This is a genomic window from Shewanella sp. 125m-1 (assembly GCF_052977065.1).
In genome coordinates this window covers 57672-115342 of the sequence record NZ_JBRILT010000004.1, presented here as the reverse complement: position 1 = coordinate 115342, position 57671 = coordinate 57672, and the positions used below count along the sequence as shown (strand labels likewise).

Sequence of the window (57671 nt, the reverse complement as noted above, 5' to 3'; positions counted from 1 at the left end):
TACGCCATTCAGTGCTTACGAGGAGCAAACATTACCCCTAAGGCACTGAGGAACCCTAAAAACTGGCCAGAGCTCATCTATTGTGTGGTGCTCCCGGTACTGATCCAATTATTAAAGCTATCAAAGCAGATGGCACAAGCAGCCAAATTACGCCATTTCGGTAAAGTTAATCAGCCAACACATTGGCCTGCAACAAGAGAGGATAAATGAAATCTCCATTTGATCTACAAGATGCCCTATTTATTGGGTTTTGTGCCACCTTGCTGGTGGTATTAAAAAGCATGTTACGCCTCAAGCTAGGATTGAGCGGGCACTCTATGTTCTTAATGACCTTCTTTTACTTGGTTTGCTATGGCGCTGTGGGCCGAGTGGGTTGCATTACCGCTTGTGGTTTTCTCGCTGGCTTAGTGGCCATGATGTTAAGCGTGGGCAAAGGAGGGCCGTTGATATTGCTTAAATTTGGCCTGCCAGCATTGGCAATGGATCTGATGTTACTCATGATGGCGGGGCTGTTTAGCGTGCGTTGGCAGAGCATTATTTTAGCGCTAGTGGGTTGTTTAGCCTGGGCGGGTAAAAGTTGGGTTGGTAATTTGCTTGCAGGAATGAGCGGCCAAGTTGCGTTGGCTCAATTTGGACTCAGTTTTATACAAGGTGGTGCATTTGCTATCGCGGCAGCGCTATTAGTGCCCACAGTATTAAGGCGGCTGCATGCCCACGATCTGCTACATAGAGATCAGCTTGATGATAAGTAACGCCGTTTAAAAATGACAATTAATAACTGCACCAATAAATAAGGGTTTTAGATGAAAGAGTGGCTGATCTGCATTGATGATACTGATGATATCGGTACCAAGGGCACGGGCGAAATTGCCGAAGAGATTGCGGCAAAACTGGCTGTGGTAGCATCAACCGAAGACAATGCACTTGCTGTTAGTCGACTGGTGACACGTCATCAACTGTTTGTGCATCCTGATATTCCTTACACATCGCACAATAGTGCCATGTGCTTTCAGATTGCTACAACATTGAGCTTTAATGAGATTAAAGCCATCTGTATTGCGCATTTAAAGCAAGAATCGGCAGCGGCATCGGATCCCGGTTTAGCCATCTTAGATTTAGCCTCCCGCTATGACATCGAGCAACTGATCGCTTTTGGTCAGCAGGCAAAAGTAGAAGTAAAGACAAAACCGCAGGCTTACACCTTGGCTGAAGCGCTAGGCATTGATCTCTCTGAGCATGGCGGTACAGGCCAAGGCGTTATCGGTGCACTTGCGGGGTTGGGCTTACGTCTCAGCGGTCAAGATGGTCGCGTGAAAGGCCAGCTAAAGCTAGGACAAGCTGCGGATGAGTCAGATGAAGTACAGATGAGCGTAGCAGAGGTATTAGCACTGACAGGATTACAGGCGGTGATCTCCGTTGATGGAGAGAAGCTAGCAGATGATCAACAGCTGTTTCTTAAAGGTAAGATCAAGGCGGTATTCACTCAGTATCAATTTGCGCTACTCGTTAGCGCTGAGACTGGCCGGTGGTTAAATGCGACTAAGCAGCAGTTAAAGCCTTACTAATTTTCATACCGTTTAGGATAATAGGAGGGAGTATGGTGCTGTGGTTTACCCAAGTAGATGGCTTATGGCAGTTTAAGTTTGGCGTAGAAGATTATCTGCCAGCCCGCGCCGCCGCAGCCAGTTGTGAGATATTTCTCAGTGATGACGAAGATGAGCATACTGATAATGTTGCTCGCTCTTGTTACAACTGTATGTATCGCCGCTGGCAGCCGACGAGTTTTCAATGTCATAAGCGGCGCGCCGAATAGCCATTGATATTTGCATGAGTAATGAAATATCGTTTTTTCTTACAAGTTGGTGTGTATTTGTCGTGCATTAGTGAATATTAATTAACTTTGTCTATGGTGATTTAACAGTTCAGAGAATAGAATAGCCAACTTCTTACAGGAAATAACAAGATGGGCTCTGCGTAAGCCGGGTCACAACATCAGAGATCTGTGAGGGATACCGTGACTAATTAGTTGCTGTATTTATGGCTAAATCATCCGGGGACCTAAGAGATAATGGGTGATTCATTCGAATCAAATAACTTAATAAAGATACCTGTTTCTAAGTTGAAAGTAGGTATGTTTGTTGAAGCAATAGACAAAAGTAACAGCCAAGTTAATATTGCGAGCGCTGGGCAAATTCGCAGTGCTGAAGCCATTTTAAGGCTGCATAAGAGTCATGTAACCCATGTATGGGTTAATGCTGAGCGCTCAGCACCAGACTTGGGATTACTGCGGCCGACTGCTGCGCCTAAGCCAGTGGTAAAAAAAGTCAGTGTTGAACGTGCCACTACTCAAAAGCAGGCAAAAGAGCTGATTGTTGAGGCTAAAGATCTCATCCAAAAAGTGCTATCTGAAACATTTCAAGGCAAGGCAGTCGAGGTCGAGCCGTTCGAACAGTTAGCAGATAGCATGATTGAGTCGGTGATGCTCGATGCCGATGCCCTCAAATGTGTCTCAGCCTTGCGTTCCAAAGACGCCTATCTGCTCGAGCATTCTATTAATGTCGCCTTTTTGCTGGTGACTTTCGGCCGTTACCTAAACTTCGATACTGACATGCTGCGTCAAATGGCGGTTGGTGGAATTTTGCATGATATTGGCAAGATTAAGGTCGATAGTGAAGTGTTAAACAAGCCGGGTAAATTAACTGCCGAAGAGTATGAGCACGTTAAGCTGCATCAAACTTATGCTGTTGAAATTATGGAGCAGACCACAGGGTTATCTCAAGTCAGTAAAGATATTAGTTTGATGCACCATGAAAAACTCGATGGCAAAGGCTACCCGCTGGGATTGAAGGGGAATGAGATCCCTGTTCATGGGCGGATGAGCTGTATTGTCGACATCTTCGATGCGTTAACAGCGACCCGTTGTTATAAAGAAGCTATGAGCCCTGCAGCCGCATTTAAGATCTTATTGAGTTTGACGCCATTTCACTTAGATCAACAACTTGTTTATGAATTTATCCGCTGTGTCGGCGTTTATCCGGTAGGTTCGTTAGTACAGCTATCAGATGGTCGCATTGGGATTGTATGGGAATCTAAAGGACGAGACGCGTTACACCCCAAAGTGAAGTGCTTCTACTCTATGAAGCATAAATGCTACACCAAGGTGGAGATTGTCGATCTGCTTCGATCGTCATTTCATATCGAAAAAGGCATATCGCCAAGCAGTTTAGATATCGATCCGACACAATTCTACTAGTGAAAAGTCGGGTTTATCGAACATCAAGCGTCCTTAATTGGGCGCTTTTTTGTGCCGATTTCACATCTCTTAGATCTCAATAAGAAATTAAAGTTTGAGCCGCCTCTATTTTTGGTGAACGATTTGTTTTTCGGCTGAATAAGCATTGAATTAATTTCACTGGTTATAGACTAAGCCTACATAAAATATTGAGATTGATGGGGAACAAATAATGCAACGTAGACAGTTTATAAAAGGGGCTTCGCTGATGATGGCCGGCAGTGTTATTACGCCTACGCTACAGGCTAAAACAAGCTTGCAGCTATCTGCTACTAACACACCGTTCACCAAGGGCACATACCGCATACTGGCACTGGTGTTTGATGACTACGAAACCCTAGACTTGCACGGCCCAGTTGAGATGCTTGGGCATATGCCCAATACCGAGATAAAGCTGGTGGCCACCAAAGAGATCGTCAAAAGTTATCAGGGGCCGCGTGTGGTTGCCGATTGTTTAACAACAGAGATTTATGACTGCGATCTGCTATTAATTCCTGGTGGATTAGGTACTCGCACATTAGTTAGCGATACAGCACTGCGCCAATGGCTTATTAAGCAGATTGACCGTAGTCAAAACGTGTTTACTGTGTGCACGGGTACCGCATTGCTGGCAATGACTTCTGTGCTTAACGGGCGTAAAGCCACCACCAATAAAATGGCGTTTCAATGGGTGACATCACTAAACGATAATCCACAATGGCAGCCCAAAGCGCGTTGGGTGTTTGATGGTAAGTTTTTAACCTCATCGGGCGTATCGGCAGGCACAGACGCGGCGCTGTTTTGGGTCAAGCACCTGCATGGCGAGCAGGAGGCGAAGCGTATCCAAACACTAACCGAATATAACTGGATTGAAGACCCCAATAATGACCCTTATGCCGCGGACTTAGCTTAGGTCATTTATAAGTAAATCATCTAGCCTTAGTAGTTATTGCTATTTATTAGTAATAAAGGATATTGGCGAGATCAGTACTAAGCACCAATAATAGCCATTCATTTAGCCTGCCTAAGAGGGGAGATTACATTGAATAACTGGCTAATATTATTGTGTTGCGCAGTGTTAATTACTGCCTCTTTACTCACCAGCGGTTTAACGCGCGCCTTAATAGATTTAGGTGCGTTTAGTTGCTTGCTTGGCTTATTGGTTTGGCGTCATAGCGCTCGAGATCGTAATAGAGAAGGTAGTAAGACGTCGCAATAAAAAGCAGCGCCTGTAAGGGCACTGCTTTATGGTTATATCGCGCGATTGTACAGCGCACTAATCAGTAATGAGTTAGTTAAGCAGTAAAATGTACGCCAGTGAACTGCTACCTATCGCCAGCCATAACAACACGCCTAAAATGAGTGGCTTAGGACCAGTTGATTTCATTTTCTTAATCGTAATACCGGCACCAATCAAGAACAGACACACTACCAGTAATCGTTTTGATACCTCAAATATTGTCCCGTACACGACTTCGCCTTGCGGCAGCCAATGGGCAATCGCAATCGCTAAGCAGTAAAAGCCAATAAAGTAGGGGATAGCAATCTTATTTTTATCGCCTTTAAACAACATGGCACTGATGAGTGCGATTGGAATGATCCACAGTGCGCGTGCCAGCTTAATCGTCGTAGCGGTTGTAAGGGCTTCACTGCCATAAGCTGAAGCAGCTCCCACGACAGATGACGTATCGTGAATAGCAATCGCGCTCCAAACCCCAAAATCATGCTGGCTCATCGATAGAGCATGGCCGATGGCCGGAAACACAAACAGTGCAATCGAGTTAAGAATAAATACCGTGGCTAAGGCAATAGCCGTTTGTTCGCTGTTGGCTTTAATTGCGGGAGATACGGCCGCAATGGCGCTGCCACCACAAATAGCGGTGCCAGAGGCAATTAGGTGGCCGGTTTTATGATCTAGCTTGAGTAGGCGCGTTAAGGCAAAACCTAAAATCAGCGTGAATATAATCGAGCCCAAAATGAGGGGGAGATTGGCTAAGCTAATGCTAACAGCGGCGTCAAGCTGAATGCCAAATCCAAGACCGACAATCGAATAGGCCAGAAGCTTCTTGGTCAGCGCGCCAAGATGTATTTGATCCGGCGCCCAGCCTATGCTGGCAAGCGTAAAGCCCAAAATTAGCGCCACAGGAGACGAAACCATAGGTAATAGGCAGATGAGACCAACAATAATAAAAATGGCTAAATGGGTTTTGTTGCGGGTTTCGCTGGTCATTAAAAGGCAGTCGTATATAGCAGATCGGTTGATAATTATAACGCTCGAACAAGATTTAATAAATTAAATAGTGTTGACGGTTGTAGTCAGCAAAATTGAATGTCTGGAAGGTTTTAGGAAAAGCTAAGACGGACGGCCTGCAGCCTAGGGAACGTGACTGCGTCACTGACGGAACGCTGTGCTTACGGAAAAAAGCTAAGACGGAAAAGCATATTTTTTAGTAGGTTGGGCTTTAGCCCATCAAGCTTGGTTTATATAAATAATTTGTCGGCATAAATGCCGACCTACAGAAAGACGAGAAAGGTTCTAGGAAAAGAAAGATCCTAAGTGCGAGGTCCTAGGTCCTAGGTAAAGCTAAGACGGTAAAGCTAAGACGGTAAAGCTAAGACGGTAAAGCTAAGACGGTAAAGCTAAGACGGTAAAGCTAAGAGGTTCTGTTGGGCTGCTTTTATGCTTTTCCTAGCAGCCAACTTGTTGGCGTCCTCGTAGGTACGCAGTACCGTTCTAGAAGTGAGCTTGTGAGCGCTCTATCTTTACGCTGTGAGCCTGCGAACGCCCTAGGATCTAGAACCTAGGACCTATCAGGACGTAGTCCGTCCTTTCTTTTAATAACAAAAAAGCCGCAGTTAAGCGGCTTTTTGTCATCTAAATTCAGTGAATTTATTTAGCAGTGCTGTGCATGCCTTCCCAAACGATTTGACGGTAACGGTCTGGGTTAGTGTCGCCTTCAGTGCTGAACAGCATGATAACCGCATCTTGGTCTAGGCCAAGCTGTGTACGGTACTCGCTGTACTCTTCTCGGCTTGCTAGCATGTAAAGTAGACCTAGCGTTAGTGCGCCTGACTCACCGCTAACCACTTTAGTATCGCCAGCTAGTGGGTTACCAAGCACGCGCATACCTGTTGCAGTCACTTCGTCTTCAACTGATGCGAAGAAGCTGCTGCACTGCTTTAGGATTGGCCAAGTCACAGGGTTAGGCTCGCCACATGCAAGACCTGCCATGATAGAGTTTAGCTCGCCAGTTACTGCAACCATTTCGCCTTTAATGCCTGAGTTGTAGATACAATCTGCTTTTGCAGGCTCAGCAATAATCGTCTTGAAGTTAGTCGCGCCAACTTTGTCAGCAAAGTAACCTAATAGGCCGCCAGCCATAGCGCCAACACCAGCTTGTAGCATTAGGTGAGTCGGCTTAAGGCCCATAGCTTCAACTTGCTCTTGCGCTTCAACAGCCATAGTCATATAGCCTTGCGAGATCCATGTTGGGATCTTGTCGTAGCCTTCCCAAGCGGTATCTTGCACTAGCATCCAACCATTTTCAGTTGCAGTCTGGTTAGCAATACGTACCGTATCGTCGTAGTTACAGTCAGTAACGATACACTCAGCACCCAAATTCTTAATGCGAGTCACACTTGCTTGAGATGAACCTTTTGGCATGTAAACAACAGCCTTTTGACCCATTTCACGTGCAGCCCAGGCAACACCTGTTCCGTGATTACCAGCAGTTGCTGTAGCGAAAACCAATGGCTCGCTTAACTTAGCTGCTACGGTTTTCATATCAATTTCACTGATATCTACATTTAAGTGCTCAGCAAGTTGCTTACCTAAAGCGTAAGAACCACCCAGTACTTTAAAAGCATTTAGACCGAAACGGTAAGATTCGTCTTTAACCAGAATCGCTTTAACACCAAGACGCGCCGCTAGCTGCTCTAGAGAGATAAGCGGAGTCGGTTGGTAAGCTTCGATCTGCTGGTGGAATTGACGAGTTTGTTCAGCGATCTGAGCTGTAAAAAGATCAGAAGTCTCGCCGTTAAAGAAATCATTTTGAGTCAGCTTTAGCATGGTAACCACTATAAATTATGAACAAGGAGGCATTTGTCCACTCACTAAAGGTAAGTGGACAGCAGGGCTTACTTTAAAACTAAATTATTTGATGAAGGCGATTGCTTCAACTTCAACTAACGCGTCTTTTGGAAGACGAGCAGCTTGTACACAAGAACGGGCAGGAGCTGCTTCAGTACCGAATACTTCAGTGTAAACTTCGTTGAAAACAGCGAAGTCTTCCATGTTAGCTAGGAAACAAGTTGTTTTAAGTACGGTGTCAGTACCTGCGCCAGCTTGCTCTAGAACCGCTTTAAGGTTCTTTAGAGATTGGTAAGCTTGCTCTTTAACGCCGCCTTCAACGAAAGCCATAGTCACAGGATCTAGTGGTAGCTGACCTGAGGTGAATACTAACTTGTCGAAAGCAAGAGCTTGAGAGTATGGACCAATTGCAGCAGGAGCATTTTCAGTATGGATTACAGTTTTCATAGCGTTGTTATCTCGATAATTAGGATTTAAATTCACGGATGTACTTGTACACCGCATGTTTGGTAATACTTAAATGGTTAGCAACAATGTTAGTTGCTTCTTTTAATTCAAAGATGCCGTTATCAAACAACACCTTAGTAATAGCTTTATTGCGACCTTTCAGGTTAACGCTGGTATCAGCTTCAACTTCTGAAATCGCGTGGTTTAGCGCTTGCTCAACCACATCTCCAGCTGATGCGCTGAAGTTTTCGGTCATATCAAAACTGTGATGCTGGCTTGTATCTGGCATCAGGGTCTTAATAATCTCAGGGAACGGATACGACAAGTTCATATTGACGCAAAACATGCCAATCGGTCTGCCTTTCTCACCCTGTAATATGCAGGTGCTCGACTTCAACATCTCGCCACCTTTGTTATTACTAAAGTAACTCTTAGGGGTCAGCTCGCCGGTTTGTTCGTACTGGCGCAGCATCTTTAAGCCTAAATCTGTTATCGGCGAGCCCACTTTTCGACCGGTGTGATGACCATTAACGATTTTCACCACTGACTGTTCAAAGCTTTCTAAAGAATGGATCACGACTTCGCAGTGAGGCCCTATTAGATCGGCCATGCTTTCAGCTAGATGGAAATAGCTTTGCAGTAGCGCACGATCTCTAGCTGTAAATTCTGTTTTGAATGCCTGTTCTGCCGCTTTGATCATTTCAGATTACTTTTGTGAACTATAGATGCCGTTATTGTCAACTTTTTGAGTTAACAATTCAACCCTTGAATCAACTTTATGTAACTATGGGACGTTTTTTAGGACTTTTACGCAAGTAATATTTAACTGTGGTTCAAAATATTTGACTTTGGTCATGAAATTTCAGTTTGATGATGCATCTTGAGTTAACAGATTTTGACTATGAGATATGTGTCACATTTTTAAATTCTGCAAACAGTATGATGCGCACCAAGTTAACGATAGTTGACTAAAACAGGTTTCCGGTCACTTTAGTGACCTTTTGGCAAATAGGCCAGTTGTGTGGGATGTGGAGATAAAAATGAAAAGCATATTACAGCGTGGATTTACAACAGCAGAATTTGAGATGCGTGCAACTAAAGCTCAGCAGAAGATGCGTGAGCTAGAAGTTGATGCGATTCTGTTAACTACTGAGCCTAATGTGCGTTACTTTTCAGGCTTCCACACTCAGTTCTGGCACAGCCCGACTCGTCCATGGTTTCTAATCCTACCTGCTGAAGGCAAGCCAATTGCCGTTATTCCTGAAATCGGTGCAAGCGGCATGGCAGGTACATGGGTTGATGACATCCGCACTTGGGCTTCACCACGTCCAGATGACGACGGTATCAGCATTGTAGCTAGCGTGCTTAACAGCTTACCTTCACGTTTTGGTCGTGTGGGTGCCACGCTAGGTATTGAGTCTCACCTACGTATGCCTGTTGCTAACTACTTACAGTTAACCACTTTAGTAAGCAAAGAGTTCGTTGACGTTTCACTAGCGATTCATGGCATTCGCCAAGTTAAGTCAGTGACTGAAATTGAAAAGGTGCGTGAAATCTGCCGTATCACTAACGTCGGTTTCGACAAAATCCCAGGTTATGCCAAAGCCGGTATGACTGAGCGTGAAATTTGTAAGCAGTTCGGTATCGACATGCTGATGGAAGGCGCTGATGAATGTCCATACATCATCGCAGGTTCAGGCCAAGACGGTTACGACAGCATCATTATGGGTCCAACTGACCGCGTAATCGAAGATGGCGACGTGCTAATCATCGACACCGGTGCAGTACGTGACGGTTACTTCTCTGATTTTGACCGTAACTGGGCATTTGGCCACGCAAGTGAGCAAACTAAAGCCGCTTACCGCGCAACTTACGAAGCAACCACTATGGGCTTTGAAGCTGCACGCCCAGGTAACACCACTTCAGATATCTACAACGCAATGTGGAAAGTACTAGAAGCTAATGGCGCGCTAGGTAACGACGTAGGTCGTCTAGGTCACGGCCTAGGTATCGAGCTAACTGAGCGTCCATCAAACACGGCAACAGACAACACGATATTAGTACCAGGCATGGTGATGACACTAGAGCCAGGCATGGTTTACGCACCAGGCAAGTCTATGGTTCACGAAGAAAACATCGTGATCACCGAGAACGGTGCAGAGTGGTTAAGCAAGCGCGCTGAACCAGAACTATTGATTATTAAATAACTTAATATAGCCAATGATTTCTCCAAAGGGAGCTGGAGAAATCATACTGAAGAGAATCTCATTATGATGAGTTTTGAAGCCTTTACCTCGTTTGAACAGCCGCTTGAACACAAGCAGGCACCAAGAATTAACCGTGTACACATCGGCTTAGTGCAGTTAAGCACTGACCACAGTTTAGAAATGGACTGGGCTAAGTTACTCGGCACACAAGCAGGCGTATTTAGCTCTCGCGTCTACTACTCAAGCGAAATGACCCCTGAAGCACTTGATCAAATCGCTAGCGGAATCGTTGAAGCGTCTGACTTGATCGCAACAGGTCTACCTATGGATGTGATGGCATTTGGCTGCACATCAGCTTCAATCATTATCGGTGAAGAAAAAGTCGCAGATTTATTGACTCAAAACCGTGGTGACATCCCAGCGACTAACCCATGGACAGCAGCAAAAGCTTCATTCAAGCACTTGAATGCGAAAAAGATTGCTGTGTTCTCTCCATACCCAACTAGCGTTAACTACTCACTGTACCAGCAGTTAACTGATGCAGATTTTGACGTAGTAACACTAGGTTCACTTGGTATCGAACGCGATACCGACATCACTCTAGTCGCTAAAGAATCAATGTTCGCAGCGCTTGAGCAGATGCTAAAAGATTCTGACGCAGAATTAGTATTTATGTCATGCACTAACTTACGTGTACTTGATTATATTGAAGAGATCGAAGCGAAATTCGGCATCCCAGTAGTGTGCAGCAACTCTGCCATGTTCTGGCATGCAATGCACCTAACCGGCAACGTGGCTCAATGCCCAGGTTACGGCAAGCTACTTAATAATCAAACAGCTTAAGCTGTTGACTACCAATTACAAATTGTTGGAAAAATAATAATGACTAATACACAAAAAGGTTGGATGGCTGCTATTTTCGTAGGTCTACTTTGGGGTATTCCGTGGATTGTTGGTACGCCTATTCTTGAGGTGATGGATCCTCAAGTACTTGTTTGGTTACGTTACACTGTTGCATTTATTACACTAGGTTTGATTTTCAACATCGGTCTTGCAACTGGCAAGATGACTAAGAAAGCCGATTTCAAACTTAACTGGGAAAACCGTAAGGACATCTTCTGGGCTGCATGTTGCGGTATCATTGGTCAAGGTTCTTTCAGCTTCCTATCATTCCTATCTTTGGATTATATTACCGCCTCTGAAAACGGCGTGATCCAAGGTTTGATCCCAATCCTAATCTTAAGTGTTGGCTTCTTACGTCACGGTGAGCGTTTCACTGTTATGCAAATCATGTGTGCGCTAGGTGCTTTCCTAGGTGTGGCGATTCTAGTGATGGACCCACAGTCAGAGACTCAAGGCTTCAACATTGGTCACCTAATCTGTTTCGGCTCAGCAGCAAGCTTTGCAACAATGGCTTACGCTCGTGCCAAGCTAGCAGAGAAATACGGTTCAGTTGCGACTATGTTCCACCAGTTTGTATTCGCAGCACTCGGTTTTGGTTTGTACCTGCTAGTTGTAGGCGCTGACTTTAGCTCTGCATTGAATGTATTTAGCTCGCCACTACGCATTATGTGTATCGTTATCTTAGGTGTGTGTATCTCTGGTATGAGCTACCTAGTTTACATCTACGGTATGGAACGTGTAGGTGTTGACGGTACGGGTATGGCGCTAAACCTAATGCCACTGTCTTCATTCATTCTAGCGGTATTTGCACTAGGTGAGCAGGTAACACCGATGCGCTTAATCGCAATCGCAGTGGTTATCACTTCAATGATTGCCTTCATGAAGTTAGGTAACAAGAACAAGGTGAAAGCAGAAGAGGTTGAAGTTGAATTACCTTTAGCGCCAAAGCCTTGCCGCAGCCAATAACTGAGTTATTCAGTTAGCAAATAAAAACCATTTTTATCACCGGTGACCTAGTCACCGGTGCTTGTTAGAAGAGATAAAGAATATGAATATCGAACAGAAAGTTATCGAGTGGCGTCATCACATTCACCAGCACCCAGAGTTTGGTACCCAAGAGCACGAGACTGCAGCATTTGTAGCAAGCAAACTAGAAGAGTTTGGCATTGAAGTACACACAGGCATCGGCGGCACTGGCGTTGTAGGTATTTTAAAGTGTGGCGATAGCGACCGTTCAATCGGTCTACGTGCTGACATGGACGCATTGCATATTCATGAAGAAAATACCTTTGATTACGCATCAGTAAATGAAGGCGCAATGCACGCTTGTGGCCATGACGGTCACACGGCAATGCTACTTGCTGCAGCGCACGAGCTAGCACAAACTAAAAACTTCGACGGTACGGTTTACTTCATCTTCCAACCTGATGAAGAGCGCGGCACAGGCGCTAAAGCGATGATCGCTGACGGCCTATTCACCCGTTGGAAAATCGACGCTGTTTACGCTATGCACAACCTACCGGGTATTGAAGCAGGTCACTTTGTGACGTGCCCACACTCAGTAATGGCAAGTGAAAGTAGCTTTGAAATCGAAGTACTAGCCACTGGCGGCCACGCGGCTATGCCACACATGGGCACTGACCCTATCGTTGTTGGCGCGCAAATCGTCACTGCAATCCAAACGATCGTATCGCGTAACCTAAGCGCGATTGATGAAACTGCGGTTATCTCGGTCACTGAGTTTGCCACTAACGGTACGGTTAACGTTATCCCAACTAAAGTGACTATCACGGGTGATACTCGTAGCTTTACTGATATCGCGTTAAACAAGATTGAAAAAGCACTTGAACGCGTCGTTGCTGGTCAGTGTATGTCTGCAGGCGTTGATTACACTTACAAGTTTAACAACAGTTTCTTATCGACTATCAACACCCCAGCTGAAACGGCTTTCGCGATTCGCGCGGCTGAAACAGTGGTTGGCGAAGATAAAGTTAACGGCAGCTGTCAGCCATTCACTATCAGTGAAGATTTTTCGTTCATGCTACGTGAAGCAACTGGTTGTTACATCCTAGTGGGTAACGGCGCAGGTTGTGGTTGTGGTAGCGTAGCGCTACACAAGCCAACTTATGACTTCAACGACAATATCTTGGTATCTGGTCTGAGATACTGGCAGACGCTTGTAGAGCAGTGTTTAAATAAAGCTTGAACAGTGTTTGGCTAAGTAATTTGCACATGAGTTAACTGAGTTTGAGTTTCGTCTCAAACGAGGTCGATATAGAAAGGCTATGAGCTTAGGTTCATAGCCTTTTTTGTTACCGTTTGCTCGGTGGAAGCAATCAAACTTCGTTTGATAATTTTATCAGGCTGTGCCTGAATTTAATGCTTTACGGCGGTAAGCAATCAAGCTGCGCTTGATAAAGGTCGTGAGCTTCCAGCTCACACTCGGCCAAGAGGGGATCAACAGCAATCCCCTCTTGGATCACCCCTGCCGCCCCTAACGAAGTTGTTGATCCTCATACTTAAGGATAAATCACTAACGCTTCCGATGGGGCATCCTGCCCCGCGAAAGCTAACCCGACATCCCTGTCGGGCTCACGCGATTTATTCCAACGTACTTCGGCAACTCCGATGGGGATTGGTGTGACTATGTATGCTTAACATGATGATTATATTATTTTTATACGTAAGGAGAACTACATCTGGTAATCTCGCTTAGTTAGCAGCGTTAAGATAACACGATTAAGTTTGAACCGTTGATATGAACATTATTTTCTGGGATGAGTACTATTCATTAGTACTTCAAGGGGAATTAGAGGATGTGGATTTGAAAGTTTTATACAAGTATATGCCATTACGCGATGACTTTTTTGACGACCCATTATTTAGATTAACGCAACCGTCTAGTCTTAATGACCCTTTTGATTCCAAACCAACTAAAGAGGCTATTAGAAAAAAGATTGCCTTTATGAGTGACACTGAAGGTGAAGGGGGAGGTTTTGTTTCTGATCAGGATATAATTTTAAAACATAAGGATACAGATAGTTATCTAAGAACTGAGCTGAACAAATTTGGCATAGTCTCGTTAACTGAAAACCCTCACAACCTTCTGATGTGGTCTCATTATGCAAATGAACACAATGGAATTGTTGTTGCCATTTCTAATTCCGAAGATACATTTTCTTTTTCTAAGAATGGTATTGAAGCATCACGAATAGGTGAAAAAAAAGCAATTAGAGTCCGCTATGATAATAAAAGACCTAGTGAAGATATACCTGATGAGTGTATTTATTCTTTTGATGAAGATGAGTTTTTCAAGCATTTCGCATTAGTAAAGAGCGATAGCTGGATGTACGAAAAATAGCATCGATTTTTGATACCTATAATCGAAGCCGATGTGGCAATTTTAAAGGTTAATAGTGCTGTAGATGAACGAAGAATAAATGAATTTGAAATGTACTTAAATCAAAGGGGAATAGCGTTTAAAAGGAAAGAAGGAAAGTTCATTATCGAAAATGAAAATCTAGACTTCCCCATTAATAGTCTTAGAAAAATAATGAATGATGAGTTTGCTCTTTCTATAGGGGGACTTATGTTTTTTAAGCGACTAAGGCCTAGTTCGATTAAAGAAGTGTATTTTGGTTGTAGGGTTTCTGACGAAGAAATTAATCGAGTAATTAAAGCTGTACACAATAGCAGTAGATTTAGCTCAAACGTAAATTTTTATAAAACCTTAGAGAGCCTTGACCGCTTTGAAGTTGATTTCGAAGTATTAAATCGTTGTGTTTAATAATTTTACTCGTTGCCGTTGATTTTCTTAAGGTATTTTTCGCGACTACGGAAGCTTAGTTTGTGCGCAGATTCAATCCAGTGCAGATACGGCTGAAGCCTTCGGTTTCAGGGATGAAACCGTAGAGCTCACAGGGATGTGCTTGCAGCGTGCTTCAGAAGTGTCTGCACATGCGCTGGCCGCAGGCCATTGGAACCACAGATAGTCGATTTAAGTTCGGCTTAAAGACTACTCTAAGGTTCCAATATCTGAGTCAACAATGGAGTTTTACTCCATTAGCTTAAGCTGACTCTTACCGTACTCGGTGGCAAACGGCATGGCCTCTTGGGGGTTGAGGGTGAATTCGTTTTCGCAGCCGCTGCCGTTGGGTGTTTCCCATAGCTCGATGCCTTTTGGGCTGAGGGTTAGGTAGAAGTAACCTGAGCCGTCTGAGTTGTCGCAATCCTCAAAAACTTGCATATCGGCAAATAGCTTTTCGCGTAGGGCTGGTGGCAGTTGGTGACGCATTTCATCAAGGGCTGCATCGTCTCTAAACCATTGCCATGGGTTGAATGCTTGGCCGTCGTTTAGGTTGAAGCTTGTATAAGTACGGTTGATGCCACCAGCGCCATAACCTGCTGCCCAGCGGTAAAATCGTACGCTTAGCCAATCTTGGTTAATAAAATCGATTTCAGCTCCAGTTTCATCTGTGATTGGCAGGCCGGTTTGCGCCAACATTCTGCGGCGGGTTTCAAAGGTTTCTGCAAGTTGAGTCTTACTCGTTAGTTTCTGCTTTAGCCACTGGTTAATCGCCGGTATGCCTGCTTGCTCGCCTTTAAGCTCCAAGCTGATTTCTGTGCCATAGCTGAGTTGGCGATAGCTAATCTGCGGAGATCCTGATAACTGAGGATTAGCTTGGTCAGAAGTAGATGACTCAGAGTCTTCATTCTCAAATGGCTGCCATTTACCACGGCTAAGCTTTGGCGCTGTCTCTAGCGGTAGGTTGTAAGCGTCGCTGCTGCAGCCATTGATGCCATCAGGACTGATTTGGCGTTTAAGCGTAATGGCTAATGATTTTGTGGGCTTATTTTGAGAGGGCTCAGTATTGGACAACTCTTTATTGAACCTCTCGGTTTTAAAGCGTTCTTTATTGAACCAGAGCCCCGTAAGTTGCTGATCGCTGACATTATCAAACTGCCAGAAGCCAGTTTGCTTGTCTTCTTGCCAATGGTTATCGACCTGCTCGAGTCTAATTGGCGTTAAGTAACGCTGATAGTAATAACTGCCTGTGCCGTATTCATTAAAGCAGACACGAATTTTGCTCTTGCCTAAGGTGCCTTGCCAGATCCCGCTTAAGTCATCGGCGGCGAATACTGGAAAAGCAATACTTGAAACTAGTGAAGCGAAAATACAAGGCAACATCCGAGTGTACATAAAGTTTGTCTCTGAAAAAGTCTAAAAATATCTGAAAGGGGACGAATTAGATTAATCGTTAGTACGATATTTTAAGCGCTACAATAGTGGTTTTTCAATTTAAAATCAAAGTGTTCAATTAAAACGTATAGACTCCCATTATCAATGGTATTCACTTTATTGGTTTAACAGAGTCTCGAATTACCAGCTCAGGCATAACTTCGATCGCGACAACTTCTTGGCTATTTTGGGCTCTTGTTTTTATTCCAGTAATGATTTGTTGTGCGATTGTATCTAACGGGATTTTTATCGTTGTAAGTTTCGGCGTCAAAAAGCTTGCGAGTTTTATATCATCATAGCCAATAATTGAAATATCTTGTGGTACCCTTAAACCAAGTTTTGAAGCCATATTGATAGCACCTGCGGCAATTAGGTCGTTGTGACAAAAAATAGCAGAGTATTGTTCAGGCTTTGAAAATAAGCTTTGCATCAGAGTACACCCACTATCAAATGTAAAATCACCATAAAAAAACTGAACATTTTCTGTTGAACAGTTTCTGTCATCTAAGGCTTTGAGTAGACCCTTGTTTCGTTTTTGTACTACTCCGATATCTTTTGGACCAGTGAAACAAGCGATGGCGTTGTGACCATTTAATGCTAGAAAATTACCTGCGACGTACCCACCATGAAATGCATTTTGTTCAAATGTAGTAACACCGCTATTCGTCTCTGAATATGGATTATTCAAAGAAACAGAAATGACGGGAATGGCAAAAACATCTTTAATCGCCTCCATCACGTCGTGTCCATCGATTGAGATAACAACTAAAGCATCAACACGACCATTCATAAGTTGTAAAAAGCACTTAGGGTCATAACTCGACTCACTATGCTGGAATGACGACAGCACAGATATACCTACCTGATTGCAAGCTTTCTCAACCTCAAAGAATAACTCAGAAAAGAAGGGGTTTTGATCAACGATACTAACAATACCGACAGTTTCAATTCCAGATTTTTTCTTTTTCAAAGAGGCTGCAAGGGTATTATGCCTATATCCAGTCTGCTTTATAGCATTTTGGATTTGGAGCTTTGTTTCTGCTTTCATGCTTTTAGAGCTATTAATGAAATTAGAAACGGTAGTCACTGAGACTCCAGCGACCTTTGCGACATCTTTTAGGGTTGTCATCTTATTTACTCTACGAAGTTGAGCCTACGAGTATACTTTGAGTGAAAGCGGACACAAGTTTTGATTAAATATGTCCGTTTTCATTAGGTGGAGTTGTCTGTTGAAATAACTAAAGACGATGCTTCATTTGGATGTTCTTAGTACTTACGACTCTATGGCTATAATGGTATTCGCATAGGTTTGTAAAAATGACTCAGCATCAACGTTACAACATACTTTTTGCCCTTTGTTGTCAGCCCAATCATCAATGGGATATTTGCGAGTAGTCGTTTTTTGCATCGTATGGCCAATTGCCGGCCCATCAGTGATTACTCTTATTGGGCCTGAGACTGTTTCAAAAAACTCTGGATAGAGTAAATACATAAATGCAGATGAGTCATGTACGTAGAATCCATCCTCTAGCCCACCTTTTTTATGAAATTCTTGATAGAAGCGGCTAATGCCCCAGATGAATGCGCCAATATTTGGTGCTTGTGTTCGCAATGTCTCAAGGTATTGAGTCGTCATAATCACTTGCTGCGTAACATCAAGACCGACCATTGTTACAGGCCAGCTTGCTGAGACTACGATATCAGCAGCATGGGGATCACCAATAATATTTGCTTCAGCAAATGGGGTGACGTTGCCCGTATTTCCATTGTGCCCAAAAGCCCCCCCCATAATCACGACTTCTTTTACTTTGGATGCGATATCAGGTGCGATCTCCAAGGCCAGCGCCAGATTAGTCATTCGCCCTACAGCTACAATCGAGATTTCACCGGGATTTTCTCTTATGGTGTCGGCAATAAACTGCGCTGCACTGCGAGGGTCAGCCTTACCGTTAATCTCATCTGGGATATCAATATCACCCAATCCATTTTCACCGTGAACAAACGTCGCTGGTTGATCGGGCTCGATCATAAGTGGTCGAGGGTGCCCTTGGCAAACGGTGGCCTTGAGTCCAAATCGCTCTTTCACATATAAAGCATTTCGGGTTGCATTTTCTATTGTTGCATTACCAAAAGTAGTGGTTATACCTAGCAGTTCGATGTTGGGACTCGCATGAGCGAACATGAGTGCCATGGTGTCATCTATTCCTGGGTCGGTATCAAAAATAACTTTCTTCATTTGACTCATGCTGTATATGCCTCTTGATTTAAACGATTTTCTTTAATTTCAATGATTAGCGCACAAGCAAATAGCAAGAATACTGCTGCAAATCCAACAAGTGACATGCTGATTGCCGCGCTGACACCAAATGCACTGACAACCTGAGCGGATAAAACAGGTCCTAAAGTGCTACCCAATGTTCCACACATTAGCAGGAATGTAACTAATTTTGCGGGTGCATTTTTTACTTGCTCAGAGCCGACTGATATACCAATTTTGTACATGCAAGATGTTGAAAAACCTAATGCTAGAGTGATAGTTAGGAAGGTTGATGCTGAATCTACATTTCGGAGTAGCGTTAAGATCACTACAGCAATAAGTGTCACTGTAACTAATAGGGCGCGCGGTGGAATTTTAGTTACCAATACAGCAGCTAGAATGAGACCAAAGACAGAAGGCCCCCAGTAATTTCCTACAACTACACCAGCTTCATTGGCTGGAGTTCCAAATACGTCAATTAAGTAAGTTGGTCCCCAGGCTAAGAATGTGTTTTGAGTAATTAAGTAAACACAAAGTGCTGCACCAAATATGAATACTCTTGGTGTCCAGATAACAACGTTATCTTTTTGCTCAGCTTTTTGGTCGATATTAGGAAAGGTGAGAAAGAAAGTTGAAGCTAAAACGGCTATTCCTGCGATGGTCACGGCAGAAAAGCCAAATTGCCAAGACACCCCCGCGGCAATCACTGCTGTCGTTAGCGCAGGGAAAATAGCACCTGACGCACTAAATGCACAATCCGTCCCTAGAAAAGCAGAGGCTCGCTGACCAGCATCGAATGTTTTTGATATTACGATTGCACCTGCCGATAAACCCACACCACAACCTAAGCCTATGATTACGAGCATCGCGCTGGCGAGCATCGCATTGCTGGTGCTGACAAATACAAACATAGCAATGATCAAAGGGATATAAAAAATTCGTAGTACAGCTGAGATTGATAATCGACCAAAAATAATCATAGCGACAAAGGTGCCTATCAGCGTTCCTCCAGTTAAGAATGAGAACATAGAGGCAGCATCTGTTACGCTGATCCCGTAATGCTCTGCCATTGGGTTAATTACAATACCTATTTGAGTGAGCAATCCCGCCATAACCATATAGGTCAAAAAAGCGACGAAAACTGTTCCTATTTTATTTATATTCATAAGATATATCTCGATTGGTTTAACGTTACACCTGTAGCATCTCACGCAACGCACTATCATTTAAGTGATCCATGTCAAGTAATTGTGCGTGCAAAAGATTTTAATTACTAACTGGCGGTTATTGCGGAAGCTTCTTATTGGTTTTAAGGTTTGCTGGATTGAAATAACTAAGAACTGAGCTGTGTATTTACCAATAACATGGACCAGTCACACCTCTTGAGGTGTAACGTTAAACCTTGGTGAGAAATAATGAAAAGTATTATCGTTTGACAAAGTCTACAGATACTCAACATTAACGGCATGTTTTGTAGCCTCCTTTATTCAAAGTAGAAGTGCCCCCGTCGTGTGCACTTTCATTACCAATTTTGAGCTGAAAAGGTTTCATGATTTTGCTGGATTAGCGTATGCAATAATGCATCGTCAAAGTCGCAATGCTTATCCTCGATAAACGGCTGCAGCGTCTTGACGCAATCAACATCTCGCTGCTGAACAGCACATCAAGATAACAATATTAGGATCTGTATATGAATAACAATGAGATCGCCGAACTTTACCCGCCAATAGAACCTTATCATCAAGAAATGCTGAGAGTGTCTGATGTTCACGAAATCTATGTTGAGCAATCAGGTAACCCTAATGGCAAGCCGGTGGTATACCTGCACGGTGGGCCGGGGGCTGGTACCGATCCTCAGTGTCGACGTTTATTCGACCCTGCCTTGTATCGTATTGTTATTTTTGATCAAAGAGGTTGCGGTAAAAGTACCCCAAAAGGCTGCCTCGAAGATAATACAACCTGGGGTCTTATTAGCGATATGGAGCAGATTAGAGCGCATTTAGGCATTGATACATGGCAAGTCTTTGGTGGGTCGTGGGGCAGCACACTGGCGCTGGCTTATGCGATTAATCATCCACAAGTTGTTGATGAGTTGGTATTGCGTGGAATATTTTTGCTGCGCCGTAAAGAAATTTTATGGTTCTATCAGTGGGGGCACACGCTATTCCCTGATTTATTTGAGCAATATATTGGTTTTATCCCTGAAGATGAGCGTGATGATGTGATTCATGCCTATTACAAGCGCCTTACCAGTGATGATAAAGCGTTAAGAATCGCTGCTGCGCGAGTGTGGGGAAAATGGGAAGGCAGCATGTTATCTGTGTTACCCGATCCGGCTCGTGAAGAGCACTTTAGTTCAGATGAATTTGCCGAAGCATTTGCTCGTGTTGAGTGCCACTACTTTGAAAACCGTGCATTCTTTCCAAGCGATAATTATCTACTCGAGAATATCGATGTCATTCGTCACATTCCTACGGTTATCGTACAAGGGCGTTATGATGTGATCACACCTTTTGAAGCGGCTTGGGATCTACATAAAGCGTTCCCAGAGGCGAAGTTTTTAGTGATCCCAGATGCAGGGCACGCGGTTAGCGAGCCCGGGATCAGAACAGCATTGATAGAAGCGACGGATTTCTTTGCTAACAAGTAGCAATATCCATGGCTGAGTGTTTCGAACATATTAAACTATAGAGCTCTGAAACGAGCATCTTGAGGTCATTTGGGTATAGATGGATGCTCTGAGTAATCATATGCAAGATTAATTTCTAAAAGCTGAACCTAGCTTAAGGAATTTCTTATATTTTGCGCGTAGGATCCTGCGCCTGCTGCGCTCTTATATTGATCAAGATACATTGATTGAGAGAGAACAGTAAAAACACAACAGCCATGCCTTATGCGTGGCTGTTGTGTTTTTACTGTTGGGCAACGTCGCTAGCTAGCATTGAATATGATTTAAGAGGATTGCACGTGAGCATTTTGTTTTCACCCAGCCATATTGGCAACATGACACTGAAAAACCGCTTTGTAAGAAGTGCGACGTGGGAAAATATGGCAACTGAAACTGGCCATATGACCGACAAGCTGTACTCGGTGTATGAAGAGCTGGCTAAAGGTGAGGTGGGATTAATCGTCACGGGTTACGCCAACATTGTGGCTGAAGAAAAGCCTAACGCTGGCATGATGGGCATGTATGACGACTCGTTCATTGCCGAATACCAAAAGCTAACTGAGCTGGTACATGGTTACGACTCGAAGATTGTTATGCAGTTGGCTTATGGTGGCACTAAGACCACTTACAATGTGGGTGAGCGAGTGATCTTTGCCCCGAGTGCCATTGCTGAGCGCGGTACTCAAACCTTGGGTAAGGCGATGACTAAGCCTGAGATCGATTACATCGTTAACGCGTTTGCACAGGCGAGTCGCCGCGCGCAAGAGTCTGGTTTTGATGGGGTTGAAATTCATGCTGCGCATACCTATCTAATCAATCAGTTTTTAAGCCCTTATTACAACCAGCGAGAGGATGAATACGGCGGCAGTCTTGAGAACCGCATGCGCTTTTTGCTGGAGATCTACGCTGAGATCCGCAAGTTGGTTGGCGAGGACTACCCAATTCTCGTTAAGTTAACGGCCTCTGAGTTTTTCGACGGTGGCTTAACTTTTGCTGAAACCCGCACTATCTGTAAAAAGCTTGCTGCGATTGGTGTCGATGCAATTATTATATCCGGTAACATTCACGGTAATGCTAATACCGTAGTGGGTGAATCATTCGATGGTTATACCATACAAAGTGAAGGTTACTTCCGTGAATATGGCGCTGTGATTAGCCAGGAGGTAAACGTCCCCATTATTACCGTTGGCGGCCTAGCGGATATCTGCGCCATTGAAGAGATTGCAGCGAGTAGCAATATTCAGTTCTTTGCTCTTTCAAGACCTTTACTTGCCGAGCCACACCTGCTTAAGCGTTGGTCTGAGGGGAGTACTGCAGAAGTGGATTGTGAAAGATGTTCAAAGTGCCGTACTAAGCGCGGTAATTTCTGTGTGGTGTATAAGAGGCGATAATTGCTTGCTGACGCTGTTAGCGTTAAGCGATTCTTGTTTTGTATGGCACGATGATATCGTGCCTGCTACTTTGACACTGTTCTAGCCGCTCCTGCCACACTCCTCTACAGGTACTTTTACAACTTCCCTTTATATCAATCACTCTCTCCCACCAGTTTCAATCAGCAGAATCGCACAGAAAAATCCACGTTACAGCTTGTTTGTTAGAGAGAACTGTCGTGTTGATTTAATGTGCTGGAACAACCTAATAAAGTGAATTATGCATGTTTAGGCTCGATTTTGCCCGAAAGCCTCATTTATATACTTTTAACCTAAAGGCGTGAGGCGTTATAACCATTTTATGCGTGTCCATAAAGCCTGTCTATAAAGGGGTTGGTTGTGTTTTGGTTGTTTTCTGAACGCCTAATTTTTGGCGGGTAAAACTATGTGAGAACTTGGTCACAATTCTGATTGATTCGAGAGATAAGTTTGTCGACAGTTAGGCTAATTAACATTATTTTATCCTTAGTCCATATTAATCGTAATCTGGATAACTTTCGAGTGTTATAAGACTCACAAAAAAAACCGTTCACACACAATACTCATACTCTTTAACTTAGTATCAAACCCGTCTGGTTCTCTCAGTGCGGCGAGCAGCCTGTGGCGTGCACTTAATCAAATCTGTTTTTAGGTTGTTGCGGACAATAAAAATGAAAAAGCACTTTGAGCTTATCGACAAGCCGACATTTTTCGGCGCGTTAGTATTACTGTTTTCTGTGGTTCTCCCCTTACTGGTATTTCCTGAACAAGGGGCGCAATGGATTGCGGTAGCTAAAACGTTTATGACAGACAAATTAGGCTTTGCCTATTTAGGTCTGGGATTGGCTGCTTTTTTCTTCATGATCTATATCGTGTTTTCAGATATCGGCCAAATCAAACTGGGCGATCCTGATGAAAAGCCTGAATTCGCACTGGCGTCTTGGGCGGCTATGCTATTTTGTGGTGGTATCGGTGCCAGTATTCTTTACTGGGGTACCATTGAGTGGGCTTATTACTACCAAAACCCACCTTTCCAGCTAGAAGCGGGAAGTGAAGAAGCGGTGCGTTGGGCGGCAACCTACGGCTTGTTTCATTGGGGACCAATCGCTTGGTGTATCTATATGATCCCAGCTATTCCAATTGCTTATTTCTTCTATGTGCGTAAACAGCCTGTACTTAAGGTATCAGCTGCGCTTATGCCTGTAATTGGCGAAGCAAATAGTTTTGGTAAATTGGGTAAAGTCATCGATATTCTATTTATCTTCGGTCTTTTAGGCGGCGCGGCAACCACGTTAGGTTTAGCGGCCCCTTTGATCAACGAAGGTATTAGCTACTTGTTTGGCATTCCAGCCTCGACGGGTAGTCAAATTGGCGTGTTGATGGTGTGTACGGCCATCTTTGCTTATTCATCTTATATGGGGATGGATAAAGGCATCAAGATCTTGAGTAATATCAACTTCTGGGGTGCGTTAGCTTTACTGCTGTTTGTATTGGTTTGTGGCCCAACAATCTTCATGTTGGAAACCGGACTAGATTCTATCGGTCGTATGTTGTCTAACTTCTTTGTTATGGCGACTTGGGCTGAACCTTTTGGTGGTATGGGAACCTTTGAGGATACACACTTTCCACAAGATTGGACCATTTTTTACTGGGCGTGGTGGTTAGTATTTGCACCGAGTATGGGTCTATTCGTTGCGCGTATTTCTCGTGGTAGAACAATCAAGCAGATGGTATCGGGTGCGGTGTTCTTCGGTTCACTCGGTTGTTCATTGTACTTCATCATCCTAGGTAACTACGGTTTATCGTTGCAGCTATCTGGACAGCTTGATGTGGTTAGCATTCTTAATGCTGAGGGCGCGACTCGCGCGATCTTCGCGATTTTAGAAACACTGCCGTTTAGCACTGTCGTCATCGCACTATTTACGCTGTTATGTGTGATTTTTACCGCCACCACGTTTGACTCGATTTCTTATATTCTGGCGTCGGTTGTACAAACCAATGTGACCGAAGATCCGATGCGTTGGAACCGTTTGTTCTGGGCATTCACCTTGTCATTAATGCCGTCGGCCCTATTGTTTATGGGCGGCTTGGCAACCTTGCAAACTGCGGCGATTGTGGGTGGTTTACCGCTATTGATTATCGCAGTTATGTTGATGATCTCAGGCGTTAAAGCCGCGACTTTAGACTTAGCGCATCAAGATGATTATGTCGATCCGGTGATCAATATTTCTGATCTGCCAGATGTTGATCCTTGGAGTAAAGAAGGTCAGGCATTGGCACGTTTTGAAGGACTACGTGATAACGCGATTGAAGCGGCTGAACTTGAGCGTGAAGCTAACGATGCTATCTGGGAGCTGAAAAAGCAATTGCGTAGAGAAGCGCTGGCACGCGGAGAGTCGAGTGTTGAGCTAGGTGACGCACCCGACGAGATTATCGAGCAGCTACGCCAGTTAACAGATGATTCGATGAAAGCTAAACAGGCTAAGTTAGAAGCGTCACAACTAGCGCAGGAAGCGCGAGTTGGCTTTGATACGCTTATGCGTGAGAAGGAGCAAGAGGAAGCCTTGCAGGCTCAGGAAGATGTGAAGTTAGCGATTCAAGCGCGACTAAATACTCCTAGCTAAGTAAGCATATTGTTAGCGCTGCTTAGCATGTTAGCTCAATGCCAGTAAAAGGAACTACGGGTATAGAGCGTCAAACTCAAGAGACAAAAAAGCCGCTGATTAGCGGCTTTTTTTATTAATAAAGTATTGATAATGAACGAATTATCTCATTGTGACGAACTCTTCAGCACCCGTTGGGTGGATAGCCACAACAGCATCAAAGTCCGCTTTGGTTGCGCCCATCTTCATCGCAACGCCAAAACCTTGTAAAATTTCATCCATGCCGTAACCAATACCGTGAATACCCACAACTTTTTGGTCGTCGCCTGCACAAACTAGTTTCATCTTGCACGCTTGGCGATGAGCCGTTACCGCAGTGTACATTGAAGTAAAACCTGAGGTATAAACCGTCACATTGTCTTCGCCGAATTGGGCATTAGCTTCTGGCTCGGTTAAGCCCATAGTGCCAATGGCTGGGTGACTAAATACTACGGTTGGAATTAGGTTGTAGTCCATCTTGGCATCTGTCATGCCGTTGAATAAGCGCTCAGACAGCAGGCGACCCGCTTTAACGGCAACTGGGGTTAGCTCAACACCGCCAGCCATAATGTCGCCCACACAGTAGATGCCAGCGTCTGTGGTGTTTTGCTGCTCATCGGTGATCACATAACCTTTGGCATCTAACTTAACGTTAGTGTTTTCAAGGCCGATATTGCCTGTCGACGGCAGGCGGCCAATAGCCCAAATGAGGCAATCAACATCGTAGCTTTCGCCATTTTCAATCTTAAGCGTTAAACTGCCATCATCATTTTTGGTGACCGACTCTGGCGTGCTGTGAGTGTGTAGAGTTGGGCCGTCAATCGCCATCGACTCCATTAATGCTTCGCTTAGCATTGGGTCGAAATTACGTAGTGGTGCATGCTTACGTACAAATAGGTGGGTGTCGCTGCCAAGTGCTTGCAGTACGCCTGCCACTTCAACCGCAATGTAGCCTGCGCCGACAACGGCAACACGCTTAGGCTGCTCTGCTAATGCGAAGAAACCGTCAGAGTCGATACCGTGCTCGGCACCAGGAATATTTGGAATGGTTGCTGCGCCGCCAGTTGCGATCAAAATGTTATCGGCCGTGTAATGCTCACCGTTGACTTCGATGGTGCTTTTATCAACGAAACGACCGTAACCGCGTACTAGGGTAACGCCGTTGCTTTCAAGGCCTCTGTCGTAAGAGCCATGAATACGGTCGATATAGGCTTCGCGGCTGGCAACTAATGTGCTCCAGTCAAACTTGTTGACGGTAACGTCAAAGCCATAGTCTTTGGCGTACAGGTGCATGGCTTCAGCGACTTGCGCGCCGTACCACATCACTTTTTTAGGCACACAACCCACATTGACACATGTGCCGCCGAGCTCTTTGGCTTCGATAAGCAGAACCTTGGCGCCACGCATAGCCGCTCTGTTAGCCGATGCAATACCGCCACTACCAGCGCCAAGACAGATATAATCAAAATGTTGAGCCATGTGTATCTCCAATAAAGTTGCGAACTGTTGGACAAAAGCAGATGAGTGGGGCTTTTGTACCTGTAATTATGATTAATCCGTGGGTTGTTTAAATCCGATAAACAAGCAATCACGAATTAATTTATTGGCTTTGTGCCAGTTCAAGAACGAACCATTGTAGAGGGAAAAATTTGATCCAGCTAGCCCTATAAATTATGAGCTAGATGACTTAAGTTTAGCGTTTTGAAAGCCCGCATCATTGGCAATGCTATCGGGGGCGGTGGCTGCGTTTAAGTTGTTTGTGTTAGCGTTTATGCTGACAGTTTCCGTGGTCACTCTGATCCGGTCCCTCGGCGCCGCATTTCATGCATTCCCATTCGCCTTGTCTGACGCTTAACTCTTGTTGGTGGTGGCGATTGCGTGAGTTGACTCCAGAGCTTAAGTTGCGCTCTAGGCTGTTCATGCGGCCATTAAGCCAGCGACAACCAGGATCGTTGGCTACCTTGCTGCGACTGGCAAGTTGTTGTTTACGGCTTTGAGGTTTGGCTTTTTTTGTTTTGTTAGTCTTGCTGTTTTTAGCATTGGCTGGCGAAAAGGCTGCAATGGCGGGGGCTGAGTAATTAAAGTGACTCCGGGTTTCGCTGGGGACAGTTATCGGCTGTCCTTTATCATTAAGGACGCTGCCTAAGTCGAGTGAAGGCCTATCTTGTTCATTGTGAGAATTAGGCTTATTGCGAGAGGTTGGTTTACTGCTAGAGATAAGCTCACTGCAATAGCTTGTCTGGCTATATAAGATGATAAGTGTGGCTATCAATAGACGAGATAGAAGTAACATTCCCTGTTCCTCTGTAGCAAGATTAGCGTCCGTGTAATCTCATATGTGTTTGTATCAGTGTTCGTATCGGGATATTGAATTGCTCCAGCTTGAATAAGTGTTATCAAGCAAGAGCACAAGCGGTTAGCTGCTCAGTAATGAGTATAGCTGACAATATTTTTTCAGTGCGGCTTGCTTGGGTTTATTCATAGCGACCCGCTAGGTGTTATTAACGGTATCGCCTAGAAATTCCAGCTCAGGTGCAGGCCTGCAAAGGTTTCATCTAGGCTGCCCGTAATGCCATCATTACGCGCTTCTAACTTTATGTCTTCTTGAGCTATGGTGTGGCTGATATGACCTGATAAGACAAGGTTATTAGGCAGTTGGTATTCGGCTTCAACACCAAACTGAAAATGGTTCGGGCCATCATGTTCTTCGGTGACGTATTGAAAGTCAAAGCTTTGGGTGACATATGGACTAACCGTTAAGCCTTCGGCCAACTCCCAATTGCTATGCAGGCTGACTTCAACAAAATAGCCTGCAGCTTCGGTAGAATAGGTGTAACTCACAGAAGGAATTAACCACTCAACAGCTGTGTATTCCAATGAGCTAAACAGTTCATTGTCATGGGCGCGCTCGTCGCCATAAAACTCTAAACGCTGATAGCCGACGCTACCGCTTAAGTTTTCGCTGAGCTGAAAACCATATTCAATACCAAAGTTCCATTCGATATAGTTTTGGCTGTCCCCACGACCTACGCTGGCATACAGATTAAGGTTATCTTTTTGTACTGCGGCAGTCGCCCAGTAAATGCCACCTTTGTCTAGGTTATTACGGCCTTCTGAGATGTATTTTGAGTCCCAGCCTAGATCGATAAGCCCCTGAACTTGTCCGCTATCATCAAGTGCTCGCTTTTCGATGATTTTAGTATTGTGCGAATCATCGATATTGGGCGCTTCATCAGCAAAGGCAGCAGTACTGATTAATAACGACAATAAGACTGTGCATCGGCTCGTTTTTATCATGTGTGAACTCAAAATTTTGGCGAAAGAAATTGACCTCTCGCATACTAGATTTAAACGCAAGAATGTAAATGATAATGGCTCGTATTTGCGATCTGGTTTGCAGTATCGTTAGCGCATAAAATTTGTGCTGAAAAGTTTGACTTTCGTCATGGTAAATCGATTTTCCAGCTGTTAGAGCTGACAATCTTTACAAAGAATTATGGGCTAAATATTGAATAAGGCCTCATTAGCCCTTATCTCTTAAGTATCAACATAGAATGTTAAGGAATCATCAATGAGCAATCCTTTGCTAAACAGCAACAAGCTACCGCCTTTTTCAAGTATTAAGCCAGAACATATTCAGCCAGCTGTCGAGCAAGGTATTGACGATTGTCGTCAAAAGATCGAACAAGTATTGGCTAACCAAGATCCGTTTACCTGGGACAATTTAGTTGCACCGCTAGAAGAGGTTGATGATCAACTGGGTAAAATCTGGTCACCTATTTCGCACATGAATTCGGTTGTTAGCAGCGAAGAGTGGCGTAAAGCCCATGATGCTTGTCTACCATTACTGTCTGAGTACGGTACATTTGTGGGTCAGCATCAGGGGCTTTATGAAGCCTACAAGTCACTTGCTGAGTCGGCAGGGTTTGCTCACTACTCCCAGGCGCAGAAGAAGTTGATTGAAAATAGTCTACGCGACTTTGAATTATCAGGTATTGGCTTAAGCGATAGTGACAAGTTGCGTTACGGCGAGCTTGTGAAGCGAATGTCAGAGCTAACCAGTCAGTTTTCTAATCAGTTATTAGATGCCACGCAGGCTTGGACTAAGCTTATCACCGATGAAGCAGAGCTTAACGGTTTGCCTGAGTCAGCTGTTGCGGCAGCAAAGGCAATGGCTGAAGCAAAAGAGTTAGATGGTTGGTTATTTACACTAGATTTTCCATCATACCTACCTGTGATGACTTACAGTGAAAACCGCGAACTGCGCGAAGAGTGTTATCGCGCTTTCGTTACGCGTGCATCGGATCAAGGTCCTAATGCCGGTGAGTTTGATAATGGCCCATTAATGGATGAAATTTTGGCTTTGCGCCATGAGCTTGCAAATCTGCTTGGTTTCGACAGTTACGCGCATAAGTCATTAGCGACTAAGATGGCAGAGTCTCCTGTGCAAGTACTCGACTTTTTAACCGAACTTGGTGCTCGCTCTAAGACTCAAGGTGAGACTGAGCTTGCAGAGCTAACTGAATTTGCAGAGAAAGAGTGCGGTGTAACTGAACTTGAGGCTTGGGATCTAAGTTTCTACGCTGAAAAGCTTAAGCATCATAGATATGAGATCTCGCAAGAGTTACTGCGCCCTTATTTCCCTGAAGACAAAGTCTTATCAGGTTTGTTCTATACCGTATCGCGCCTATTTGGCCTAAAGGTTGAAGAGCAAAAAGAGTTTGATACTTATCATAAAGACGTACGCTTTTTTAATATCACTGACAGCAATAATGAGCATCGTGGTAGTTTTTATCTCGACCTTTATGCTCGTGAAGGTAAACGTGGCGGTGCTTGGATGGATGATTGCCGAGCGCGTCGCATGACAGAAAATGGCTTACAAGATCCTGTGGCTTATTTAACCTGTAACTTCAATGCGCCAGTGGCAGGTAAGCCTGCACTGTTTACCCATGACGAAGTCACGACTCTGTTCCATGAGTTTGGCCATGGTATTCACCATATGCTGACTAAGATTGATGTGGGTGGCGTGTCGGGTATTAGCGGTGTGCCTTGGGATGCGGTTGAGTTGCCTAGTCAGTTTATGGAGAACTGGTGTTATGAGGAGGAAGCCTTAGCTGAGATCTCTGGTCACTATGAAACAGGCGAGCCTTTACCAAAAGCCATGTTAGATAAGATGCTAGCGGCGAAGAACTTCCAGTCAGGCATGATGATGTTGCGCCAGCTTGAGTTCTCACTGTTCGATTTTAAGATGCACCTTGAGTTTGACCCAGCTAAAGGCGCTGAAATTCAACAAAAGTTAGATGAAGTACGTGAGCAAATTGCAGTGATCAAGGCCGCTGAGTTTAACCGTTTCCAGCATAGTTTTGCCCACATCTTTGCCGGTGGTTATGCGGCAGGTTATTACAGCTATAAGTGGGCCGAAGTCCTTTCTGCTGATGCATTCTCACTGTTCGAAGAGCAGGGGATCTTTAACCCTGAAACAGGTAAGCGCTTCCTAGAAAATATCTTAGAGATGGGCGGTAGCGAGGAGCCTATGGAGCTATTTAAGCGTTTCCGTGGTCGTGAACCGCAAACTGACGCTTTGCTTAGACATAGCGGTATTACCGGTTAGTCATTAACTGGCAAGATCATTAAAGGCGCTTTTAGCGCCTTTTTTATTTGAGCTGGTTCACACTTGTGATCTGGTATGACCTCTGTTAGCCTTTCGGCTCTTTCCAAGGATGTTAGGTGGTATTGTCAATGAATCTGTATTTTAGGCTATTTTGGTTATTTTTATGGCGTACGCGTCATTGTCAAAAAATCGGATTTTTAGACACCAGCACATTGTCATATCGCGCCCTGCCAAGTGACTGCGATGTTAACTTTCATCTTACCAATTCTCGTTACCCGGCTTTTATGGATCTTGCTCGCACCTACATGATGGCGGAGATGGGATTTTTGAAACGATTTTTAAAGTTAGGTTGGATGCCGATCGTCAATGCGGCGGAGTTCACCTACATTCGCGATATTAAGCCGTTCGCTAAGTTTGAAATTGAAACCAAGCTGGTGGGCTGGGATGAAAAGTATTTTTATATTGAGCAGCGTTTCGTTAGCGAGCGAGGCTTACATTGCATTGCCCATGTACGCGGGGTGTTTGTCTGTAAAGGTAAGCAAGTTGCCATAACCACCATGCTGGAAGAGGTTGGCTTTACGCAACCGGCGCCGCCAATGCCAGCAGAGGTGGTCAAATGGAAAGCATTTTTACAGCTTAAGAAAGAATGTAATTTACCAGTTAAGCCGAGTGAGACGATAGAATTTAAAGCGGCCAGCTAAGTGCCGTTAGTTGTTAGCTACTAAGTGCTGTTAGTCGCTAACTGCAGTCAGCGCCACTGAGCTAGGTATGACTAAAGCGCTCACTTTGGCCTAATGTGGCGTGAGTGAGCTCTATCTCTTCGATGGTTTGCACTACAGACCCCCTTAGTTTTGCCTGGATCCAGTAGCGACCAATATGCTGATAATCGAGCAGGTGTAGTTTCTTTTCTAAGGTTTTCAAGCAGGGGATCAGCGCGCAGTCTGCCAAGGTAAAACTGTCACCACATACCCAATGGTTGCTCGCGAGTCGCTTATCGAACTCTTCCAATATCGCAAGCACCGCTTTTTCTAAATGTTTGGTGTAAATCTGATCATGGCTGGTCTCGCGGGCCTGTAACCACTCTTCAATGCTTCTGTCTAATCGATTATCGCTGAGTCTGTCGTAGAACCTGACATATAAGGCTTGCATCTTGTCGATAGGAATAAGCTGGGTGCCAGAGCTGATATAGTTATCCAGATACTCGATAATGATGCTGGCATCGCTAAAAGACTCCCCAGACTTGAGTTGCAAAGTAGGGAGCTGCCCTGACGGGTAAAGACGAATAAAATTGCGTCGATGAAAAACATCAGTGAGATCTATGACGTGCGGATAAAAATTTGCCTGTTTTTCATAGAGGGCGATAAGTGTTTTTTGTGACTGGCGCGCCAGTGGGTGGTAATACAGATCCATATCCAATATCGGTTCGTAATTTTAAGGATTACTATTAACCTTAGTCGCTAACCCTTGGACTCTCAATGCTGCAGACTCTGGCTTGAGGCCGATAGCTGTGTGATTGGGATAAAGCATCGGGTCACATCGATCGTTTAGTGAATATAAGCAAAAGGTTAATCCGTTAGCGATAGAGTTTAAATAACGAGAGAGAATATGAGCCAAATCGAAAAGTTTGCTGCTATTTACGCTAGAGCATCACAGCGAAAGGGCGGGGATGAAGGACTAGAAGCGCTGCTACCAGGCAGTTTGTCACCTCAAGAGTTGACTCAATATAGTGATGCACAATTGCTATCTGAACTCAGCAAAAAGGTGTTTCAAAGTGGCTTCGTATGGCGGATTGTAGAAGCTAAGTGGCCTGAATATGAGCAGGCCTTTTTCGGTTTCGAGCCCTTTAAGGTATTGATGTTGTCTCCAGAGCAGCTACAAGAACGCGCCAGTGATCCCAAGTTAATACGTCACCTTAAAAAAACCATGGCGATCTATGACAATGCTCATATGGTCAACGATCTTGCGGCTATGCACGGCAGTTTTGCTCGATTTATTGCAGACTGGCCGAGCGATAATATCACCGGACTCTGGGCTGAACTTAAACGCAAAGGCACTCGTCTTGGGGGCAACACCGGTCCTTATTTTTTGCGCGCTATGGGCAAAGATACCTTTTTGTTAACCAATGACGTACAAGGCTATTTAAAGAGTCAAGGTCTAGTGGATTATGGCTTTAGCTCAAAAGCTGGATTAAAGCAGGTGCAAGATGTGTTTAATCATTGGCAACAAGAGTCAGGGCGCAGTCTAGCCGATATCAGTAGAGTCTTAGCTTGCAGTGTTGGCGATAATCGAATTTAAGCTTCAACCTGATTATTTTTGATTTAATCTTGTTGACATAAAATCCTTATAAATTAAATGTTAATGCTGTTCCGATGTTAATGTGGCCCGCGATGCACAGGCTTGCCTTAACCTGGGGTTAACATGTTTTGCTTGTTATTACTCTTGTTAACATCTGGTAAACACATGCAGCTGATTTCATGCGTAAATTTTCATTAACTTACAATTTAAACTGGGAGTTTTTCTTGTTGACTCGCGGACATTGTGAGATAAAGGTCCGTTATATATTTGACAAAAAATTATGCTTCCAAAGGTGGGTTTGACGGCACTTTCTGCTTTCAAAAATTTGATTACCGAGTAGATGGCTTTTATTAGGAGTTCTCATGCGGCAAATAGTGAAAATTGCCTCTGTTTTAAGTGTGGCGTTATGGATAAGTGGCTGTGAGCAAAAACCTGAACAAGGGCCTCAGCAGCGTGGACCAATGGAAGTCGGTACGATAACTATCGCCACTAAACCTCAATCAATTATGGTTGAATTACCGGGCCGTAGTAAGTCTTATTTGGAAGCGGAAGTACGTCCACAGGTAAGCGGTATTATTATGGAACGCGGCTTTGTTGAAGGTAGAGATGTCGAGAAAGGACAATCTCTATATCAAATAGAGCCATCGACCTATGAAGCTGCACTGGTGAGTGCCAAGGCTGATCTTACTAGTGCAGAAGCTGGCTTAGTATCGGCTAAAGCAAAGGCACAGCGTTTTGAGAAGCTAGTAGAGCTTAATTCAATCAGTGAACAAGATTATGATGAAGCAGATGCGGCTTACAAAGAAGCATTAGCGCGTGTAACGGTTGCTAAAGCGGCAATCAATACTGCACAAATTAATCTAGAGTACACCAAAGTAACAGCGCCAATCTCTGGTCGTATTGGTAAGTCTGACGTGACTGCTGGTGCACTTGTTACTGCAAATCAGAGCCAAACATTGGCGACGATTCAGCAACTTGACCCAATGAATATTGATATCGCTCAATCGAGCACGCAGATGTTGCGTCTTAAGTCTCAACTAAAGCGTGGTCAAATTGAAGCAGCAGCTAATGCCAATGTTGAGCTGATCCTTGAAGACGGTACGCCTTATGGTCAAACCGGTGTGTTGCAGTTCTCTGAAGTGACAGTAAACGAAAACACAGGTTCAGTAATTATCCGTGCAGAGTTTCCTAACCCTGACGGTGTGTTGATGCCAGGCATGTATGTGCGTGCGGTATTAAACACAGGTACCGATCCTGAAGCGATTTTAGTGCCGCAAAGAGCGATTACCCGTAATACCAAGGGTGAAGCCGTTGCTATGGTTATCGAAGATGGCAAGGTTGCTGCGCGTATCGTTACTACGGCAGAGGTTATTGATAACCAATGGCGTATTACCAGCGGTCTTAAAGCCGGTGATGAGCTAATCGTTGAAGGCCTGCAAAAAATTCGTCCGGGTGCCCCTGTTAAAGCGGGTCCTTTGGTTGCTGATAAGAAACCTGAAACACAACAGAAATAGGGCAGAGTTATGGCACGTTTCTTTATCGATCGCCCAATTTTTGCATGGGTGATCGCTATTATTGTGATGCTGGCAGGTGTGCTCTCTATTGTGGGCCTACCCGTATCTCAGTACCCGAGTATTGCACCGCCGTCGGTTGTGGTTAGTGCTGTTTATCCTGGTGCGTCGGCTAAGACAATGGAAGACTCGGTAACTCAGGTTATTGAGCAGCGAATGACTGGTCTTGACAACCTTCGCTACATTTCATCGACCAGCGATAGCTTTGGTAATGCGCAAATTACCTTAACCTTTAACGCCGAAGCCGATCCTGATATCGCGCAGGTACAGGTGCAAAACAAGTTACAGCTTGCTCTGCCTCTACTACCGCAGGAAGTTCAGGCGCAAGGTGTTAACGTAACTAAGTCGAGCGCGGGTTTCTTGATGGTAGCCGCCTTCGTATCTGAAGACGGTTCACTGGATAAAAACGATATTGCCGATTACGTGGGCTCTAATATTCAGGATCCGCTAAGCCGTGTTCCGGGTGTGGGTACCATTGAGCTATTTGGTGCCCAGTACGCGATGCGTATCTGGCTTGATCCATTAAAGCTGACGCAATATAACCTAACCAGCCAAGATATTATTAGCTCTATCAGAGAGCAAAATGCGCAGGTATCGGCAGGTCAGTTAGGTGGTGCGCCATCGTTACCAGGCCAAGAGCTAAACGCGACTGTATCGGCTCAGAGCCGACTACAAACCGCTGAGCAGTTCCAAAAGATCATCATTAAAGCCGATACATCGGGCGCGAAAGTGTTCCTAGAAGATGTGGCTCGTGTTGAACTGGGCGCTGAAAGCTATGCAGTTGAGTCATTTTATAATGGCAAACCTGCAGCGGGTATCGGTATTCAGCTAGCAACGGGTGCAAACGCACTGGCGACTGCTGAAGGTGTACGTGCCAAGATTGCAGAGATGATGCCTTTCTTCCCTGAAGGGATGGAAGTGGTTTATCCCTACGACACCACGCCATTTGTTGAGAAATCAATTGAAGGTGTTGTGCATACGCTGCTTGAAGCAGTGGTATTAGTGTTCTTGATCATGTACCTGTTCTTACAGAACTTCCGTGCAACACTGATTCCAACCATTGCGGTACCTGTTGTACTTTTAGGTACCTTTGCGGTGTTGGCTGCAGCCGGCTTCTCTATTAACACCTTAACCATGTTCGCTATGGTACTGGCTATTGGTCTTCTGGTAGATGACGCGATTGTGGTGGTGGAGAACGTTGAGCGTGTGATGCAAGAAGAGGGCCTCAGTCCAATTGAGGCCACTAAGAAGTCGATGGATCAGATCACCGGCGCGCTGGTGGGTATTGGTCTAACACTGTCTGCAGTATTCGTACCTATGGCATTTATGTCTGGCTCAACGGGTGTGATTTACCGTCAGTTCTCAATCACGATTGTGTCGGCGATGGCATTGTCTGTGATGGTTGCGATTATCCTGACTCCTGCACTTTGTGCCACCATGCTTAAGCCGATTGCTAAAGGTGATAGCCATGCAAAAACCGGTTTCTTCGGTTGGTTTAACCGTAAGTTTGATGCGCTAACCTCTCGTTATGAAGCGAGTGTGGCGGCGATGATCAAGCGTGTAGGTCGAACTATGATGGTGTACCTAGCGATCACGGTTGCTGTGGGTTGGATCTTTATGCGTATGCCTACAGCATTCCTACCGGATGAAGACCAAGGGATCTTGTTTACTCAGGCTATTTTGCCAGTTAACTCGACTCAGCAAGAAACGAAAGAAGTACTTGAAAGAGTGTCTGACTTTTATCTAGAAGATGAAAGTGCCAGCGTTAAATCAGTATTTGCGGTTTCGGGCTTTAGTTTCGCCGGTAATGGCCAAAACATGGGTATTGCGTTCGTTGGTCTTAAAGACTGGTCTGAGCGTACTGAGCCTGGTCAAGACGTACAGTCGGTTGCAAATCGTGCCATGGGCATGTTCTCGCAGATGAAGGAAGCTTTCGTGTTTGCCTTCGTACCGCCAGCGGTAATCGAATTGGGTACCGCTAACGGTTTCGACTTCTACCTGCAGGATAAGAATGGCCAAGGTCATGACAAGCTAGTCGCAGCGCGTAATATGTTGCTGGGTATGGCGGCGCAGAATCCAAACCTAGTGGGCGTTCGTCCAAATGGTCAAGAAGATGCACCACTTTACCAGGTACATATAGACCATGGTAAGTTGCGAGCTTTAGGTATCGATATTGAGTCGGTTAACAGCGTGCTCGGCACTGCCTGGGGTGGTAACTACGTAAACGACTTTATTGATCGTGGCCGTATTAAGAAAGTATACGTTCAAGGTGAAGCTGAATATCGTATGCAGCCAGAAGATCTTGATTCTTGGTATGTACGCAACTCTAAAGGCGAGATGGTTCCTTTCTCAGCCTTTGCTTCAGGCACCTGGGGCTATGGTTCTCCACGTCTAGAGCGTTTCAACGGCCTACCAGCGATGAATATTCAAGGTGGTACAGCGGAAGGTTACAGTACTGGTGCGGCGATGGATGATATCGAAGCCATGGTTAAGAAGCTGCCGCCAGGATTTGGTATCGAGTGGAACGGTCTTTCTTATGAAGAACGTCTATCTGGTAACCAAGCGCCAATGCTATATGCTTTGTCTATCGTGGTGGTATTCCTCGTACTAGCAGCGCTTTATGAAAGCTGGTCAGTTCCATTTGCGGTTATCCTGGTTGTGCCTCTGGGTATTATTGGTGCGCTACTTGCGATGAATGGTCGTGGTTTACCAAACGACGTATTCTTCCAGGTGGGTCTACTGACAACCGTAGGTCTAGCGACCAAGAACGCCATCTTGATTGTAGAATTTGCTAAAGAGTTCTACGAGAAAGGCGCTGGTCTTGTTGAAGCAACACTACACGCGGTTCGAGTGCGTCTACGTCCAATTTTGATGACGTCTCTAGCATTCGGTTTAGGTGTTGTGCCGCTAGCGATTAGTAATGGTGTAGGCTCTGGTAGCCAGAATGCTATTGGTACATCGGTACTAGGCGGTATGATGAGCTCGACCTTTATGGGGATCTTCTTTATCCCAATCTTCTTCGTGATTGTTGAGCGTATCTTCAGTAAGCGCGAACGAGATGCAGCTAAAGCGATTAAAGCAGAAGGCAGAGCAGCTAAAGCGGAAGCTAAGGCAGCGAAAGCTAACAAATAACCTTAGGGTTAAATCGTTAACGCGCTAAGACTAAAAAGCCCAGCATCTGCTGGGCTTTTTGTTGTCTTTAAGATAGAGCGCTCGCAGGCTCGCTGCGAGGACGGTGCTGCGCACCTACTAGGACCTAGGTTCTAGGACGCCAACAAGTTGGCTGCTAGGAAAAGCTAACAGCTTAAAAGCTAAAGCCTACTCGTAGTACTTGGAATCTTTTGGTTGTTGCTTTCCTAGGGCCTAGCACCTCGCACCTAGGACCTATCTTTTAATCTTTCCGTCTTGGCCTTTTCTAGAAGCGACAAGGTCGCGCTCTCGCAGGGCGAAGCCCGATCTCGTTTCTGCTTTTCCTACAATCTGTGTCGTACCGGGCAGCTTAGTAACAGCTCATCGTTATCGAGTGCGCGCACTTGGCACTCGGTGTCTGTGATTAAGCCGTATGAAGCTCGACCATCATTGCGTGGAATTGTGGTTGAACCTGGGTTGAACAGCAGTATATTGTCGCGATATTCAGCAACCGGTATGTGAGTATGGCCATAGACGAGTCCATCACCCGTTTGAAGTGCTGGCAGTTTGTCAGGGCTATAAATATGGCCGTGGGTCAGGAATAGACGCATTTGTGGTAGTAATACCTGAGCAAAGCTTGCGCTCATTGGAAATAGCAGCAGCATCTGGTCGACTTCACTGTCGCAATTGCCGCGAACTGCGATGATTTTATCTGCATAGAGATTCAGCGCTTCAGCTACTGCAACGGGATCATAGCCTTCTGGAATGGCGTTACGAGGGCCGTGATTAAGCAGATCTCCAAGCAAAACAAGATAACGTGCGTTGGATTGTTCAAACCGGGCCAACATGGCTTGCGTGGCTGAAAGGGAACCGTGTAAATCAGAGGCGATAAAGAGTTTCATAAACTATGCCTAGAGAGATAAAACAGCTGCTAAATATAACCCTGTTACTCGATAAATCTAGTAATTAATTAGATTTAATGACAAAAAAGCGATGGATCAATTTGGGTGAACTAAAATAACAACTAACTATTATGGTGAAGCCGTTTTCTTCCTCCTTAGCCGTAATGATTAGCGCTAGCCAAGGTTGTTACCGAATTAAATATTCCCGAATTAATAGAGGCAATATGATGCAGAGTTTCTTTGAACTAATCTTGCATGTTCTTAGTACCTTAAGTGGTATGGTGTGGCAAATTTATTGGCCGCTGGCCTTTGGTTTAATGCTGTCGTCTGTACTGCGTAATATTTTGCCCCTTGATGTCGTTGTAAAGCACTTAGGCAGAACCAATGGAACCAGCCTCCTGCTTACCACGCTTTTGGGGATGGTCTCGTCTTCTTGTTCATATGCTGCGGCCTCACTGTCTAAAACACTACTGATTAAACACGCTACATTGCCTAATGCCATGGCTTTTTTAGTGGCAAGTACCAATCTGATTTTGGAAATGTTTATCGTCTTAGTGTCGTTGCTTGGTTGGCAGTTTTTGTGGGGTGAGATAATCGGCGGCCTGTTACTTATTGTCATAGTGGGCTTTATTTTCCGTTTCTATCCTAAAGAGCAGTCTCGGGCATTACGTGACAAGTTGTTGGCTGAAGAGAAAGGTGTTTCGACTGAAATGAAATGTGGTGAGACCATGCCCGGTATGGCTGCTGCAAGTTCAACATCAACCTCAGCCGCTAACCCAAGTCCAATCGCTAGTCCAGCCCCTAGCTCAAGTTCAAGCTCAAACGTAAACAAGAGCGCTACAGAGATGAAGTGCGGTGCAGATATGCCTGAAATGGCTAAAGCAGACCCAAGCACTGGGCCTACTCCAAGCTCAACCCCTGGTTCAAACGCAAACAAGAGCGCTAAAGAGATGAAGTGCGGCGCAGGGAAATGTGGTGCGGATATGTCAGGCTCTAGTGCGGCACATAATGCGGCGGAGCCGAGTTATATGGACAAGGTTCGTCGCAGTGCGGGTTACTTCTGCATGGATATCGGCATGATAGGTAAAGATATCGTTATTGGGGTGGTCATTTCTTCGGTATTGATTGCATTAGTGCCTGCAGACTGGTGGCGAGAGTTGTTTATCAGTAGTCAGACTAGCCTGCCCGCATGGATACATTCCTTATTAGATGTACTCATAGGTATCTTTGTGGCTGTGATTGCCTATGTATGCTCTGTTGGTAACTTATTATTGGCGGCAGCCTTGTGGCACGGCGGTATTTCATTTGGTGGTGTAATGGGCTTTATTTTGGCTGATGTGCTAACTATTCCTATGCTGCGAGTGTATGCCAAATATTACGGCACCAAACCTGCACGTTGGATGGGAGCGCTGTTATTTTTGAGCATACTGGCGACAGGGATTATTATTGATTTAATTTATATGCATGTGGATTGGTCAGCGTCGAAGGAAGCCATTCGTACTTTGCATCAAAGCGGCTTTGGTTGGAATTTCACTACCATGATGAATGTTATTTTTGTCCCGCTATCGATTTGGTATTACCGTTTAGGTAAGAGCTAGGAAGGTACTAGGTTCTAGATACTAGGGCGTTCGCAAGCTCACTTCTAGGAGATAGATCCTAGGACGTTCGCAAGCTTACTTCTAGGAGATAGATCCTAGGACGTTCGCAAGCTCACTGCGAGGACGCCAACAAGTTGGCTGCTAGGAAAAGCGTAAAGATAACAGCGTTACATCTTTGCTTTACTGTCTCAGCTTTTCCTAGGGCCTAGAACCTCGCACCTAGGATCTATGTTTTAAGCTTTACTGTCTCAGCTTTTCCTAGGACCTAGTACCTCGAACCTAGGTCCTATCTTTTACCTTCTAAGGCGTATAATACGTGGCAGCTCCAGGACCTACTGGCAGGCCAAATACAAACACCCAAAGAAAGAAGAAACAGGTCCATCCGATAAAGAACACAATCGAGTATGGCAGCATGGTGGCTACCAAGGTTCCTATCCCGAGGTTTTTCTTATACTGAGATGCGACGGCCAAGATCAGGCCAAAGTAACTCATCATCGGGGTGATAAGGTTGGTCACCGAATCACCGATTCGATAAGCCGCTTGAATAGTTTCTGGTGCGTAACCTACCAACATCAACATAGGTACAAAGATAGGCGCGGTAACGGCCCACTGTGCAGAGGCGCTGCCGAGCATCAAGTTGATAAAGCCACACATCATAATAAACAGCACAAATACTAATGGTCCGGTTAAGCCGACTGCATTTAAGGCATCTGCGCCAGATACGGCAAGTACTGCGCCTAGATTAGTCCACTTAAAGAAGGCGACAAACTGCGAGGCGAAGAATACCAACACAATATACATCCCCATGCTGCTCATGCTGCTAGACATGGCGTTAATCACATCAATATCGCGCTTCATGGTGCCCACAACACGGCCATAAACGAGGCCTGGAATGGCAAAGCAGATAAAGATAAATGCCACGATCCCCTTTAAGAAAGGAGAGCCGGCCACTAAGCCTGTCTCCTGGTTTCTTAATGGTGCGCCTTCAGGAATGATGGTGAGCGCTAACACTGCTGACATCACCAAAACCGTTAGTCCCGCGACCTTTAATCCTCTCTTTTCTAGAGCGCTAACCGTATCCATTTTCTGCTGGCTAAGATCGATTGCTGCTTCACTCACATCATATTTACCTAACTTAGGCTCAACGATTTTTTCGGTAACGAGTGCGCCAAGGAAAGTGATTAAAAAAGTGGAGACAAACATGAAGTACCAGTTTACTTCGGGGCCTACAAGGTAGTCAGGGTCGATCATCTGCGCCGCAGCTTCAGTGATCCCCGATAGTAATGGGTCTACGGTGCCAAGTAATAAGTTCGCGCTATATCCGCCCGATACGCCAGCAAAAGCGGCTGCGAGTCCGGCAAGTGGGTGGCGACCTAAGGAGTGAAATATCATCGCCGCCATTGGGATTAACACCACGTAACCCAGCTCTGATGCGGTATTAGAGACGATACCGGCAAACACCAACGTGAGGGTGACTAAGCGTTTTGAGGCTCCCATCACGAGTAAGCGCATAGCGGCAGATAGCAGGCCTGAACGGTCAGCTATGCCAACACCAAGTAGGGCAACAAGTACTGTACCTAGTGGGGTGAAGCCTGTGAAATTGGTCACCAAATTCGACACTATCAGCCTTAAGCCTTCGCCGTTCATCAGGCTGACAACATGGATAAGTCCATCGCTATTGCGGCCCGATGCGCCTTCTGGTCTTGGGTCAACAACGGTTAATTCGAAATAGCCTGCTATGCCACTTATTACCACAACAGCAGCACAAAACATGGCAAATAGGGTGATAGGGTGAGGCAGTAAGTTACCGAGTCGCTCAACCACGTTTAGGAAGCGAACAAACCAGCCATTAGGTTTGTTATTGGGAGCTGAGGGGAGATCGTCGGACAAGGGCAAACTATCGCCGTTATTGGTGCTCATAATATCTTCCTTCAAAGTAAGTTCTTTATTTTGTTGTTTTTATTTTAATTTTCTTCGACTCGAGTGACTACAAATGAGCACTGTTTTGTTAAGCCGATGTGGCATGATGGATAAGAAAAATTAATTAAACCTTAAATTGGCTCATTTGTTGTTAGCGTAGTTTGCCGTAATCGTGAGTGCCAGTGCGGCTTTGCAGGATTTTAAACTTGAATTAAGGAGGAGGTATTTAGCGAATTTTAGGCAAAAAAAAGGACTCATTTGAATGAGTCCAAAAGGGATTGATTAACAATATCCGTTGGGATTGAGATTACTATAGCTAGGGTTAGCTGTATCAAAGCTGAATGGGTAAAACGACTTGGGTTAACAGTTGTTAATCTTAGATGTTGCTAAGTGTTTTTAAGTCTAATTCCCTGATATTAGAGGGTTGCGTGCAGTTGTTTAGATAAAAAAAATGGACTCATTTAAATGAGTCCAAAAGGGATAGATATTGGGGGTGTCCGTTAGAAGCGTGATTACTATACCTAATACTATAGCTAAAGTTAGCTGTATCTAGACTGAATAAGTACAGGGTAATGTTGTCGCTCACTTTTATCTGCTGCTTGGTGTGGGCAGTTAGTGGCTGCTTGGCTTAAATGCCCAAAAGAATACAAATAAATAAGTAAGCTCAAAGTTAAATAAAAATACTGATTAGTTTGCCTGTTAGGGCATATTAGTTTGCAAAATACTCGAGATAACTTTTGAGGTGTTCAAAAAACAATAGACTGCTATTTGTGTTTAATCACTGATTATAAACGGTATTAGTTTTTGTGGTGAACAGAGAGTGTACGGCCGCTAAGATTTTACTCTTGCTTGAACCATTAAATGGATAAAGGTGGCATTAGTAGATGTTGAGTTAGCGTTTTTTGACCGAATTTATAAGAGTTTGTTGTGGCTTAGGTTAAAAAGTGACGCTATTGAAGGCTAGCAAATGTCGGTAGAAGCTGGATTTCGTTCCTCAAATAAGTAACAGTAAGAGCCATAAGGAAATAGCGAAGCCATTTTAATAAAAAAAAATAGATAGGAAATACAAATGGAAGGGATATTGTTGGGGTTAGGTCTAGTCGTGATTATTGGCTACTTATGGTATGTGAGCTTAATTAAAAAGCGTAATACGGGACGAGAAGCTTTATCAGGCATAGATGTTCAGCTGAAGAAGCGTTCTAACCTAGTACCTAATATTCTCAAGATCGCACAAAAGTATATGGATCATGAGAAGTCGTTACTAACAGAGATCACCGAGTTACGCACCTTGGCAACTAAGCGCTATAACGATACCGATCCTACAGCCGTTAAATCCCATCTAGAAGTCGCTGAAAAGCTGAATCAAAAAATGTCGCAGTTAATGGTCAGTGTTGAAAATTATCCTGACCTTAAATCAGACAATACCATGCTGCAAGCAATGCAAACCTATAACGAAGTGGAAGCGCAGCTTTCTGCGGCGCGTCGCTTCTATAACTCGGCAGTGTCTGAGCTTAATACTGCAGTTGAAATTTTTCCCGGCTCTATTATTGCCTCAATGGCCAGCGTCAAGGTGATGCCTTTTTATGAAGCCGATGAGGCGTCAACAGCCCCTGTAGATGCCAGTGATTATTTAAAATAACTGATTACTTAAAATAACTGATTATTTTAAGTGACTGATTATTTGAAGTAATTGGGACTTTTCAGTAATAGCCGCAATTCATATCAGCATTGCGGTGATGGCTGTTACTGAGATCATCGGAGTACATGAGTACAATATGAACCTCATTAGTTTTCTTTTTGGCGCATCGATAAAGCCTATCCGTAACAGTAATAATTTAGTTGCCGCCCCTGCTGAGATTGCCGAGTTTAAGCAATACTATCAGCAACACCTTGAGCCCCTGACAAGCAAATTTGAAAATGCGCGTGTTGCCAGTCTGCAGTCTTGTCGTCAGCGTTTATATCTTTGCAGTGCTATTTATCTTAGCGTTGCCGCGCTGGCATTTCTGTTTATGCCTTACTTGAACACTACAGATCCTTTGATGATTTACCTTATCGGGTTAGTGGTGCTAGCGCTGCCGTTTGCCTGGTGGGTGTTTAATCCGATTAAGCATTATAAAAGCGATGTAAAGCAGAAGATCTACCCGCTAATTTTTAAGTATTTTGGCCATGATTTTATTTTTAGTCCTGATCATAAGATGAGCCTAGCAGCGCTTAAAGCCTCAAAGCTGCTGCCTTATTATGATGCTGCTAACTTTGAAGATTATGTGCAGGGGACTTATAAGAATACGGAGATCGCTCTTAATGAGCTGCACCTTACCAAGCAGATTAAGCGCGATAAAAATACTGATACGGTCACCGTGTTTAAAGGAGTGATGATTGAGCTAAGCAGTCACAAAGGCTTTCGTGGGCATACGGTTGTGGTTAAGACTCGCGGCGGTTTAGTGAACTTTCTATCTGATTCTTTTAAGGGACTAGAGCGGGTAAAATTAGAAGATCCCATCTTTGAAAAGCAGTTTGATGTATTTTCTACTGACCAAATTGAGGCGCGTTATCTCTTAACTGTCACTTTTATGGAGCGATTGCAGGCGTTATCGGCAAGTTTTGATAACAAGATCCAATGTGCTTTTTACCAAAATAAGCTGCTTATCATGCTCGGCAGTAAAGATAATCGCTTTGAAATGGCTTCGATATTTAAAGCGGCAACCTTTGAATATGAATTTAGTCAGATAAATAAAGAGATGAAGCAGCTTTTTGCTATAGTCGACGTACTGCAATTAGATCAATCGACCGGATTATGATTAAGCAAGGATCGCTCGTTAGTTTACTGTTTTTTTTAGCTGTTACTGTGCAGGCCGAGGTTCAGACTTTGGGGCAGAAGCCACATTTTGTGGCTAATCCATCAAATAAAAGTGTGTTGGGGAAAACCATTGAGGTTAACGAAACTACCACAGGGTTAACTCATACATTAACTAGCGCCAATGTCATCAGCAATAGCCGTGCTCAAGGTGAGAAGGTTTATCATTACCGCACGACTACTGGCGTGTTGGTATTTAGCGATCATGCTCCGCAGCAGGGGCATTATCAGGTTCTACTGTTTGATTGTTACGCCTGTAAACCAGAATCAAATATTAATTGGAAATCGATCCCGCTATTTACCTCTCAATACCGGCTACAAATAGCCAGTGCGGCCAAGGCTTATCACTTAGAGCCTGCATTGATCCGCGCCGTTATCCATGCTGAATCCGCCTTTAAATCAGCAGCTGTATCTAAAACTGGCGCTCAAGGCTTGATGCAGCTAATGCCGGCAACCGCAAAAGAGCTAGGGGTGAGCGATGCATTTCATCCAGAGCAAAATATTGATGCTGGCAGCCGTTACTTAGCGCAGTTACTTAAGCGTTTTAATGGTGATATTAGTTTGGCATGCGCCGCTTATAATGCAGGCGCCTCAAGGGTAGACCAATACAATGGTGTACCGCCTTACCCTGAAACTCAAGCCTATGTTGAGCGAGTGCAGATATTGTTAAAGCGCTACCGTAGCAGTTAGCGCTTTTTACTCGAGCTTAAACCGATTGATATTAGGCTGCCGCCAAAATAGGATTGTTTACCGTTAAGCCCACTGTTCGCGAGCGTGCTTTAACATCCAGCCAAACCATAGGCACCACGATAAAACACAGTACGATATTAGAGATTGGCATCGCCATCCACACGCCATCAACGCCCATTATTTTTGGCAAAACATATAAAAATGGCAGCTGGATAAGCATATTCCCGCATGCTATCGCGAGGGCTTTCACCCCTTGATTCGTCGCCATAAAGTACACCGAAGACAGAGCGATAAAACCGTCGAGTGGCATAGCAAACAGGTGCAGTCTGATCCCATCAACCGCCGTTGCAATCAGCTCTGAATCATTGCTATTAAATAGCCCAACCATGGCGTGCGGTATGACATTCAACAAGGTTATCCAGCTAACGCCTGCAATCAGGGTGACCTTGACCGATAGCTTTAGCATCTTGTTAATGTTTTCGTGCTGCTCTGCGCCATAGTAATAACTCACTGGTGGCTGTAGGCCTTCCGCCACCCCCTCAGCGACTAAGTAATACAGCACCATGAGGTAGCCAACAATCGCAAAAGCGCCGACTGTTAGCGGCGTGCCATATTCCATAAACAGTCGATTATGCAGCGCAAAAACGAAACTGGTATAAAGATACATAAATAGGCTAGATGAGCCTAACAGCATGATCTGCTTGGCAAAGGGTATCTTGAAATACGTAAACTTTGCAGGCCAACGTATATTGCTGATACGTGTACAAAAATAAATAAGTCCTAAGATACAGACGATAGATTGAGCACTAATGGTCGCGATTGCTGCGCCAAGCAAGCCAAAGTTAAAGACACCAATAAGCAGGTAATCTAAGCCAATATTGACAAGCGCACCTAGCACCATTAAGCCAGTGGCAATGTTAGGGCTTTCATCATTGCGGATCAGCAGTGGTAGTGCCGAGGCTATTATTGTCGCCGCTGCTCCCCATATGAACACCCCGATATAATCTTGCGCCATCCCCAGAGTGGCCCCCGCGCCACCTTGGGCCTCAATAAAGAAAGTACTGAACTGCGACAAAATGGTGGTCGATATAAGCGCAAGACCTAGCATCAACAGTAAGCTAGTGGTCAAAATAGTCGGCGCTGCACGAGTGTCACCTTTACCACGTTGAATTGAGAGCAAACTCCCGCTCCCCATACCGATCATGATGCCAAAACCCACCATAAAGTAGATCACTGGCCAAGCCATGTTAATTGCGGCTAAGCCTTCATAACCGATGTAATGACCGATAAAGATACCGTCGACAATTTGATATAGGCCGTTAACCAGCATGGCGGCGATTGCAGGTAGGGTGTAACGCCAAAAAGTACGGCTAATAGAGTGATTATGAGTTTCTTCGGGGATCGGAGCTAACATTTGCGTGTAAAGGTTGATGAATAGTGGGCGGCACATTACTCTGTATTTAAGATTGAATAAAGTTAGTTACTATCTGTTTTAGATATAGGTTGATTGGCAGGTGAAGTGATGAATTGGACGTTAGACGAGCTTAATGCATTTGTTAATTCGGTTAAGTTAGGCTCATTTTCGGCGGCAGCCAGAAAGATGGGCAAGGCGCAATCTAGAATTAGTACTGCCATCAGTAATTTAGAAGCTAGTTTAGGGTTTGAGTTATTTGACCGCAGCGCCAAACTACCCATGCTGACGCCTTTAGGTGAGGAGATGTTTATCGAGGCGCAGTCGGTGCTAGCCCAGTGCCAGCGACTCAATGCGCGGGCGATGACGGTGACATCTGGTGAAGAAGTGGTGCTAACATTTGCGATGGATGAAGCTGTACCAGTAAACGCATTTGAAGCCCTGTTTCAACGGATTTCGACTCAATTCCCGCTACTAAAGCTCACCATTATCAATGGCTCACAAGAAGATATCGCTCTATGGGTTGATGCGGGGCGTGCAGATATTGGCATTATGTTCCACACCTCGACTATGTTGCCAGACTCACTAGATTTTATGTCGATAGGCCAGTTTAAGCATAGCTTAGTGGTCGCGCCGACTCACCCGCTGGCCTCTATTCCTGCGCCGACCCTTGAGCAGTTAATGTTATACCGGCAGCTGGCGATTTGTGACATTACAGGCCAGTCTCAAACCAAGCCGTTATCAGGCAATTATTGGTATATAGACAGCTATTACTACATCATCGCTTTAGTGCTACAAGGTGTGGGCTGGGCGTTAGTGCCAGACCATGTAGCAAAATCAGATTGGTATATTGAAGATTTAACCGCGCTATCGAGTGAATATATTACAGATCCGTTATTGGTAGAGATGGGCGTGGTCAATCGCCGCGATAAGCAGATAGGCCCGGTGATGCATTGGTTATTTGAAGAGTTGCACTCGGTGCTGCAATAACAGGAAAGCAGGTACTAGGGCGTTCGCAGGCTCACTGCTAGGACGGTGCTACGCACCTACTAGGACGCCAACAAGTTGGCTGCTAGGAAAGCTAAAAGCAAAGGCTAAAGCCGATTCATGGAGCCTGAATCTGTTGCTTGTTTCTTTTAAATCTTGGATTTTTCTAGGGCCTAGAACCTCGCACCTATAACCTATTTTTTAAGCTTTTCCTAGGGCCTAGAACCCCGCACCTAGAACCTGTCTTTTAAGCTTTTCCGTCTTGGCATTTCCTTAGGCCTAGGATCTAGCAACTCAAAAGTGGTAGTGTTTAATAAAGGAACGATTATAAAGGAATAATATGAAACGGATTTCGGTAATCTTGCTGGTTATGTTGGCATTGAACAGTGTGGGATGTTCATCAAACTCAGTGGCAAATGCAGGCTGTGATTTTGTTAGCGGCGCTCACAGTAACGAACAGCAAAGAGAGCAGCGAGAATCAATTGGTGGGAGTTCGACAGCATCAACTCAAAATAATAAAGATGTCGAAGTCGGTATCTTAAATGCAATTTTTGGGGTATTTAGCCGTCAGCTGAATGATGACCAAGAGTGTTTATAAGCATCAGGTTAGGAGATTTGACCTAGGTTCTAGGACGTTCGCAGGCTCACTGCTAGGACGGTGCTGCGCACCTACTAGGGCGCCAACAAGTTGGCTGCTAGGAAAGCTAAAAGCAAAGGCTAAAGCTGACACATCGCGCCGGTAATCTTTTGATTGGTGCTTTACTGTCTTGGATTTTTCTAGGGCCTAGAACCTCGTACCTAGAACCTATCTTTTAAGCCTTTTCTAGAAGCGACAACGTCGCGCTCTCGAAGTGACGCAGTCACGTCCCAGCAGGGCGAAGCCCGTTCTCGTCTTAGCTTTTCCTAGGGCCTAGAACCTCGGACCTAGGACCTATCTTTTAAGCCTTTTCTAGAAGCGACAACGTCGCGCTCTCGAAGTGACGTAGTCACGTCCCAGCAGGGCGAAGCCCGTTCTCGTCTTAGCTTTTCCTAGGACCTAGAACCTAGGACCTAGGATCTATCTTTTAAGCTCTTTCTTTATTCCGGCACTTCTTGCTTAACAGTTGTTTTGCCGCCGTTATGACCAATGCGACGCTCTAAATAGTCGAGCATCTCTTTGGCGGTAGTATCGAGCTGCCAAGGTGGGTTAATAACCCATAGGCCTGCTGCCGTCATACCAAAATCATTGTTATCGGGTCTAATCGCTTGCTCGATACGAAGTTGATTTTTAATACCGCTCTGGGCTAATAGCTTAAGCATACCTTCAGTTTGGTCTCGGTCTACAACGGGGTACCAAAGCATGAATACACCAGTTGAAAAGCGTTTATGAGCTTTAATAATCGCTTTTGCTACGTCTTGGTAGTCGGTTTTAATCTCATAACTTGGATCGATCAAAATCACGCCGCGACGCTCAAGTGGCGGCACTGCAGCGATAAGACCTTTAAGGCCATCGCCTTTGATCACACGAACGTGGCGATCGCCTGCAAACTGTTCTTCCAAGGTGAGAAAGTCAGTGCCATGCAGTTCGTGTAATACCATGCGATCTTTTTCACGCATATTCATGTCTACAAAGGCAGGAGAGCCTGGGTAAAACTCCAGATCTTGTTTACCTTGGTTGAAGTGTTTTACATCTTCTATGTATTGCACTAATGACTCAGGTAAATCTGTTCTGTCCCACAGTCTGGCTACACCATCTAAGTATTCGCCAGTTTTCTTAGAAAACTCATCGGTTAACGCGTAGCCACCCGCACCCGCATGGGTGTCGATATAAGCCATAGGCTTGTCTTTTTTGTGCATGAGTTTTAGCACTTGCAGCAAAATAGCGTGCTTGAGAACATCGGCATAATTGCCTGCGTGATAGCCGTGACGATAACTTAACATTGCGTTTAAAACCAAAGATGGAGAGAACGCTGATTATACAACAACTCCTGCTCGGTATCATAATTTGAGAGTTTGTCGCTGCATCCACATAATATTTTCGTCGACTAATGGTAGTTGCCAAATGGCTGTGCCGTCGTCTTGGTAGATGCGATAAAAGCTTAAGCTCGCTTGAGTTAGATGTTGTTTTCTTAACGCTAGATAGATGATTTGTGCGGTATCTGATAGCGCGTTGGGTGAAGACAATGTGGTTTTACCGACTTCGATATCAAAGCGTTCCACCTGACGTTGTTGCCATTTTTCTGTGGTGCGCTTGAATTGGCCACGGATCTCGTAGCGAATAGGCGTGGTATAGCAGTCTTCATCGGTGATACAGGCGGCAAAGTAAAAAATGCCGCTATCAGGTGCTAAATCGACCAGAGATATACGGATATCGCTGCGAACGAGACGATTGTTATCAAACGAAAAATATAGATCGCCATGGTAAATCTGCTCTTTTAAGTTGCCCTGATGCTTTCTAAGCTCTGGCAGGTCTAGCTTATTATAGGTTTTTTGCTCCATTCTTATTTTAGTGGTCAAAAAATCAGACAGGGCGAGTTGGCTACCGTGGTCTTTTTCAGCGCTAATGTTGATCAGCTGTTTGCCACTGCATTGACCGTGTTGATAATCCGGACAGATGGCAAAGCTGTCCATCTTGGCGCTGAGTAGGGCGAAACTGGTAAATGCGTTAAATGGTGCCAGCCAATTAGGTTCGTTACCGATCTGGTTAGCAAAACGCTGATTGATGATATCAGGGCTCAATGCTCGATCTATTGCAGGGGTAAACACATGTACCTCACCCGCGACATTACTGAGCTGACTCGCAATCAGGTTTTCGTTATAAGGCGTTTGGCTATGAGTGAGATAAGCGTAGCCGAGTAATAGGCTAAAGATGATAACGGCAATGGAAAAAAGCAGGACGGCTGTTGGCTTTTTTATGGTAGAGAGTGCTTGGTTGTGACCTGATAGGTGTAATACATAGCCATGCCTAGGAATGGTCTTGAGCTCAACTTCTGGATAGTTGGCTAGTTTTTTTCTCAATACACTAACGCACTGTTGTAATGATGATGCTGAAACCACTCTGTCGTGCCAACCTGTTTCTAATAAGGCTTCACGGGTGATTAACGTGCCCTGATGTTTGAGCATTAACTGCAGAACGGCTGTTTCGGCATAGCTGAGTTCGATACGTGATAAATCCTCAGCATCGACTAGGTGCTGTTGAGTCACGTTTAAGCTTAGCGTTGGCGTTAATTGCACAGAAATTCTCTAATAAAACAGTTATCTAATTGAGTATATTCTGACGTTTATAGCTGGGGAAATTGAAGCCCGTAAACTTTGATCCAGTTCCTGCTTTATAGCTAGCTTGCAGGCTAGCGCAACAAGTTTGCTGGTATAAGAAAATCGACTTACGTATATCAATGGCAAATTCAGATCAAACTCGTAAAGGGAATCGCCGCGCGAACTTTGCTAACTCTTGATAAAAGTTGCAGCCCAACGCAAAGCGTTGGGCTGCTGATGTGCTTGCAGGGACATCAATTACTTTTTGGGTTTAACCTTAAAGGTTATGCACCTGTTTAAGGTTGTCTAGCGAATGGCAAACGGCGCAAGCTTCTACTTGTAATTCGTTGGCTGTAACGCCAAATCGGCCGCCGTTTTGCTCCATGTGTGCACGTACCGCTTTGTTGATCACCATCTTACCGTCAGCATCTTCTTGCTTAGCATGGCAGGCATAACACGTTGCAGAAACTGGTGAAGTATACGCATCAACAGTGATATCAATCGCTGGGTGTGCTCTTGAATCTGGGTTGTAATCTAGATCCAGTGCCAATGGGCGACCGACTGCCGTTAGGCGTTCAACACCGAAGGTATCGCCTTCGTGACAGCGGTAACAGTTAGCTTTATCAGCAGGGAACTCAATATTACGCACGCCGTTTGCACGATCTTGGGTCGCACGTTGATTGGTGTGCAGTGAGTGCATCCATACCTTGTGGTCTGGATGGCTTACCGTAAGCTGCTCAACATAGTCCCAATCACTTGCTTTAGTGTGCATTTCTCGAATTGCTTGAGTTGGCGGGGTGTTCGGGTTATGACAAGCTAAGCATGGATCAACAATGTCGGCTGTTGAGCTTAAGAAACCTGGCTTACCGCCTGGCATCATAGCGCGCTCTTCAAATGGACGTACATGCTCGCCCAGTTCGTCGTGATCGTGACCAGAGAAACAGGTGGTATCTGCTAGCTCTTTGTTGATCTCAGTCTTGCGACTATGACAGTTACGACAAGCAAGCTCTGAGTTGTCGTTAAACTCATCGTAGCCATGGCACGTTCCACAAGTCTTGTTGCTAACAATCAAAGGACGCTTAGCTTCAGGTGCGTCAGTTAGGCCGTCTTTGTTGAAGAACCAGCGCTTGTTAGCTTCGGCATTTTTAGTATGTCCTGCTTGATCGCAGCTCACGAGGTTTTGCGCGTCGTCGAAGCAGTAAATAAAGCGATTAGTAATAAAGCCTGCGTCATCAATCAAGTCGCCAGAAATAGCATCTTGGGTAACAACTGGGCCCATTAGGTAAGTAAATACGTTGTCTTGAGACTTGTTTAGTGGTGTACGCTTACGTTCGCCAGCGGGAGTGTTTCCGCTGCCATCTTGGGTGATGTCTTTCTTGTTACTCTTAACAAAAATGCTGTAACCGCGGCTGGTGGTAAAGTCCACCGAGGTGCCCCAGTTTACATAAAGCTGCAGGTTTTTAATCCAGTCGGCATCAGCAGGGTTATTGTTTGCAACAGCAATACGTTGCCCTTGTCTATCAAGCATGGCAAAGCTGATTTCAGCAAAGTGCTCACCGTTTTTTTCTACGAGCTTAGCGTCTTCAAGGCTGATGTTGACGATATTGCGCTGATCTTCCTCTACTGCTTTCTCTGAGTTACTCATATGAACATCGTAAGTATTCTCTGGTGAGTGACAGGTTAAGCAGTTACCGTTATCAGGCTGAGTGCTATGGTCATATACTGGATTGGTGGTCATTTCGTGACAGCTTGAACAAGCCTCACGCGTTGGCACTTGGTTCCAGTTAGTCGCTTGTAGCTCAGTCTCGCTGATTTCTTTTGCGTGACAAGTGGTACAGTTACCTAGTGCCTGCGGGGTTATACCAATATGCGCAGTGTGTGCTAATACCGGCCAAACCATGGCAGGATTATCCATGTTGTTATTGGTGTGGCAGCTGGCGCAGTTTTCAATGTTGGCACCGCCATGTTTAATCGAGGCGATATCATCGTGACAGCTTAGGCAAGAACTGCCGTCGATGATGCTGCGATTGTTGGTGATTTCGCTACCATCAAGATTGAAGTCAGAGATAACTTCAGTTGCTGGCAGGTTGTCCGTTTCTAAAACGCTAAATAATACGCGCTGGGTGTATTCGCCATTGTGGCTGATATCGCCAGCAACTAAAGCTGCACTCATGGTGTAGCTGTAGCTGCCGTTCATGTTGTCGACTAATGTGCCTGCACAGCCTTTAGCGGGTGAACAGGTTTCACCAGCAAGTTTTTGCCACTGTGAACGCTCGCCTTCAACTTGCGGCATTAACTGGGCTGCGTTTAACTTAATTGCGGCAATCTTTACCACTGGAATCGCTAATTCGCTCTCAGCGCTAAAATCAATCGTTAGCGTGTTATCGGTAATTGTCGTTTTATCGATTGTTACTGTAAGCACTTTAGCCTGCGTGGTTACGTTACCACCTGGCTTGCCATCTTCACCGTCTTTACCATCATCGCCGGAACAAGCCACCATGCTCATTGAGCAGGCTGCTACAAGCGTGGCATAGCACAGTCTTGTTTTGAATTTGTTTGCGTTCATCATCACTTATCTCTCTTTATATATTTTCTTTAAGTCGCTTGATTTATCAACGACGCAAAAAAGTGTGCCTCAAGCACCGATAGCGCAACGTGAACAGCTACCTATTTATAGTTATATTGAAGTTTTTTAGGCCGATTTCAGCCGTTTTGAGCTGTTTTGAGGCTTTTTGAGGGGGGGCATTGAGCAAAATAAGCCTGATTTCTGCAAAACAGGCATTGGCGGCTGATATGGTTTCATCGCGAGGAGTGGTATTATCTGCAGGTTAACACTCAAACGTAGAGCCTAATTGTGACCAGCATTTTCTTTAATCGACATTACCCAACAATCGAATCGGCCTGCGAGCGCTGGGGACTGGTTTATGATCCTAATGCAGAGTTTGAGTTGGTCTTTGAAGATAATATCCTGACGTTAATCAAGCGCGATGAGCCAAAGCTGAAAGGGATCTCTGTCGATTTCGTTTCAGGCGCGGTTGCCCATCGTCGTAAATTTGGTGGTGGTCGCGGCCAGTCAATCGCCAAAGCGGTAGGACTTAAACAGGGCGTAATGCCTACAGTGGTTGATGGTACCGCAGGGCTTGGGCGTGACGCCTTTGTACTGGCAAGTTTAGGTTGCAAGGTGTTAATGGTTGAGCGTCACCCGATTGTGGCTGCGTTATTAGAAGATGGCCTGCGCCGTGCCTATGAAGATGCCGAAATTGGTAACTGGATGCGAGAGCGTATGAGCTTGTTTCATGGTTCGAGCATTGATTCACTCGCCGATGCGGCAGGGGCGTCGAATATCGAAGTGGATGTGGTGTATTTAGATCCTATGTATCCGCACCGTGAAAAGTCAGCATTAGTGAAAAAAGAGATGCGCGTGTTCCAGTCGTTAGTTGGTGCCGATCTTGATGCCGACGGCTTACTTGCACCTGCAATGTCATTAGCCACTAAGCGCGTAGTGGTTAAGCGCCCTGATTATGCTGATGATTTAGATGGCGTCAAACCGAGCATGGTGATTGCCACTAAGAAAAATCGTTTCGATGTTTACGTAAAAGCGGCGATGACAGCTTAGTGGGATGATATAAAGCGTAACGTTTTGGATTGGATAAGACTCTAATCTGCGAATTTTCCGTAAAAATGGCCTCTTGTTAGATTAGCTAATAAGAGCTTTTTTTTGTCAGGTTGTTAATGCGCTAGATAAACAGTTGAGCATGATTTTAGGTGACACTAAGTGAGCATAAAAATAATGCTTATATTCAAGATGCAAAAAGTATTTGATTAGGCTGCAGAAACAATACAGCAAGCAGCCTGATTAATGTGAGGAAAGTAAGTGAATATAAAGGCTAGTATTCAAGACGCAGTGCTCACGCCATTTACTCGAAGTATTTATCAAAAGGCATCTCTAGTTATCGGCTTTGGGTTACTGATTTGGTCTTATTTTTATGATGCTTTGGCTTTCTCTGTTTGCTTTACTGTTTTATTAACCCTTTACGCGATTGTGAGTTTTGCTTTTAAAGCGAGGCAGCGACAGCTTATTTATCTTAAAAATAATGTGGTTGTTGTCGTAAAGTCAGTTCTAATGTCTGCTTTTGATAAATGGGTATTTGGCTTTTTTATTGTTATTAGCATCGTTAGTAATACCTATGCTCTGGCCAATATTAACTTTATAGCCATTGGCATCATAGCGTACCAGTTTTGCATATTAATTTTTATTTACCGACTGTTACAGCGTCAATGTGAATTTGCTTTACCTTTGGATAGTCAGTATCTGCTGTTAGAAAATGAGCAGTCTAACTGTTTGCTGATTAAACGTTTTGACATCTATTTCTTAGAACAACAAACCGAAGTGCTACCACAGCAAGCTGAAGGTATAGAGCAAGCAATCGAATATATAGGCTCTATCTCGCTAGAAGAGGATGATGCAGATGGGGTAATTGCCACTCTAAATCAGCATCTATCAATGACAAGAGGGCGCACAGTGACTAAAAAGTCATGGCGAGCCAGTGTTAAACCATTTCTATTTGCTATCGCGGGTATATACACCTATGTTTTTCTGCTACCAGGCTTTTTTAAAGCAATATTGCCAGTAGGTCCCTATCGAAATAAATTTCGTGATGTCATTTATAGGACTGAGTCTATGTCAGATATGGGGGTGGTCGTTATGATGGTCATTACTTTTATCATGCTTGCCTTGCCGAGCTTTGTATTCATATTTACCTTCTATAGCGATATTAAATCTCGCTCTTTTAAGGCTGTTTGCACCACTAGAGATGCCGTTTGGCTGCTAACTCCCGGTACTTCTAGTTCTTCTAGCATTAGTGGTCATGAATCGAGGACGATATTGCGATCTACAATGAGTCATATTGCTTGTGCCGATATTCAAGTAGCCGCAGAAGATAACACTCCGCTGCGTTTATCTATCGATGGTGATATAAAACTAATTGGGCGTGACGACAACTTAATCTCATTAAGCAGTTGGGCTTGGAGTGGACGATTCATTCTCAATCATTTAGTTAAGCTTGGGCTGCCTGTGAGATTAGTACAACAAGCTAACCAGCCAAAGGTTGAATAACCCAGCACATTTGTGGATGTATCCGCTCAAGAGCTAGTTTGGTGGGAAGTCTTGTAATCATTAATATTAAAAAGCCTAGCTATTTTAGCTAGGCTTTGCTGTTTTTGATTGTTCGTTATTAATATAAATACAGAACCGAAGCGAGGCCTAAGAAGCAGAAGAAGCCCACCACATCAGTGACGGTGGTTAAAATGACCGAGCCCGACAGCGCGGCATCTTGATTCATTTTCTGCAATATCATCGGCACCATTACCCCTGCAATGGCCGCTACCGCCATATTAATTAAAATCGCTGCGCCAATCACAGTGCCAATAATGGGATCGTGAAACCAGTAGCCGGCAATCAGACCAATCACTGTCGCCCACAGCACACCATTTAAGATACCGATACCGAGCTCGTTTTTTAGCAGTGACATGACGTTACCTGAGGATACCTGCCCCATGGCCATACCGCGGATCATCAAGGTGAGTGACTGACTACCTGCAATACCGCCCATCGATGCAACTATCGGCATCAGTACAGCTAAGGCAACCACTTTTTCCAGCACATTTTCAAATAAGCCGATGGTGGCTGAGGCTAGAAGTGCGGTCAATAAGTTAATGCCTAGCCAGACTGCGCGGCGACGAGCACCAACGGTAATTGGCGCGAACAGATCGTCGTCCTCGTCCATACCTGCGGTTGCCATTAACTGCGCCTCGTAATGCTCACGCACGAGTGCAGTGGCGCTGCGCAGTGTCATGCGACCAATCATAATGCCGTTGGTATCGACGACGGCAATTTCTAATTCGTTACTGTGTTCAATGGCTTCAGCGGCTTCAATTAAGCTGGCATCGGCGAGAATCGAGCGACTGTCTTCCCAGAGTAGGCTAGCGAGTGTGCTCTCTGGTGCGGCACGAAACACATCGTGGCGACGTACGCTGCCAATATATTTGTCATCATCATCGAGCAGGAAGACATGATCATTACAGTCGAGTTTAATACGGCGAAAGAAGCGCTGAGCTTGTGACACGGTTGAGATCAGGTTTAACGCTAAGAATTGATGCTCTGCGTAACGGCCAATTTCATTTTCAGAGTATTGGTCATAGCGATCGTAGTGCTGTCGTTGGCGCTCACCCATTTGTGACAGCGCCCGCTCGGTCATGGCGTCAGATAGCGTATCACTCCACTCAATCAAATCTTCAGGTGAGATCTGAGAGAACAGCAAGTCTAACTCAGCTTCA

At 44.8% G+C, this 57671-nt stretch carries 47 protein-coding genes (2 of these 47 cut by a window edge); 28 read left to right on the top strand and 19 right to left on the bottom strand.

Annotated elements, in window-relative coordinates; all coding sequences use genetic code 11:
* The 6 genes from ACVBIK_RS03465 to ACVBIK_RS03440 form a co-directional block, all read left to right on the top strand.
* Positions 1–210, top strand: partial view of an energy-coupling factor transporter transmembrane component T gene (locus tag ACVBIK_RS03465; protein WP_447169114.1) — the 3' end only. The gene continues 471 nt to the left of window position 1, outside the view; the window shows 210 of its 681 coding nt (coding positions 472–681); its start codon lies off the left edge, out of view; it ends in the stop codon at positions 208–210.
* Positions 207–752, top strand: a complete 546-nt coding sequence (locus tag ACVBIK_RS03460; protein ID WP_447159047.1) for a core component of ECF transporter — start codon at positions 207–209, stop codon at positions 750–752. The genes ACVBIK_RS03465 and ACVBIK_RS03460 overlap by 4 nt, the downstream gene beginning before the upstream one ends.
* A gap of 51 nt (positions 753–803) precedes the next feature.
* Entirely contained in the window at positions 804–1565 is a 762-nt protein-coding gene (locus ACVBIK_RS03455; RefSeq protein ID WP_447159046.1) for a DNA-binding protein, read from the top strand.
* 32 nt (positions 1566–1597) lie between these two features.
* Positions 1598–1813 carry a hypothetical protein gene (locus ACVBIK_RS03450; protein ID WP_447159045.1) on the top strand — a complete coding sequence of 72 codons (216 nt, stop codon included), beginning with the start codon at positions 1598–1600 and terminating at the stop codon, positions 1811–1813.
* A 255-nt stretch (positions 1814–2068) separates the two neighbouring features.
* Positions 2069–3253 carry an HD-GYP domain-containing protein gene (locus tag ACVBIK_RS03445; protein WP_447169113.1) on the top strand — a complete coding sequence of 395 codons (1185 nt, stop codon included), beginning with the start codon at positions 2069–2071 and terminating at the stop codon, positions 3251–3253.
* A 211-nt stretch (positions 3254–3464) separates the two neighbouring features.
* Positions 3465–4184 (top strand): DJ-1/PfpI family protein, encoded by a 720-nt coding sequence (locus ACVBIK_RS03440; RefSeq protein WP_447169112.1) that lies wholly within the window; start codon positions 3465–3467, stop codon positions 4182–4184.
* A gap of 378 nt (positions 4185–4562) precedes the next feature.
* On the opposite strand, the gene ACVBIK_RS03435 is transcribed toward ACVBIK_RS03440, so the two are convergent.
* From ACVBIK_RS03435 to ACVBIK_RS03420, 4 genes are all read right to left on the bottom strand, one after another.
* On the bottom strand, positions 4563–5501 hold the full coding sequence (locus ACVBIK_RS03435) for a YeiH family protein (protein ID WP_447169111.1): 939 nt from the start codon (positions 5499–5501) through the stop codon (positions 4563–4565).
* Positions 5502–6161: 660 nt separating this feature from the next.
* The gene (locus tag ACVBIK_RS03430; protein ID WP_447169110.1) at positions 6162–7340 is read right to left on the bottom strand and encodes a diaminopropionate ammonia-lyase; all 1179 of its coding nucleotides are present in this window, start codon (positions 7338–7340) and stop codon (positions 6162–6164) included.
* An 84-nt stretch (positions 7341–7424) separates the two neighbouring features.
* Positions 7425–7808, bottom strand: a complete 384-nt coding sequence (locus ACVBIK_RS03425) for a RidA family protein (protein ID WP_012157267.1) — start codon at positions 7806–7808, stop codon at positions 7425–7427.
* 19 nt (positions 7809–7827) lie between these two features.
* A complete protein-coding gene (locus ACVBIK_RS03420) occupies positions 7828–8508 on the bottom strand; it encodes a helix-turn-helix transcriptional regulator (protein ID WP_447159040.1) in 681 nt (226 codons plus the stop codon).
* A 340-nt stretch (positions 8509–8848) separates the two neighbouring features.
* On the opposite strand from ACVBIK_RS03420, the gene ACVBIK_RS03415 reads away from it, so the two are divergent.
* The 6 genes from ACVBIK_RS03415 to ACVBIK_RS03390 all read left to right on the top strand — a co-directional run bounded on the left by ACVBIK_RS03415 (position 8849) and on the right by ACVBIK_RS03390 (position 14705).
* Entirely contained in the window at positions 8849–10015 is a 1167-nt protein-coding gene (locus ACVBIK_RS03415) for a M24 family metallopeptidase (protein WP_447169109.1), read from the top strand.
* A 63-nt stretch (positions 10016–10078) separates the two neighbouring features.
* Positions 10079–10858 (top strand): maleate cis-trans isomerase family protein, encoded by a 780-nt coding sequence (locus tag ACVBIK_RS03410; protein ID WP_447169108.1) that lies wholly within the window; start codon positions 10079–10081, stop codon positions 10856–10858.
* A gap of 39 nt (positions 10859–10897) precedes the next feature.
* On the top strand, positions 10898–11884 hold the full coding sequence (locus ACVBIK_RS03405; protein WP_447159038.1) for a DMT family transporter: 987 nt from the start codon (positions 10898–10900) through the stop codon (positions 11882–11884).
* Positions 11885–11966: 82 nt separating this feature from the next.
* Entirely contained in the window at positions 11967–13124 is a 1158-nt protein-coding gene (locus ACVBIK_RS03400; RefSeq protein ID WP_447169107.1) for a M20 aminoacylase family protein, read from the top strand.
* 552 nt (positions 13125–13676) lie between these two features.
* Positions 13677–14279 carry a DUF2971 domain-containing protein gene (locus ACVBIK_RS03395; RefSeq protein ID WP_447169106.1) on the top strand — a complete coding sequence of 201 codons (603 nt, stop codon included), beginning with the start codon at positions 13677–13679 and terminating at the stop codon, positions 14277–14279.
* A 33-nt stretch (positions 14280–14312) separates the two neighbouring features.
* Positions 14313–14705 carry a hypothetical protein gene (locus ACVBIK_RS03390; protein WP_447169105.1) on the top strand — a complete coding sequence of 131 codons (393 nt, stop codon included), beginning with the start codon at positions 14313–14315 and terminating at the stop codon, positions 14703–14705.
* A gap of 267 nt (positions 14706–14972) precedes the next feature.
* On the opposite strand, the gene ACVBIK_RS03385 is transcribed toward ACVBIK_RS03390, so the two are convergent.
* From ACVBIK_RS03385 to tsgA, 4 genes are all read right to left on the bottom strand, one after another.
* The gene (locus tag ACVBIK_RS03385; RefSeq protein ID WP_447169104.1) at positions 14973–16118 is read right to left on the bottom strand and encodes a hypothetical protein; all 1146 of its coding nucleotides are present in this window, start codon (positions 16116–16118) and stop codon (positions 14973–14975) included.
* A 151-nt stretch (positions 16119–16269) separates the two neighbouring features.
* Positions 16270–17286 (bottom strand): LacI family DNA-binding transcriptional regulator, encoded by a 1017-nt coding sequence (locus ACVBIK_RS03380; protein ID WP_447169103.1) that lies wholly within the window; start codon positions 17284–17286, stop codon positions 16270–16272.
* A gap of 144 nt (positions 17287–17430) precedes the next feature.
* Entirely contained in the window at positions 17431–18402 is a 972-nt protein-coding gene (locus ACVBIK_RS03375; RefSeq protein WP_447169102.1) for a nucleoside hydrolase, read from the bottom strand.
* The gene (gene tsgA, locus ACVBIK_RS03370) at positions 18399–19580 is read right to left on the bottom strand and encodes an MFS transporter TsgA (protein WP_447169101.1); all 1182 of its coding nucleotides are present in this window, start codon (positions 19578–19580) and stop codon (positions 18399–18401) included. Before tsgA ends, ACVBIK_RS03375 begins: the two co-directional genes overlap by 4 nt.
* 524 nt (positions 19581–20104) lie before the next feature.
* Here tsgA and pip point away from each other — a divergent pair.
* The 3 genes from pip to ACVBIK_RS03355 all read left to right on the top strand — a co-directional run bounded on the left by pip (position 20105) and on the right by ACVBIK_RS03355 (position 25115).
* Entirely contained in the window at positions 20105–21064 is a 960-nt protein-coding gene (gene pip, locus ACVBIK_RS03365; RefSeq protein WP_447169100.1) for a prolyl aminopeptidase, read from the top strand.
* Positions 21065–21381: 317 nt separating this feature from the next.
* Positions 21382–22473, top strand: coding sequence for an NADH:flavin oxidoreductase (locus tag ACVBIK_RS03360; RefSeq protein ID WP_447169099.1), 1092 nt, complete (start codon positions 21382–21384; stop codon positions 22471–22473).
* Between the two features lie 689 nt (positions 22474–23162).
* Positions 23163–25115: a BCCT family transporter gene (locus ACVBIK_RS03355; protein ID WP_447169098.1), complete on the top strand. Its 1953-nt coding sequence runs from the start codon at positions 23163–23165 to the stop codon at positions 25113–25115.
* A 141-nt stretch (positions 25116–25256) separates the two neighbouring features.
* Here ACVBIK_RS03355 and gorA read toward each other — a convergent pair whose 3' ends face one another.
* The 3 genes from gorA to ACVBIK_RS03340 form a co-directional block, all read right to left on the bottom strand.
* Positions 25257–26612 carry a glutathione-disulfide reductase gene (gene gorA / locus ACVBIK_RS03350; protein WP_447163075.1) on the bottom strand — a complete coding sequence of 452 codons (1356 nt, stop codon included), beginning with the start codon at positions 26610–26612 and terminating at the stop codon, positions 25257–25259.
* A 283-nt stretch (positions 26613–26895) separates the two neighbouring features.
* A complete protein-coding gene (locus tag ACVBIK_RS03345) occupies positions 26896–27426 on the bottom strand; it encodes a hypothetical protein (protein WP_447169097.1) in 531 nt (176 codons plus the stop codon).
* A 221-nt stretch (positions 27427–27647) separates the two neighbouring features.
* Positions 27648–28430, bottom strand: a complete 783-nt coding sequence (locus ACVBIK_RS03340; RefSeq protein WP_447159028.1) for a hypothetical protein — start codon at positions 28428–28430, stop codon at positions 27648–27650.
* A gap of 274 nt (positions 28431–28704) precedes the next feature.
* Here ACVBIK_RS03340 and prlC point away from each other — a divergent pair, with 274 nt between their 5' ends.
* Together prlC and ACVBIK_RS03330 are read left to right on the top strand one after the other, a co-directional pair.
* Positions 28705–30744, top strand: coding sequence for an oligopeptidase A (gene prlC, locus ACVBIK_RS03335; protein WP_447169096.1), 2040 nt, complete (start codon positions 28705–28707; stop codon positions 30742–30744).
* A 128-nt stretch (positions 30745–30872) separates the two neighbouring features.
* The gene (locus ACVBIK_RS03330; protein ID WP_447159026.1) at positions 30873–31445 is read left to right on the top strand and encodes a thioesterase family protein; all 573 of its coding nucleotides are present in this window, start codon (positions 30873–30875) and stop codon (positions 31443–31445) included.
* A 61-nt stretch (positions 31446–31506) separates the two neighbouring features.
* On the opposite strand, the gene ACVBIK_RS03325 is transcribed toward ACVBIK_RS03330, so the two are convergent.
* Positions 31507–32154, bottom strand: coding sequence for a glutathione S-transferase family protein (locus ACVBIK_RS03325; RefSeq protein ID WP_447169137.1), 648 nt, complete (start codon positions 32152–32154; stop codon positions 31507–31509).
* Between the two features lie 195 nt (positions 32155–32349).
* Here ACVBIK_RS03325 and ACVBIK_RS03320 point away from each other — a divergent pair, with 195 nt between their 5' ends.
* The 3 genes from ACVBIK_RS03320 to ACVBIK_RS03310 all read left to right on the top strand — a co-directional run bounded on the left by ACVBIK_RS03320 (position 32350) and on the right by ACVBIK_RS03310 (position 37742).
* Positions 32350–33039 carry a DNA-3-methyladenine glycosylase I gene (locus ACVBIK_RS03320; protein ID WP_447163072.1) on the top strand — a complete coding sequence of 230 codons (690 nt, stop codon included), beginning with the start codon at positions 32350–32352 and terminating at the stop codon, positions 33037–33039.
* 362 nt (positions 33040–33401) lie between these two features.
* On the top strand, positions 33402–34553 hold the full coding sequence (locus ACVBIK_RS03315; RefSeq protein ID WP_447163071.1) for an efflux RND transporter periplasmic adaptor subunit: 1152 nt from the start codon (positions 33402–33404) through the stop codon (positions 34551–34553).
* Positions 34554–34562: 9 nt separating this feature from the next.
* Entirely contained in the window at positions 34563–37742 is a 3180-nt protein-coding gene (locus ACVBIK_RS03310) for an efflux RND transporter permease subunit (RefSeq protein WP_447159023.1), read from the top strand.
* 341 nt (positions 37743–38083) lie between these two features.
* Here the strand turns inward: ACVBIK_RS03310 and yfcE are convergent, their stop codons facing one another.
* Entirely contained in the window at positions 38084–38641 is a 558-nt protein-coding gene (yfcE, locus tag ACVBIK_RS03305; protein WP_447159022.1) for a phosphodiesterase, read from the bottom strand.
* 224 nt (positions 38642–38865) lie between these two features.
* Here yfcE and ACVBIK_RS03300 point away from each other — a divergent pair, with 224 nt between their 5' ends.
* The gene (locus ACVBIK_RS03300) at positions 38866–40239 is read left to right on the top strand and encodes a permease (protein WP_447169095.1); all 1374 of its coding nucleotides are present in this window, start codon (positions 38866–38868) and stop codon (positions 40237–40239) included.
* Positions 40240–40539: 300 nt separating this feature from the next.
* On the opposite strand, the gene ACVBIK_RS03295 is transcribed toward ACVBIK_RS03300, so the two are convergent.
* Positions 40540–42159 carry an AbgT family transporter gene (locus tag ACVBIK_RS03295; protein ID WP_447159020.1) on the bottom strand — a complete coding sequence of 540 codons (1620 nt, stop codon included), beginning with the start codon at positions 42157–42159 and terminating at the stop codon, positions 40540–40542.
* A 1069-nt stretch (positions 42160–43228) separates the two neighbouring features.
* On the opposite strand from ACVBIK_RS03295, the gene ACVBIK_RS03290 reads away from it, so the two are divergent.
* The 3 genes from ACVBIK_RS03290 to ACVBIK_RS03280 all read left to right on the top strand — a co-directional run bounded on the left by ACVBIK_RS03290 (position 43229) and on the right by ACVBIK_RS03280 (position 45703).
* Positions 43229–43798 carry a LemA family protein gene (locus ACVBIK_RS03290; RefSeq protein WP_447159019.1) on the top strand — a complete coding sequence of 190 codons (570 nt, stop codon included), beginning with the start codon at positions 43229–43231 and terminating at the stop codon, positions 43796–43798.
* Positions 43799–43934: 136 nt separating this feature from the next.
* Positions 43935–44957, top strand: a complete 1023-nt coding sequence (locus ACVBIK_RS03285) for a DUF3137 domain-containing protein (RefSeq protein ID WP_447159018.1) — start codon at positions 43935–43937, stop codon at positions 44955–44957.
* A complete protein-coding gene (locus ACVBIK_RS03280) occupies positions 44954–45703 on the top strand; it encodes a lytic transglycosylase domain-containing protein (protein WP_447169094.1) in 750 nt (249 codons plus the stop codon). The genes ACVBIK_RS03285 and ACVBIK_RS03280 overlap by 4 nt, the downstream gene beginning before the upstream one ends.
* 31 nt (positions 45704–45734) lie before the next feature.
* Here ACVBIK_RS03280 and ACVBIK_RS03275 read toward each other — a convergent pair whose 3' ends face one another.
* Positions 45735–47117, bottom strand: coding sequence for an MATE family efflux transporter (locus tag ACVBIK_RS03275; protein WP_447169136.1), 1383 nt, complete (start codon positions 47115–47117; stop codon positions 45735–45737).
* A gap of 108 nt (positions 47118–47225) precedes the next feature.
* Here ACVBIK_RS03275 and ACVBIK_RS03270 point away from each other — a divergent pair, with 108 nt between their 5' ends.
* Both ACVBIK_RS03270 and ACVBIK_RS03265 read left to right on the top strand, forming a co-directional pair.
* A complete protein-coding gene (locus tag ACVBIK_RS03270) occupies positions 47226–48104 on the top strand; it encodes a LysR family transcriptional regulator (RefSeq protein ID WP_447159016.1) in 879 nt (292 codons plus the stop codon).
* A 337-nt stretch (positions 48105–48441) separates the two neighbouring features.
* A complete protein-coding gene (locus tag ACVBIK_RS03265) occupies positions 48442–48699 on the top strand; it encodes a hypothetical protein (RefSeq protein WP_447169093.1) in 258 nt (85 codons plus the stop codon).
* A 479-nt stretch (positions 48700–49178) separates the two neighbouring features.
* On the opposite strand, the gene ACVBIK_RS03260 is transcribed toward ACVBIK_RS03265, so the two are convergent.
* From ACVBIK_RS03260 to ACVBIK_RS03250, 3 genes are all read right to left on the bottom strand, one after another.
* Positions 49179–50021 carry a 23S rRNA (adenine(2030)-N(6))-methyltransferase RlmJ gene (locus ACVBIK_RS03260; RefSeq protein WP_447159014.1) on the bottom strand — a complete coding sequence of 281 codons (843 nt, stop codon included), beginning with the start codon at positions 50019–50021 and terminating at the stop codon, positions 49179–49181.
* Positions 50022–50078: 57 nt separating this feature from the next.
* Positions 50079–51314 carry a winged helix-turn-helix domain-containing protein gene (locus ACVBIK_RS03255; RefSeq protein ID WP_447169092.1) on the bottom strand — a complete coding sequence of 412 codons (1236 nt, stop codon included), beginning with the start codon at positions 51312–51314 and terminating at the stop codon, positions 50079–50081.
* Between the two features lie 298 nt (positions 51315–51612).
* Positions 51613–53904 (bottom strand): multiheme c-type cytochrome, encoded by a 2292-nt coding sequence (locus ACVBIK_RS03250; protein WP_447169091.1) that lies wholly within the window; start codon positions 53902–53904, stop codon positions 51613–51615.
* Between the two features lie 285 nt (positions 53905–54189).
* Here ACVBIK_RS03250 and ACVBIK_RS03245 point away from each other — a divergent pair, with 285 nt between their 5' ends.
* Positions 54190–54951, top strand: a complete 762-nt coding sequence (locus ACVBIK_RS03245) for a class I SAM-dependent methyltransferase (RefSeq protein ID WP_447163063.1) — start codon at positions 54190–54192, stop codon at positions 54949–54951.
* A 258-nt stretch (positions 54952–55209) separates the two neighbouring features.
* On the top strand, positions 55210–56451 hold the full coding sequence (locus ACVBIK_RS03240; protein ID WP_447163062.1) for a hypothetical protein: 1242 nt from the start codon (positions 55210–55212) through the stop codon (positions 56449–56451).
* Between the two features lie 118 nt (positions 56452–56569).
* Here ACVBIK_RS03240 and ACVBIK_RS03235 read toward each other — a convergent pair whose 3' ends face one another.
* Positions 56570–57671: the 3' portion of a magnesium transporter gene (locus tag ACVBIK_RS03235; protein ID WP_447169090.1), read on the bottom strand. The gene runs 317 nt beyond the window's last position; only the last 1102 of its 1419 coding nucleotides appear in the window; its start codon lies beyond the right edge, outside the window; it ends in the stop codon at positions 56570–56572.

Excerpts from the sequence above, each read along its gene's own strand:
- ACVBIK_RS03445 (WP_447169113.1), top strand. The coding sequence starts at position 2,069 with ATGGGTGATTCATTCGAATCAAATAACTTAATAAAGATACCTGTTTCT.
- ACVBIK_RS03410 (WP_447169108.1), top strand. The coding sequence starts at position 10,079 with ATGATGAGTTTTGAAGCCTTTACCTCGTTTGAACAGCCGCTTGAACAC.
- ACVBIK_RS03405 (WP_447159038.1), top strand. The coding sequence starts at position 10,898 with ATGACTAATACACAAAAAGGTTGGATGGCTGCTATTTTCGTAGGTCTA.
- ACVBIK_RS03430 (WP_447169110.1), bottom strand. The coding sequence starts at position 7,340 with ATGCTAAAGCTGACTCAAAATGATTTCTTTAACGGCGAGACTTCTGAT.
- ACVBIK_RS03310 (WP_447159023.1), top strand. The coding sequence starts at position 34,563 with ATGGCACGTTTCTTTATCGATCGCCCAATTTTTGCATGGGTGATCGCT.
- ACVBIK_RS03420 (WP_447159040.1), bottom strand. The coding sequence starts at position 8,508 with ATGATCAAAGCGGCAGAACAGGCATTCAAAACAGAATTTACAGCTAGA.
- ACVBIK_RS03325 (WP_447169137.1), bottom strand. The coding sequence starts at position 32,154 with ATGGATCTGTATTACCACCCACTGGCGCGCCAGTCACAAAAAACACTT.
- ACVBIK_RS03375 (WP_447169102.1), bottom strand. The coding sequence starts at position 18,402 with ATGAGTCAAATGAAGAAAGTTATTTTTGATACCGACCCAGGAATAGAT.
- ACVBIK_RS03460 (WP_447159047.1), top strand. The coding sequence starts at position 207 with ATGAAATCTCCATTTGATCTACAAGATGCCCTATTTATTGGGTTTTGT.
- ACVBIK_RS03455 (WP_447159046.1), top strand. The coding sequence starts at position 804 with ATGAAAGAGTGGCTGATCTGCATTGATGATACTGATGATATCGGTACC.
- ACVBIK_RS03450 (WP_447159045.1), top strand. The coding sequence starts at position 1,598 with ATGGTGCTGTGGTTTACCCAAGTAGATGGCTTATGGCAGTTTAAGTTT.
- ACVBIK_RS03265 (WP_447169093.1), top strand. The coding sequence starts at position 48,442 with ATGAAACGGATTTCGGTAATCTTGCTGGTTATGTTGGCATTGAACAGT.
- ACVBIK_RS03400 (WP_447169107.1), top strand. The coding sequence starts at position 11,967 with ATGAATATCGAACAGAAAGTTATCGAGTGGCGTCATCACATTCACCAG.
- ACVBIK_RS03290 (WP_447159019.1), top strand. The coding sequence starts at position 43,229 with ATGGAAGGGATATTGTTGGGGTTAGGTCTAGTCGTGATTATTGGCTAC.
- pip (WP_447169100.1), top strand. The coding sequence starts at position 20,105 with ATGAATAACAATGAGATCGCCGAACTTTACCCGCCAATAGAACCTTAT.
- gorA (WP_447163075.1), bottom strand. The coding sequence starts at position 26,612 with ATGGCTCAACATTTTGATTATATCTGTCTTGGCGCTGGTAGTGGCGGT.
- ACVBIK_RS03320 (WP_447163072.1), top strand. The coding sequence starts at position 32,350 with ATGAGCCAAATCGAAAAGTTTGCTGCTATTTACGCTAGAGCATCACAG.
- ACVBIK_RS03385 (WP_447169104.1), bottom strand. The coding sequence starts at position 16,118 with ATGTACACTCGGATGTTGCCTTGTATTTTCGCTTCACTAGTTTCAAGT.
- ACVBIK_RS03250 (WP_447169091.1), bottom strand. The coding sequence starts at position 53,904 with ATGATGAACGCAAACAAATTCAAAACAAGACTGTGCTATGCCACGCTT.
- ACVBIK_RS03270 (WP_447159016.1), top strand. The coding sequence starts at position 47,226 with ATGAATTGGACGTTAGACGAGCTTAATGCATTTGTTAATTCGGTTAAG.
- ACVBIK_RS03285 (WP_447159018.1), top strand. The coding sequence starts at position 43,935 with ATGAACCTCATTAGTTTTCTTTTTGGCGCATCGATAAAGCCTATCCGT.
- ACVBIK_RS03295 (WP_447159020.1), bottom strand. The coding sequence starts at position 42,159 with ATGAGCACCAATAACGGCGATAGTTTGCCCTTGTCCGACGATCTCCCC.
- yfcE (WP_447159022.1), bottom strand. The coding sequence starts at position 38,641 with ATGAAACTCTTTATCGCCTCTGATTTACACGGTTCCCTTTCAGCCACG.
- ACVBIK_RS03345 (WP_447169097.1), bottom strand. The coding sequence starts at position 27,426 with ATGTTACTTCTATCTCGTCTATTGATAGCCACACTTATCATCTTATAT.
- ACVBIK_RS03300 (WP_447169095.1), top strand. The coding sequence starts at position 38,866 with ATGATGCAGAGTTTCTTTGAACTAATCTTGCATGTTCTTAGTACCTTA.
- ACVBIK_RS03275 (WP_447169136.1), bottom strand. The coding sequence starts at position 47,117 with ATGTTAGCTCCGATCCCCGAAGAAACTCATAATCACTCTATTAGCCGT.
- ACVBIK_RS03355 (WP_447169098.1), top strand. The coding sequence starts at position 23,163 with ATGAAAAAGCACTTTGAGCTTATCGACAAGCCGACATTTTTCGGCGCG.
- ACVBIK_RS03425 (WP_012157267.1), bottom strand. The coding sequence starts at position 7,808 with ATGAAAACTGTAATCCATACTGAAAATGCTCCTGCTGCAATTGGTCCA.
- ACVBIK_RS03340 (WP_447159028.1), bottom strand. The coding sequence starts at position 28,430 with ATGATAAAAACGAGCCGATGCACAGTCTTATTGTCGTTATTAATCAGT.
- tsgA (WP_447169101.1), bottom strand. The coding sequence starts at position 19,580 with ATGAATATAAATAAAATAGGAACAGTTTTCGTCGCTTTTTTGACCTAT.
- ACVBIK_RS03330 (WP_447159026.1), top strand. The coding sequence starts at position 30,873 with ATGAATCTGTATTTTAGGCTATTTTGGTTATTTTTATGGCGTACGCGT.
- prlC (WP_447169096.1), top strand. The coding sequence starts at position 28,705 with ATGAGCAATCCTTTGCTAAACAGCAACAAGCTACCGCCTTTTTCAAGT.
- ACVBIK_RS03260 (WP_447159014.1), bottom strand. The coding sequence starts at position 50,021 with ATGTTAAGTTATCGTCACGGCTATCACGCAGGCAATTATGCCGATGTT.
- ACVBIK_RS03380 (WP_447169103.1), bottom strand. The coding sequence starts at position 17,286 with ATGACAACCCTAAAAGATGTCGCAAAGGTCGCTGGAGTCTCAGTGACT.
- ACVBIK_RS03395 (WP_447169106.1), top strand. The coding sequence starts at position 13,677 with ATGAACATTATTTTCTGGGATGAGTACTATTCATTAGTACTTCAAGGG.
- ACVBIK_RS03435 (WP_447169111.1), bottom strand. The coding sequence starts at position 5,501 with ATGACCAGCGAAACCCGCAACAAAACCCATTTAGCCATTTTTATTATT.
- ACVBIK_RS03280 (WP_447169094.1), top strand. The coding sequence starts at position 44,954 with ATGATTAAGCAAGGATCGCTCGTTAGTTTACTGTTTTTTTTAGCTGTT.
- ACVBIK_RS03315 (WP_447163071.1), top strand. The coding sequence starts at position 33,402 with ATGCGGCAAATAGTGAAAATTGCCTCTGTTTTAAGTGTGGCGTTATGG.
- ACVBIK_RS03440 (WP_447169112.1), top strand. The coding sequence starts at position 3,465 with ATGCAACGTAGACAGTTTATAAAAGGGGCTTCGCTGATGATGGCCGGC.
- ACVBIK_RS03415 (WP_447169109.1), top strand. The coding sequence starts at position 8,849 with ATGAAAAGCATATTACAGCGTGGATTTACAACAGCAGAATTTGAGATG.